The organism is Paraburkholderia caledonica NBRC 102488 (genome assembly GCF_000685095.1).
GTDB classification, from domain to species: domain Bacteria; phylum Pseudomonadota; class Gammaproteobacteria; order Burkholderiales; family Burkholderiaceae; genus Paraburkholderia; species Paraburkholderia caledonica.
The window spans coordinates 285,723-343,393 of record NZ_BAYE01000007.1 but is presented as its reverse complement, the minus strand read 5'-3'; the positions used below and the strand labels follow the sequence as shown (position 1 = coordinate 343,393).

At 59.9% G+C, this 57,671-nt stretch carries 42 protein-coding genes (2 of these 42 cut by a window edge); 16 read left to right on the top strand and 26 right to left on the bottom strand.

Annotated elements, in window-relative coordinates:
* Positions 1-659 carry the 3' portion of an FkbM family methyltransferase gene (locus BCA01S_RS17460; RefSeq protein ID WP_244146007.1) on the top strand. It extends 316 nt beyond the left edge of the window, so 659 of the gene's 975 nt are visible here — the last part of the coding sequence; its start codon lies off the left edge, out of view; its stop codon occupies positions 657-659.
* A 118-nt stretch (positions 660-777) separates the two neighbouring features.
* On the opposite strand, the gene BCA01S_RS17455 is transcribed toward BCA01S_RS17460, so the two are convergent.
* A complete protein-coding gene (locus BCA01S_RS17455; protein WP_244146006.1) occupies positions 778-1,821 on the bottom strand; it encodes a glycosyltransferase in 1,044 nt (347 codons plus the stop codon).
* 928 nt (positions 1,822-2,749) lie between these two features.
* Between BCA01S_RS17455 and BCA01S_RS17445 the strand changes: the two genes are divergently transcribed.
* Positions 2,750-4,309: a hypothetical protein gene (locus tag BCA01S_RS17445; RefSeq protein ID WP_027778001.1), complete on the top strand. Its 1,560-nt coding sequence runs from the start codon at positions 2,750-2,752 to the stop codon at positions 4,307-4,309.
* Positions 4,310-4,492: 183 nt separating this feature from the next.
* Positions 4,493-5,128, top strand: a complete 636-nt coding sequence (locus BCA01S_RS17440; protein WP_027778000.1) for an FMN-binding negative transcriptional regulator — start codon at positions 4,493-4,495, stop codon at positions 5,126-5,128.
* Between the two features lie 508 nt (positions 5,129-5,636).
* On the opposite strand, the gene BCA01S_RS17435 is transcribed toward BCA01S_RS17440, so the two are convergent.
* The 4 genes from BCA01S_RS17435 to BCA01S_RS17420 form a co-directional block, all read right to left on the bottom strand.
* On the bottom strand, positions 5,637-7,544 hold the full coding sequence (locus BCA01S_RS17435) for an RICIN domain-containing protein (protein WP_169740534.1): 1,908 nt from the start codon (positions 7,542-7,544) through the stop codon (positions 5,637-5,639).
* 76 nt (positions 7,545-7,620) lie between these two features.
* The gene (locus BCA01S_RS17430; RefSeq protein WP_042318795.1) at positions 7,621-8,244 is read right to left on the bottom strand and encodes an SCO family protein; all 624 of its coding nucleotides are present in this window, start codon (positions 8,242-8,244) and stop codon (positions 7,621-7,623) included.
* A gap of 367 nt (positions 8,245-8,611) precedes the next feature.
* Complete coding sequence (locus BCA01S_RS17425; protein WP_244146005.1) at positions 8,612-10,414, bottom strand: NosD domain-containing protein; 1,803 nt, start codon at positions 10,412-10,414, stop codon at positions 8,612-8,614.
* Between the two features lie 102 nt (positions 10,415-10,516).
* Positions 10,517-11,446, bottom strand: a complete 930-nt coding sequence (locus tag BCA01S_RS17420) for a polysaccharide deacetylase family protein (RefSeq protein WP_027777996.1) — start codon at positions 11,444-11,446, stop codon at positions 10,517-10,519.
* A gap of 603 nt (positions 11,447-12,049) precedes the next feature.
* Between BCA01S_RS17420 and BCA01S_RS17415 the strand changes: the two genes are divergently transcribed.
* From BCA01S_RS17415 to BCA01S_RS17405, 3 genes are all read left to right on the top strand, one after another.
* Positions 12,050-14,302 carry a polysaccharide biosynthesis tyrosine autokinase gene (locus tag BCA01S_RS17415; RefSeq protein ID WP_027777995.1) on the top strand — a complete coding sequence of 751 codons (2,253 nt, stop codon included), beginning with the start codon at positions 12,050-12,052 and terminating at the stop codon, positions 14,300-14,302.
* Positions 14,303-14,392: 90 nt separating this feature from the next.
* Positions 14,393-15,637: a lipopolysaccharide biosynthesis protein gene (locus BCA01S_RS17410; RefSeq protein WP_027777994.1), complete on the top strand. Its 1,245-nt coding sequence runs from the start codon at positions 14,393-14,395 to the stop codon at positions 15,635-15,637.
* A 10-nt stretch (positions 15,638-15,647) separates the two neighbouring features.
* Positions 15,648-16,802, top strand: a complete 1,155-nt coding sequence (locus tag BCA01S_RS17405; protein WP_255218475.1) for a hypothetical protein — start codon at positions 15,648-15,650, stop codon at positions 16,800-16,802.
* Here the strand turns inward: BCA01S_RS17405 and BCA01S_RS17400 are convergent.
* From BCA01S_RS17400 to BCA01S_RS39080, 5 genes are all read right to left on the bottom strand, one after another.
* Positions 16,796-17,728: a glycosyltransferase gene (locus BCA01S_RS17400; RefSeq protein ID WP_027777992.1), complete on the bottom strand. Its 933-nt coding sequence runs from the start codon at positions 17,726-17,728 to the stop codon at positions 16,796-16,798. The genes BCA01S_RS17405 and BCA01S_RS17400 overlap by 7 nt on opposite strands.
* 74 nt (positions 17,729-17,802) lie before the next feature.
* Positions 17,803-18,744 (bottom strand): glycosyltransferase, encoded by a 942-nt coding sequence (locus BCA01S_RS17395; protein WP_027777991.1) that lies wholly within the window; start codon positions 18,742-18,744, stop codon positions 17,803-17,805.
* Positions 18,745-18,802: 58 nt separating this feature from the next.
* Positions 18,803-19,957 (bottom strand): glycosyltransferase, encoded by a 1,155-nt coding sequence (locus BCA01S_RS34945; RefSeq protein WP_042318792.1) that lies wholly within the window; start codon positions 19,955-19,957, stop codon positions 18,803-18,805.
* A 1,227-nt stretch (positions 19,958-21,184) separates the two neighbouring features.
* Positions 21,185-22,906, bottom strand: a complete 1,722-nt coding sequence (locus BCA01S_RS17380; RefSeq protein WP_174447061.1) for a glycoside hydrolase family protein — start codon at positions 22,904-22,906, stop codon at positions 21,185-21,187.
* A gap of 4 nt (positions 22,907-22,910) precedes the next feature.
* The gene (locus tag BCA01S_RS39080; protein ID WP_244146003.1) at positions 22,911-23,144 is read right to left on the bottom strand and encodes a hypothetical protein; all 234 of its coding nucleotides are present in this window, start codon (positions 23,142-23,144) and stop codon (positions 22,911-22,913) included.
* 1,286 nt (positions 23,145-24,430) lie between these two features.
* Here BCA01S_RS39080 and BCA01S_RS39075 point away from each other — a divergent pair.
* Together BCA01S_RS39075 and BCA01S_RS17370 are read left to right on the top strand one after the other, a co-directional pair.
* Positions 24,431-25,066, top strand: coding sequence for a hypothetical protein (locus BCA01S_RS39075; RefSeq protein ID WP_027777989.1), 636 nt, complete (start codon positions 24,431-24,433; stop codon positions 25,064-25,066).
* 356 nt (positions 25,067-25,422) lie between these two features.
* The gene (locus BCA01S_RS17370; protein ID WP_244146002.1) at positions 25,423-26,226 is read left to right on the top strand and encodes a hypothetical protein; all 804 of its coding nucleotides are present in this window, start codon (positions 25,423-25,425) and stop codon (positions 26,224-26,226) included.
* Positions 26,227-26,245: 19 nt separating this feature from the next.
* Here the strand turns inward: BCA01S_RS17370 and BCA01S_RS17365 are convergent, their stop codons facing one another.
* Both BCA01S_RS17365 and BCA01S_RS17360 read right to left on the bottom strand, forming a co-directional pair.
* On the bottom strand, positions 26,246-27,319 hold the full coding sequence (locus BCA01S_RS17365) for a glycosyltransferase family 4 protein (RefSeq protein ID WP_042318835.1): 1,074 nt from the start codon (positions 27,317-27,319) through the stop codon (positions 26,246-26,248).
* Positions 27,319-28,572, bottom strand: a complete 1,254-nt coding sequence (locus BCA01S_RS17360) for an oligosaccharide flippase family protein (RefSeq protein ID WP_027777986.1) — start codon at positions 28,570-28,572, stop codon at positions 27,319-27,321. Before BCA01S_RS17360 ends, BCA01S_RS17365 begins: the two co-directional genes overlap by 1 nt.
* Before the next feature lie 371 nt (positions 28,573-28,943).
* Between BCA01S_RS17360 and BCA01S_RS17355 the strand changes: the two genes are divergently transcribed.
* The gene (locus BCA01S_RS17355) at positions 28,944-30,146 is read left to right on the top strand and encodes a glycosyltransferase (RefSeq protein WP_027777985.1); all 1,203 of its coding nucleotides are present in this window, start codon (positions 28,944-28,946) and stop codon (positions 30,144-30,146) included.
* A gap of 60 nt (positions 30,147-30,206) precedes the next feature.
* Here the strand turns inward: BCA01S_RS17355 and BCA01S_RS17350 are convergent, their stop codons facing one another.
* On the bottom strand, positions 30,207-31,355 hold the full coding sequence (locus tag BCA01S_RS17350) for an acyltransferase family protein (protein WP_027777984.1): 1,149 nt from the start codon (positions 31,353-31,355) through the stop codon (positions 30,207-30,209).
* Between the two features lie 278 nt (positions 31,356-31,633).
* On the opposite strand from BCA01S_RS17350, the gene BCA01S_RS17345 reads away from it, so the two are divergent.
* Together BCA01S_RS17345 and BCA01S_RS17340 are read left to right on the top strand one after the other, a co-directional pair.
* Positions 31,634-33,076: an O-antigen ligase family protein gene (locus BCA01S_RS17345; protein ID WP_027777983.1), complete on the top strand. Its 1,443-nt coding sequence runs from the start codon at positions 31,634-31,636 to the stop codon at positions 33,074-33,076.
* On the top strand, positions 33,073-34,290 hold the full coding sequence (locus BCA01S_RS17340) for a glycosyltransferase (protein WP_027777982.1): 1,218 nt from the start codon (positions 33,073-33,075) through the stop codon (positions 34,288-34,290). Before BCA01S_RS17345 ends, BCA01S_RS17340 begins: the two co-directional genes overlap by 4 nt.
* A 100-nt stretch (positions 34,291-34,390) precedes the next feature.
* Here BCA01S_RS17340 and BCA01S_RS17335 read toward each other — a convergent pair whose 3' ends face one another.
* Together BCA01S_RS17335 and BCA01S_RS17330 are read right to left on the bottom strand one after the other, a co-directional pair.
* Positions 34,391-36,124 carry an FAD-dependent oxidoreductase gene (locus BCA01S_RS17335; protein ID WP_027777981.1) on the bottom strand — a complete coding sequence of 578 codons (1,734 nt, stop codon included), beginning with the start codon at positions 36,122-36,124 and terminating at the stop codon, positions 34,391-34,393.
* 169 nt (positions 36,125-36,293) lie between these two features.
* Complete coding sequence (locus BCA01S_RS17330) at positions 36,294-36,908, bottom strand: DapH/DapD/GlmU-related protein (protein WP_027777980.1); 615 nt, start codon at positions 36,906-36,908, stop codon at positions 36,294-36,296.
* A gap of 184 nt (positions 36,909-37,092) precedes the next feature.
* On the opposite strand from BCA01S_RS17330, the gene BCA01S_RS17325 reads away from it, so the two are divergent.
* On the top strand, positions 37,093-37,587 hold the full coding sequence (locus tag BCA01S_RS17325; protein ID WP_027777979.1) for a hypothetical protein: 495 nt from the start codon (positions 37,093-37,095) through the stop codon (positions 37,585-37,587).
* Between the two features lie 31 nt (positions 37,588-37,618).
* Here the strand turns inward: BCA01S_RS17325 and BCA01S_RS17320 are convergent, their stop codons facing one another.
* The 9 genes from BCA01S_RS17320 to BCA01S_RS17280 form a co-directional block, all read right to left on the bottom strand.
* Positions 37,619-38,950 (bottom strand): glycosyltransferase WbuB, encoded by a 1,332-nt coding sequence (locus tag BCA01S_RS17320; RefSeq protein ID WP_027777978.1) that lies wholly within the window; start codon positions 38,948-38,950, stop codon positions 37,619-37,621.
* 63 nt (positions 38,951-39,013) lie between these two features.
* Positions 39,014-40,156, bottom strand: coding sequence for a glycosyltransferase family 4 protein (locus tag BCA01S_RS17315; protein ID WP_027777977.1), 1,143 nt, complete (start codon positions 40,154-40,156; stop codon positions 39,014-39,016).
* Between the two features lie 25 nt (positions 40,157-40,181).
* The gene (locus tag BCA01S_RS17310; protein ID WP_027777976.1) at positions 40,182-41,138 is read right to left on the bottom strand and encodes a GDP-L-fucose synthase family protein; all 957 of its coding nucleotides are present in this window, start codon (positions 41,136-41,138) and stop codon (positions 40,182-40,184) included.
* Between the two features lie 5 nt (positions 41,139-41,143).
* Entirely contained in the window at positions 41,144-42,262 is a 1,119-nt protein-coding gene (gene gmd, locus BCA01S_RS17305) for a GDP-mannose 4,6-dehydratase (RefSeq protein WP_027777975.1), read from the bottom strand.
* A 122-nt stretch (positions 42,263-42,384) separates the two neighbouring features.
* Entirely contained in the window at positions 42,385-44,619 is a 2,235-nt protein-coding gene (locus tag BCA01S_RS17300; RefSeq protein WP_027777974.1) for a polysaccharide biosynthesis tyrosine autokinase, read from the bottom strand.
* 49 nt (positions 44,620-44,668) lie between these two features.
* Positions 44,669-45,808, bottom strand: a complete 1,140-nt coding sequence (locus tag BCA01S_RS17295) for a polysaccharide biosynthesis/export family protein (protein ID WP_027777973.1) — start codon at positions 45,806-45,808, stop codon at positions 44,669-44,671.
* A gap of 68 nt (positions 45,809-45,876) precedes the next feature.
* Entirely contained in the window at positions 45,877-47,262 is a 1,386-nt protein-coding gene (locus BCA01S_RS17290) for an undecaprenyl-phosphate glucose phosphotransferase (RefSeq protein WP_027777972.1), read from the bottom strand.
* 52 nt (positions 47,263-47,314) lie between these two features.
* Positions 47,315-48,862 carry a mannose-1-phosphate guanylyltransferase/mannose-6-phosphate isomerase gene (locus BCA01S_RS17285; protein WP_027777971.1) on the bottom strand — a complete coding sequence of 516 codons (1,548 nt, stop codon included), beginning with the start codon at positions 48,860-48,862 and terminating at the stop codon, positions 47,315-47,317.
* Between the two features lie 86 nt (positions 48,863-48,948).
* Positions 48,949-49,932, bottom strand: coding sequence for a helix-turn-helix domain-containing protein (locus tag BCA01S_RS17280; RefSeq protein ID WP_027777970.1), 984 nt, complete (start codon positions 49,930-49,932; stop codon positions 48,949-48,951).
* A gap of 791 nt (positions 49,933-50,723) precedes the next feature.
* Between BCA01S_RS17280 and BCA01S_RS17275 the strand changes: the two genes are divergently transcribed.
* The 4 genes from BCA01S_RS17275 to BCA01S_RS17260 all read left to right on the top strand — a co-directional run bounded on the left by BCA01S_RS17275 (position 50,724) and on the right by BCA01S_RS17260 (position 56,024).
* Entirely contained in the window at positions 50,724-52,712 is a 1,989-nt protein-coding gene (locus BCA01S_RS17275) for a hypothetical protein (RefSeq protein ID WP_027777969.1), read from the top strand.
* 126 nt (positions 52,713-52,838) lie between these two features.
* Complete coding sequence (locus tag BCA01S_RS38545) at positions 52,839-52,988, top strand: hypothetical protein (RefSeq protein ID WP_167455722.1); 150 nt, start codon at positions 52,839-52,841, stop codon at positions 52,986-52,988.
* Positions 52,989-53,052: 64 nt separating this feature from the next.
* Positions 53,053-53,505 (top strand): GDP-mannose mannosyl hydrolase, encoded by a 453-nt coding sequence (locus BCA01S_RS17265; protein WP_027777968.1) that lies wholly within the window; start codon positions 53,053-53,055, stop codon positions 53,503-53,505.
* Positions 53,506-53,627: 122 nt separating this feature from the next.
* Positions 53,628-56,024 carry an RICIN domain-containing protein gene (locus BCA01S_RS17260; RefSeq protein WP_027777967.1) on the top strand — a complete coding sequence of 799 codons (2,397 nt, stop codon included), beginning with the start codon at positions 53,628-53,630 and terminating at the stop codon, positions 56,022-56,024.
* A 46-nt stretch (positions 56,025-56,070) separates the two neighbouring features.
* Here BCA01S_RS17260 and BCA01S_RS17255 read toward each other — a convergent pair whose 3' ends face one another.
* Positions 56,071-57,156, bottom strand: a complete 1,086-nt coding sequence (locus BCA01S_RS17255) for a glycosyltransferase family 4 protein (RefSeq protein WP_027777966.1) — start codon at positions 57,154-57,156, stop codon at positions 56,071-56,073.
* Positions 57,157-57,573: 417 nt separating this feature from the next.
* On the bottom strand, positions 57,574-57,671 hold the final stretch of the coding sequence (locus BCA01S_RS17250; protein WP_027777965.1) for an MFS transporter. 1,384 nt of this gene lie beyond the right edge of the window; the window shows 98 of its 1,482 coding nt (coding positions 1,385-1,482); its start codon lies beyond the right edge, outside the window; the stop codon is at positions 57,574-57,576.

Genomic DNA, 57,671 nt, shown 5'->3' with positions numbered 1-57,671 from the left:
GCGCGAACATCGGGATGACGACCATACCGATTGCGCAGCACAACGAGCGCGTGAAGTGTTATGCGTTCGAACCGGAACCGGTCAACTACCGCAATCTTCTGCGCAACATTGCGGAAAATTGCCCGTCACCCAACATAGAGACTTTCCAACTCGCGTTGCACGAACGCGAGGAAGTACTGCCCTTCGAGATTGCCGACGGCAATCTGGGCGATCACCGCCTCCACATCGAAACCGACCTTCCGGCGAAACAGAACGAGGTGGGTCGCAAGATCATCGAAGTGCGTTGCGCAAGACTGGATGATCTTCCTATTCAGTTGTCAGGCCCTGTCTTTGCGAAAGTCGATACCCAGGGTGCGGAGCCCTATGTGTTTGCTGGCGGCAGCAAGACCCTTGCGAAAGCCGATGCGATCCTCGTGGAATGGTCGCCGTATCATATGGCGCGGTTAGGGGGCGATCCCAACGTCGTCCTCCAGTTTCTTGAGGAGCACTTCACATACGGCAAGGTTGAAGAAACCGACGCAAAGGCGGGAAAGCCAGCCGAGACGGAACCAATGCGAACAATCGCAGCGCGCCTGCGGAGCACAATTACAGAATGGCGCGACGACCCGCTCAATTACGTCGATATCTTTGCGACGAAGACGGCGTCACTCACGCGATAGCAAAGCAGGTTGTCGCACGCAAACCGCTTGGCGGCTGCAGAACCGCAGCGGATAACCGCCGCGACTAACACGGCCTCGGCTAACTAACAGCGTAACAACGCGCTACCGGCTCACAGCGTCACTCAGTTACCGGCTTTTCGACAGCGTTCGCATGTCCCACGACCGACTCGAAAAACTGCGCGTACTGCCGGCAGCAGGCATTCCAGCCGAACTCGTCGACAGCTTTGCGCTTGGCCGCATTGCTGGCAATGGTCCGCCACGACTCATTGACCGACTGCAGAATCGCGGGGAGCTCGCTTACGTCATCGAACAGCATGACGTTCTCGAACCTCCTCGCGGCCCACGCCATGAAAGGTGTCGATCGTGCGATCAGCACCGGCACGAGACCAATGGCTTCAAAGAAGACGCCGCTGACGAGCATGGAGTCGACCGCGTGCGGCAAGATCAACACATCGCTCTGCGCAATGCTTTGCGCGAACTCTGCGTCGGTTAAAAACTTCGAATCGATGCGCACGACTTCTCGCAGCGCTTTCCTGTCGATGATTTCGTTCAGCGTCGCGAGATAAGCTTCGGTACCGTGGCCGGCGACGTGCAGTTTGCAATCGCCCGGCCAGACGTCGAGTACCGCGTCGATCTGCTTATATGGACGAATCACGCCGAGCATCGTATAAAGCGGCGCCGCGCTGCGGGCCTTCGCCGTACCTGGCGGATGGCCGGGAGCGTCCCAATAGAGCGGATGAGGTAAATACTGCGCACTGTAGCGGCCCTGAAAATCCGGCGCGTGCACAACGCGGACATCGGCAAGACGATGTACGAACGCAATGATCCGCATAGACAGGCGCCTGTTGAGGCCGACCGTATCGTGCACTGCCTGGTCATGCACGAAACACACGACCTTGGCTCGCCCGATCAACATCAATAAACAGTAGAACGCCAGTAGCAGGCAGCCGGTCACGCTAAGTTGTGCCGTGCCTTTCTGACGCCTGAACGCCCGGTATTCAAGCCAATGAAATACCAGCATGTTCTCCGGCTTTAGCAGATCGGCGAACCCGCCGCTCAGCAGTCCCCTGATTGACAGCGGCAACACATCGTAGCCGGCGGATCTATATAGATCCTTCTGAATGTCGATGTAGCGGTTTGTAGGATTTCTAAAAGGGCACATTAATACTCGAGGCCGTCTTTTCACTTCGTTTTTTCCAGTCGCGTAACTGGTTTTGTCAATGACCTGCGACATTCGACAATCTCCGGTCAAGCTTCACGCGCGAAAACAACACGCTCAGGCGAATACACGGACATTTACAATGCCCATCATTCAAACGCCTAAACCAGTATTGAGTTAATTAACGCTCCATCTTTAAGTTCAGCTTAGCATGCACCAAATCGTTTTGCGAAGTCGCATCACCTTAGAACGCGCCAATCTGAGGGAGCCCCGCGCGCCAGTGTCCGAAAGTGCTGAACATATGCAACCGTGTCGATTTGCCCGGCGCCGAAGTGGCGGCGGGAAGCTAACCTGATGCGCATGAAAGCGGAAAATATGACCTCCGCCTCGTGGGGTCAAAGCGAAAAAAATGCAGGGCGACCAGTCCCCATACGATAAGGAGAAAGTAAAACTTATTCGGGACAAGCCGCCAAATCGGAAACGATCTTGCTTTCTGGCGGGAATTTGCTATTTCTCGTTTTGTCCGACCACTGTTGCGGGTAAGATCTACCCCGTTCGCAGTAGCAACCCCGCAAATTTTACGCACTGCGGGTTCGCTTCCCGGCAAACGTTTGCACGGACACCGTTCTGATCCGCGGTTCCGGCAAATCGTTCGGTTGACCCCACTGTTGATGAATCCCCGACGCGCGAATCGGCCCGGCCGTTTCGACTGGCTCGTGCGCGTTTCTTTGAACCGCCTCGTTCATTGAAGCGGCGCGTACCGGTTCGGCAGACGCACGGCATAACGCACCAAATAGCACTGAGATTTTATCGACCATCAGTAGTGCGAATAAAAATAAAGATTTTCTGGTTTCAAGATCAGTAATTAACAAAATACAAGAATGAATTTATAAATTTTTTCGGGGTTTTTTTCGATAGCGGATAATTCAAAATGTTGAAAAGACGACAGTTTATTGGCGCACTGACGGCACTGAGCGGAAGCGTTATTTTGAGCGCATGTGGCGGCGGCGCAGAAGAAGGCGGCACAATTACCGCTAATTCTGCGGCGCAAAAGGCGAACGCAACGGCCAAAAGCACGTCGCCGAACGGCGCCGCGATGCCGCCGGCGACATCCCTGATCGACGGCTCGGGCGCCACCTGGACTCTTTCGGGCGGCGTCGCCTATCGCAATGGCGCGAAGGCCGGGAACAACTACAACGTGATTCTCGCGCTGTGCTTCAACGGCAACATTTACGTCGAGAACACCAGCTCACAGTTTTACCAATGGACCGGGTCGACGTGGCAGTCTACGAGTGACCCGCGACAAGGTACGACGTCGCCGGACGGTACGACGATGCCGTCGGCTCCCAACATTGTCGACAAGACCGGCGCCGTGTGGACGCTGACCAACGGTGTTATCTCCCGGAACGGCGCAGTTGTGGGCAACAACTACAACGTGTCGCTGGTGCTCTGGTACGGCGGCAAGATCTATTGCCGCAACACCAGCGGACAGTTCTATGCGAATGCAGAGGTGGCCTCCCAATGGTTGCCATGTAGCGATCCGCGCATTGCCACCGCCGCGACCGCCGGAAGCTTCTTTGGCATCAACGGTCACTTCGACTACCCGTACACGCCGACGCAACTCGTGTCGATCCTGAAGGGCCTGGGCTGCACGAGCTACCGCGTCGGCTGCACAGCAGATCCGAATCAATTGAATGCCGTGGTTAAACTGGCACAGGCGTTCCAGTCGGCCGGTATGACGCTGCTCGTGCTGGTCAACCTGGGTCTTTACGACAGCAACGGCAAACTGCTCGCAGGCGAATCCGCCGCGTATAACGCCACGTATGGACCGGCATTCACGATCGCCAACGCGCTCAAGCCCTACGGCGTGACGTTCTACGAATGCGGTAACGAGTTGACGCGCGACAGGGCGATCATCATCGATTCGACGAACGCAGGAACGAAGGCCCTCGACTTCAACAATGCGAACTGGCCCACCATGCGTGGCGCGATGCGCGGCATGATCGACGGAGTGAAAGCCGCGCAGCCCGGCGCGAAATGCGGTATCAACTTCTGCGTCGCCGACGTCGGTGCCTCGGACGCGCTGTGGGACGGCATGCAACCCGACGGCAGCGGCGGCTATCCGAAGGTGCGCTGGGATATCACGACATGGCACAACTATGAAGTGTACGGCGACATTTTCAACATCGGTACCGATGGCGCTGGTCCGGGCATCAACCTGCCTGCGTACTGCAAGGCCCGGTACGGTGTGCCGTTCTTCATCACTGAGTGGAACACCGGCCCGGAGCAGACGCAAACATATCGAGCGAATTACATTACGTCGCAATTGGGCTCGTTCTATGCGGCACGCAAGACGCACAACATTCAGTCCGTCATGTACTACGTGCTCGATAGCGGCAACAACACGTTCGGCATTATGACAAACGGGACCGCGCTGAATCCGCCGTACGGCGCATTCTCGAACTTTACGTCGGGCCACGCGGATAGCTGATCCGCCTGCCTGCGTCCGATGTAGGAATTGGCCTCCCGCCGCTCTCTGGCGGGAGGCCATTTGTTTTTCACGAGACACCGACACGCGACGCTGCGACTCTGGCCTGAAGAAATCGCCCGAAGCTGGCTCTACAGGCCAAACGAGTTTTGGCGCACACTGCGTACAGAACTCAACGGAGCAGCCATGTACGTACCCGACCATTTCAACGAAGCGCGCAAAGACGTGCTGCATGCGTTGATCGCGCACAATCCCTTCGGCACGCTGATCACTCACGGCACGAGCGGTCTGGACGCGAATCACATTCCGTTCGAACTAGCGCCGGAAGAAGGCGAATTCGGCGTGCTGCACGCGCACGTCGCGCGAAACAATCGGCTGTGGCAGGACGTGACTAACGGCGATGAAGTGCTCGTCATCTTCCATGCGGGCGATGCCTATATTTCGCCGACGTGGTACCCGAGCAAGCAGGAAACGCACAGACAGGTGCCCACGTGGAATTACGTGGTGGTACACGCGCACGGCCGCATCACGATTCGCGACGATGAAAAATACGTGCGAGGCGTCGTGGCGCGCCTGACTCGCACACATGAGGCGGGCCAGCCTCGCCCGTGGAAAATGGGAGACGCGCCGAGCGAATATATCCACACCATGCTCAAAGCGATTGTCGGCCTGGAGATCGAGATCACCCGGCTCGTCGGCAAGAGCAAGCTAAGCCAGAACAAGGACGCACGCGATATTGAGGGCGCAGCCGAAGCGCTGAAGGAAAACGGCAACCATCGTATCGCCGATGCGATGCTCGAGCACGCGCCGCATAAGCAGTAAGCCATGCTCGCCCCGGTGCTCTCTTCGAGCCGACCAGTGGGCGACATGTGCGCTATGCGCTCAGCGCACTACGGGTTAGTGACAAAGCGCCAAAGCGCTGCACACTCGGCACTCGATAGCTCGAAATGAGGCATGGATTTGCGCAAGACCACGCTTGCCGGATCTATGCCGTCCTTGACTGCCCGACAGAACGCAACGGGATCGTACCGACTGGGCGGTCCGCCCCGGCGGCTTCTTGCATCGAGCAAGTAGCCACGAGTAAGGGGCGGCGCAAAGCCGGGCGATGGATCCGTCCGTGTATGGCAATTCACGCATCGCGTGGTCCAGTCCGGCAGCGACTGATTGTCGTCGCGCAGGTGCGCTACTGCCGCACGTTGCCCGGTGAAGATCGCGCAGCCCATATCGCCCGGCGAGCAGCTCAAGTCGGCATGTGCGAAATGCGCATTACTTAGTATAGCCAGGCAGATCGTCAGCCGAATCGCCTGGCGTAAGGTTGTCGACGTAATCATCAGTGCAGGCGCAGCGTGCGTGACACGCTCGGCACGCCGTTGGTGTTCAACGCAAAGAGCATGTAATAGCCAGGCACGACAACGCCGGGATCGGCCGGAATCTTCAGAATGAATTCGCCAGCCGTCCCTACCGTGAAACTCAACGGCACGCGTCGCTGCTCGTTGTTTACAGCATGCGTGTTGGACGACAGACGCATGAGCGCGAACGCCTTGACACCACTGCTCGCTTTCACGGCGATGGAAGTACCGAGCTGTGCATCGGCCGGCACGTTACTGAGGGTCGGCCGTGTCGCTGCCGATCCATCCGCATTGAGTAGATACGGCGGCGTAAGAATTTCAATGTCTGTGTGGTTAGTCGCGCAGCCGCCGCACAGTCCCCCGCCTCCGCTCAGCACGCGGCCATCCGCCAATAGCAGCGCAACGCTGTGATACGTCCGCGGCACGGCTTGCGGCGCGAGCTGCGAAAAGACTTTCGTCGTCGGGTCCCACAACTCCGGAGTGAGCACAGCAGTGTCGTCCGAGAAAGGCTGCGCAAAGGCTTGACCGCCCACCACGACGACCTGCCCGTTCGGCAACACAACGCTGCTGCTGAATGCCCGTGTATAGCTCATCGGAGGCAGCGCGGTGGCGACCGCTGTGCCGGTGCTGATATCGATGAGCGTGGCATTCGAAGTCGCATTCGACTGCTCATAACTTGGCGCACCACCAACAGCGAGAATCTTGCCGATGTCGTACATCACGGCGTTGCCATTCATCGCATCGGTATCGTTCGCGCGCTTGCCGGCATCGGTCACGTTGCCGTTACCGGCCGTGTCGAACCAGTGCATGGCCTGGCTCGGTCCGGCGTGGAACACCCGTCCGTTGGACACCGCGAACAACCACGCGTGATTGTCGGCGCGAAATATGCCTGCTGCGTCCTGGGTCAATATGTAGTCGGCCAGTATCGCGCCATTGATTTGCCAACCCGAACCGGATGTCCATGTTTCGCCGTTTTTGCCACCCTCGCCGCCATTCCATGAACCACCGAGCGTGAACACGCTCCCATTGCTCAACGTAACGGTCCCCTGATAGCCGCGTGGGATCTTCATCAGGTTGCTCGACGACCATTGACCGGTCGAAGGCGTGTAGATGCTCGTCTTCGAGCTGCTCGATCCCCCGTTCACCAGCAGGCGGCCGTCCGGCAGATTCGCGATACCGGGGCAGAACATATCGTGCCCGGTGTTGCTGACCAGCACCTGCTTGTTGGTTCCCGTGGTTGGGTTGAAGACCGCGGTGTAGGTCTTTCCCGGCGTGATTTCACCGGAGGTAAAGTCGAGAAGCATATCCGACGACCACACCAGCACATTGCCGTCGGGAAGATTGGCGGCCGCCGCAGGAACCATCGGCACCCCGACAGGCGCCGACCACTTCGACGGCAATGTCTTCACATTCAGGCCGCTCAACTGCCATGTCTGCAGAGCACTTCCATTGCATACCTGCTGTCGGACTTGCTGCCCCCATCCAGTCAGACTCTGCGCCGCCAGACACATGCCGCTGTGCGCAGCGACAATCGCATAGCCGTTGCCTTGCGGCTTCGCAGTAAATGTCTGGTTCGTCTGGCCGTTGCACGCCCACTGGATGATGGCGGCGCCAGCGTTCAAGCTCTCTCCTGTCACGTCCATGCACAGGCCGCTGTTCTGATTCACGAAGTGGAACTGGGATCCGGTGGCCACCGGTCGCCACTGCTGATTTGCACCGCCCGAGCAGCCCCAGGAAATGACCGAGGCGCCGCCCGTTGTAGATGCGGAGTCAACGTCCGCGCACAGGTTCATACCACTGAGCGTTATCGGACCTACCGTTTGCGCCTCTACGCGCGTCGCAAACGTGGCAAGCGCGAACGCTATAGCGGCGACGAAAAGTGCATTCATGCACCCGCCTGCATAGAGCGAGATGAATCTGACAAACGGAATTGGCGCCATGATCTCTGCTCCAGTTAACGTTGAACTACGCGCGCCCCAATGCGCCCAGCGCATTGCAAATTTCGTCTACACGCGGAAGATCCGCGCTGCGCCAGCGCAACCGCGCGCTTGCATCGAAGCAGTAGATCTGGGTCGCATGATCCGCGATGTTGCCGAGCGGCAAGCGGCTGCCCGCAAGCGCCATCCGCATACCGTCGACGTCTCGCAGTGTCGGAGTCGCAGCAGTCCATGCTGGCCCTGCCTGAAAACGCTTGAGCCACTCATGCAGCGCGGATGGTGAGTCGGAAAGCGGATCGATTCCGATCGAGAGCAATCGAACCGGATAGCGCCCACGAATCTGTGGCAACCGTTGCTGCACCGCGCTGAATAGCGCTCCTTGCAGAGGACATACGGAACTACATCCGGTATAGATGGTTTGAACTGCCGTCACGCCATCTAGCAGCACGCTGTTCAGCGATCGCTCTGTACCGGTCTGATCGACCAGTCGGGTGTCTTCCAGACGAACTGGCGGAGTGACGAGCCCCGACGTTCCATGCTGTGCGTACGACGGCAAAGGCGCTGCCGCGATTGCAAGCATTGCGGCATCACGCAGAAAGACGCGCCGCGACGATCTTTCAACCGACGTGGACTCGCCACGTTCAGCGCGCATGAGAGCTTTCGGATGAAACAAGGCGTCGTCCTCCGCAAAAGCTCACAGAACTGCACACTCGCCTTCGCAAACAGCGTTTGGCGCGGCAGTCAATGAACACGTCGGGTGAGTCGGCGATCGCTACGTTGCGTCGGTTCCGAGGGCGGCGAACCGGTTACGTATTTGGAGGCAGCGATTAACGTCGACGGCATTCGATCGTATGCGAAGACCGCGACTACGGTTTGTTTAGTACCCCACACTTCCCAGTGCTTCGTGACGTGAAACCTGTTTGCGCGTGGTGGTTCGGAACGTGGGACAGTTGAAAGAATCCGGCAATGCGAAGCGTTGTCGCGATCTATATTGATTCGCGTGCCGCGATGTCATTTTCTCAACCCGCACTGACGTTGCTCGCGAGGAGCATGCCGGCACCGCGTGCCTGCGAATAACTGGTGCCACAGCTCATTGCGCTGTTTCCGGTCACCGACATGGCAGTGCAGCCGTTCAGATTCATGCCTGTCTCGCAACGGCGCACGAGATTGGCCGACACAACACCGCCAACGCGATTTGCCGCCGCAATTCCACTTCCCCCAGGCCCGCTGAAACCTTCGACCACATTGCCCACTACAACCGCCCCCGTCGCGCTGGACTCCAGATAGATGCCGTGCTTCGGGCTCTCTTGACCGAGTACGGTATTGCCATTGATTACCGGGTCGGACACGTCCAGACAATGAATTCCGTGAGCGCCCATGTAGCGCAGGTTATTGCTCAGAATCGACGGCGAATCCTGGTAGAGCGCGAGAATGCCAATTGCGCCATCCGCCGCATTACAAAGCACACTGTTATTGGTGACAGCGGTGCCTTGTCCGCGCTCATGCCAGATGAAAGTTAATAGCGGCGAGCCGGCGCGTATCGGGTTGCTCGCAACCAGCGCAGTTCCAGCAACACTCACAACAAACGTTGCTGACGGCACGCCTGGCCCAGTAATGAGTTGTCCGAGTTGAACCGCAGGATTTGCGGATGCAAGCGTCACGCGAGCCGTGCCGTTTGTCGCCGCCCGCTGCTCCACTGACACCGCATTGTCGGTGTCCGAGCCCAGCAAGCAGATTGCGGCTTTCGCATGACCGCGCGTGAGGTCGACTGTGTTGCCCGATATGACGCACTGCACGGCGCCGCCATACACGGCAATGCCAGCGTGAATCGGATCCCATGCGGACCCGGTGCCGTCGGTGGCCGCACGATCGAATATCACCGTGTTACCCGTGACCGAGCACGCCAGCGATCGGACGATAGCTATGCCCCACCACTTCGCGCCCTCGCAGGTGTTGCCCGTGATGGTCGAGTTATTGACATTTTCCGTCACGATGCTGCGCCGGAACGAACCTCGCACGACGTTGCCCACCACAGTGCACATGTTGTCCTGCAGCGGGAAAGAGTCGGCATGGTAGTTCGCCAGCCCTTCCATGTGTATGCCGATGCGGCAGTCCTGACCGGCTCTCGCCGTCACGAGATTACCGGTGATCGTCGCTGCGCAACCCCAGACCGTGATACCGTCACCGCGATCCTCGCCATACGTAGACTTTTGCGTGGGGCCGCCACCAGCGCCGATACAGTCAATAACCCTGTTATTGGCGATGATGAAGTCGTGGTACTCGCCCGTCGACTCAACCTGAATGCCGTTCTGAAAATAGCGAATGGTCGAGCGCGTGACGGAACCAAGACTCGCGCGAAACATAATGCCGACGTTGCGTTCGCCGCTATTCGACTGATGCATGTTCGGGTTCGTCAGATAGACTCCGTCGAACTCACAGCCTTGAGCAGTCACTGTGATTGCCGCTGCATTGGCGACGCCCGCTGTAAATCGCAACTCGCCGCCGCCGACTACACGAATCGTCTTCTCAATCCTGAGCGGCTTCGTCACCTTGAACACGTGCCCGCCAGGGACATTCACGACTGCGGCGCCGCTGCTGAAGGCCGCTTGTATCGCAGCGCTGTGATCGACGGACGGCGTGCCAGATCGTGCGTCGGCGCGTGCTTCGGGCGACATGAAGTCCAGCACGCTTGCTTCGCCATTCGGCCCGCGTGTATTTGTTGCATTCGACGCAGCTGCCGGTTTAGCCGAAAAGTAGCCCGCCACTGCCGCGCCCGCGGTCGTGGTTAGCTTCGTCAGGAAATTGCGCCTCTGTTCGCTCAAAATTTTTCCCGCAGGTTCGAGCACAAATGGTTTGCTGTCGAGAAGCCTCCAGCATCCGCCGCGGTGCGATGGCGACATCACCCGCTGCAAGCTACCGATCAATTACCCGGCATTCGTCTGCGGCTTGCCGATACGAGCGAAGCGAAACGTCCTGACCAATATCGACTTCACCGCGCCCAAAGGTAGCCTTCGCCACGCAAGCGGCACGCCGGTCATTTGCGCGGCAAACCACGGCAATGACGAATCGTCTTCGATATCGAATGCGCTCAGACGAAACGGATCACTTTTTTCATCGTTCCAGCCCACCGCTGTAGTGCGTCCGCTCTTGTATCCGGTCGCCTTGAGCATTGCCACTTCGCGCGAGCCATATCGGCCATAGGGGTATGCGAAGTGTTCACAGGGTGCCCCGGTAAGCTCTTCAACCTCACGCTTCGATTGCGCGAGCTCCTCGATGCACTCCTGATCTTCCAGGCGCGTGAGTGTCGGGTGAAAACGCGTGTGCGATTGAAAATCCACGTACGGCAGCATCGCTTCTATTTGGTCTTCGCTGAGCCCGCTGACCGGAGCTTCGTCGCTGCGCACATTCTGATGAAACCCGTACCGTGCTAACTCCTCGAGCCTTTGCGCATTAGGCAGCTTGATCAGACGCTTGACGCCCGCATGCTGCGCGCTGGGCGTGAGCCACCAGTGAGTGCGCTCATGCGCCACAATGCTGCTGCAAATATAAATGGTAGGACGAACGCCATGCTTGATGAAAATCGGCAACAGCGCAGCGTTTCCAACATGACCATCGTCGAATGTGAGCGCCGCGCGGCGGCGACCTCTTCCAGGCGTGTTCACTTCGGACATCGGAACGAAGTCGCAATACTGCTTCAGATACGCAAGGTGTGAATCAAGCGTGGCTGGATCGGGATCGTGATAGAGAAGCACCGCAACCCGGTCTCGCCATAGCAGAAAGCGTGTGAGCGCTGGTAATCCGCTGAGAAGAATGGCGTGCGTAAAAATCGTGCGCATTAGTCGCTTCGGTTTCATGTCGCCTCTTCAGGTCACGAAATACAGCACGGGTTGAGCGCTTCCTTATACCGTTCCCAATAAGGCCAGAACGTGCGGTTAACCACAAAGACGCTGCTTGCCCTCATTTGGCTCTAACGGTTCCACTTTTCGCGAATACCGTCGCCGACAAAGTGCATATTCAGATCTTGTTCACAGTGGTGCTGCGCCTATGCGGCGCAAATGATCCCGTTCAGGTTGTGCGCTCGCGAACATACGCGTCGAAATTGGCACCGCAGACTTTGGCAGTGCTGACTGGTGCGCATCATGCGCTAGTCCACCTTCACACCGTTCTACACGCGACCCGGTTTTCACTCAGGCACGAACCGCGTCTGACGAGTCGCAGCATTCCGACAATGTATGAGCCTTGTTTGCCGCCTCTTCCATTGAAGCGATGGAAAGACTTTCGTCGGCATATTCAGGGGCTCGAACGACGCTCGCAACTCGGGCGGAAAGTAATGGGCCGCGACGCTTGACGCCGATACGCAGACGAATAGCGTGCGGCAACGTAATTTTGCTGGCATCAGCACCTGCACATCCATGTGTGCGGGTGGTCGGTTAAACCTCTTCGATGATGGGCTCCTTATGAACGAGTTTTCTCCAAAATCGCAGGCTGCCGGCTCCCGCCAGAATGACGTTGATCTGGTCCGTTACCTTGACGTAGTCTTGGCGAACCGGTGGCTCGTTCTGGCAATCGCGAGCATGGTGCTTGCAATGGGCGTGGCCTACAGTCTTCTCGCACCGCCCGTTTACCAGTCCGATATTCTCCTGCAGGTAGAACAGGAGAGTCCTACCAATACCAAGAGCTTGCTTGGCGATGTATCGAGCCTCTTCGACGTCAAAACAGAAACCACCGCTCAGATCGAGGTACTGCGCTCGCGCATGGTGGTAGGGAATGCGGTCGACAATCTCAAACTCTACATAAGCGCCGAGCCGAAGCGCTTTCCACTGATCGGCAATTGGATTGCGCGTTGGAACAAAAGCTTGTCGCAGCCCGGCGTGCTCGGCGCTGGCGGCTATGCGTGGGGCAGCGAATCGATCAACGTAGGGACGTTCGATGTCCCAGAAGATCTCGAAGGCGACGACTTCAAGCTGACCTCGCTCGGCGGAGGTCGCTATGTTGTCGAACAGAAGCAGCTCGACGCGCCGATTTACGGACGTGTAGGCGAGACGATCGTTTCCAACGAAAGCACGGGCAAGATAACGCTGCGCGTGCAGGCACTCAATGCGAATCCCGGCACGGAATTTCTGGTGGTGAGGAACTCGCGACTGAAGACGCTGGAGAACCTGCAAGACAAGCTGTTTATCGTTGAAAAAGGCAAGCAGAGCGGCATTATCGGGGCGTCGCTGACAGGCACCGACCGGCAACTGACCGCGAAGATCCTGAACAACATCGGCGACGAGTACGTCGCGGCAAACATCGCGCGCAAGGCAGCCGAGGCCGAGAAATCGCTCGCGTTTCTCAGCGATTTACTTCCTCAACTAAAAAGCGAACTTGAAGATTCCGAGCGTAGCTACAACGCGCTGCGAATGAAGCGCGGCACATTCGACATCAGCGAGGAAGGCAAGACCTATCTGCGCGAAAGCGTCGAATTACAGGCTAGTGCACTGGCACTGAAGCAGAAACGCTCAGAACTCACCGCACTTTTCACGAGTGAGCACCCGTCGGTTCGTGCCGTCGACCAGCAGCTTGCCGCCTTGAGCGCCAAAGAGGCCGCTGTTTCACAGCGAATGACGTCACTGCCGGAACTGGAACAGGAGTCGTTGCGCCTGATGCGCGATGTGCGCGTCAATAACGATCTCTACGTCGGCATGCTCAACAACATGCAGCAGTTAAAACTCGTGCGGGCAGGCAAAGTCGGCACCGTGCGACTGCTCGACCGCTCGGTCGTTCCGAAGGAGCCTATCAAGCCGAATAAGCCGCTGCTGATCGCAGGTTCCGCAGCACTCGGCCTCGTCTTGGGCATAGTGGTGACCTTCTTGCGCCACATACTGCGAGGCGGTGTGACAAACCCTCAGGACATCGAGCAGGAAACTGGTTTGACTGTCTATGCGACCGTGCCGGTTTCGCGCACACAAGCAGCGCTCGAGCATGAATCGCCAAAACGGAACGAGGGCTTGCTGCTGCTCGCCACACATTCTCCTGGAGATCCATCTGTCGAGAGTCTACGCAGTCTGCGCATCGTGCTGCAGCTTTCAATGCTGGAAGCGGGAAACAATCGCGTGCTGCTCACCGGTCCCAGCGAACAGATCGGCAAATCGTTTCTATCCGCCAATCTGGCAGCCGTGATGACCGGATCCGGCAAGCGGGTGCTGCTGATCGACGCTGACTTGCGCAGGGGCCATCTAAACGAGTATTTCAGCAAGGAATCGCAACCGGGGCTCGCGGACGTTCTGACGCAGAGTGCCACGTTGGACGACGCCCTGCAGCGTAACGTAGCGCCCGGACTCGACTTCCTTCCCAACGGTACTACACCGTCCGACCCCGCGGAGCTTCTGATGGGCGATGCAATGTCCCGTCTCCTGGAGTCGGTAGGCGACAGTTACGACATGGTGTTGATCGATACTCCGCCCGTCCTCGCGGTATCCGATGCCGCCGTATTGGCGCACCGCTGCGGCACTGTGTTCCTCGCAACGCGCTTCGGCACGACGTCGGTCGAAGAAGTACGCGAGTCCGTCAAGCAACTTAGGCATGCGAACGTGGAAGTCAAAGGCGTAATCTTCAACGCCTTCCATCCCGCTGCCTATCGCTACAGCTTGGGTTCGCATGCGGGCCGTAACCGATATCTGTCGTATCAGTACGCGACCGCCTCGGGCGACTCCAAATCCGGCAGTTGACCCCTTGCCTAAGCGCATGCCGCAGAAAGCCTGTGTGGCCGATGCGGCATAACCGGTACGGCTTTGTCAAAACCGAACTCCGAATAGAAGATGATCGTTAATGTAAAGCATTCGGTCGTTAGCATCGCGGGCGTTGTGCTCAGTCAGGCCGCGAACTTCATTGCGGTCATACTGATTGGCAAGTTCTGCGGGCCGAGCGAGCTCGGTTACTTCAGCCAGTTGAATGCGATAGGCCTTTTCGCCGGTTCGGTGCTGGGCTTGCGGCTCGAAGTTGCCTGTATGGCTGCGGATAGGACGCTTGCCGTTCGCGCGCTGGTGAGTTCGAGTTGCGTCGCCATGGCGATCGCACTGCTGCTAGCCGCCGTCGCGGTGGTCAGTGGCGAGCAGAAGTATTTGACCGTAGTGGTGCTGGCGTGCGGTGTATTCCTCCAGCAGGCGCTGTCGTCTGCACTGGCTAGCGAGCGCAAGTACGTGAGCATCGCCGTGCAACGCGCATTTCCGAATGTCGCATTTGCGATGGCGTTCGTTGCGCTGATGATGGTGGCCAGACACCCGTGGAGCGGACCGGACATTTTCGCGGTGTACAGCTTCGTGTTCTTTGTTTCAGCCGTCGTTCCGCTGGCCGGATATCTTTTCGGTTCCCGGTCGATGCTTTCGCCGGAGTGCCTGAAGTTCTCCCGGCTGCAACTCGACTACGCCAAATTCTCACTGCCGACAACGTCGCTCAATTCGGTCGTGATCTATTCAATCGCGATCCTCATGCCACTTGCTTTCGCACCCCACGACGCGGGCGTTTTTGCTCTTGCCTATCGCGTCGGCTATTTCCCTGCGTCTCTCCTGTCACAGAGCCTCGGCGCGGTGTTCCGACGGGATCTCATCGATCTGGTGGAAAGAGGTACGGACGTGCGCGGCGCAAGGAATCCGGCGACATCGTTCTCTCTGGTTCTGATGCCGCTGAGCGTGGTGCTCATTGCAGCGGGCTACCTCGGCCTCGCGCTCATCATCAACTTCAAGATGGGAGACCTCTGGCAGCAGTCGATGCACGTTTACATGCTGTTTTCGCCGTACTTCCTGACGATGGCCGTGTTCGGTTCGCTTGCACAGGTATTCATCGTCTTCAAGCAGCAGAAGTTCGATCTGGTGATTCAACTGATGAGTGCCGTCAGCATATTCATCATTTTCGCCTTCACGAGCGTCTTCAAGCTGGACTTTATGTCGGTGGTGCTGCTTCTCAGCCTATCGGGAACGCTCGTGGCATGCGTCGGCATCTACTATTCGGTGAACGTGGCGAAAGGCGGCATGAGCATCAAGCCGCGGGATTCGGTTGCAATCTAAGGGGGTGAACGTGCGTATTGTCAAAGTACCCGGGCTAATCGGGCGAAGCGCGAGTCCCGGCGTGTCGGCGACAACCTGGCTGCTTCTGCTCGCCCTTCTTTGCTTCGTTTCCATCGCCCATGAAACGGTGCTCCCGGCCAAGTTCCTGCTCGACGAGCAAGTTATCCTCGAACGAATGCTGACGGTTAGTCGCTTCGAAGCCTTTGGCGACTCCTTCGACAACCTTGCATGGACGTTCCGGTCGCTCGGCATTAGCACGCCGGGAATATCGCTGATCGGATTTTTCGCCTCCACAGTCGGCCTCGTGCTCGCGATCTGGCGGTCTGGAGTGGCGTCGCTAACGTACATGGAATTCCTGCTCGCCTGCTTCTGGCTCTTTGCGCAGACAGTCTACATTGGTATGCCTTCGAAGGAGATCGTTATATCGCTAGCGGTTCTCTTCATCCTGCAGTGCAAGGACTCGCGGTTCATCGTTGTCGTATTCACAGCTTGCGTCGCACTCATTGCCATCTTCTTTCGCACCTATTGGGCCATCACGTTAGTGCCGGCGCTGTTGCTGTACTTCGGGCCCGCTGTTCTGCGCAGGCCGCCTTTTCTCGCATTGCTGGCTGTCATTCTGTTCGCATGCGTAGCCGCTAACTTCCGTATGCAGTACGGCGAAACGCTGGACTTTGCACGGCAGATGGTCAACGAGTCGAGAGATCCGAGCGAGGTTGGGTCGCTTATCGTACAGATCATCCCCGGCGGCAATATGGTCTCGGACGTGACTAACGCCATGCTCATTCTGGGCACGTTTCTGCTGCCTTTACCGCTGGTTCTCTCGGGGGTGGCGACACAGACCATCGGCGGAATATGCACGTTCTTTACTCTCGCCTCCATGTTCTCGCGGTATCAGAGAAGAGGTGCAGTCGCAGCGCCAGATCGCTTTGAGAAGCTGTGCTTCTGCTTCATCGTCAGCTTTCTTGCAACTCAGGCGATCTTCGAACCCGACTATGGCTCGTTTCTCCGTCATCTGTCGCCGATCGCGCCGCTCTTAATGTATCTGCTGCTTTCATCGCGATTGGAGCGCAAGCCGGACGCGCCTCATGTCACTACCACCCGCCCCGTCCACTTCCATTTCGGCCAGCCAGAGCGCAGATGGCTCAAGTCCCACGATGGTCAGTGAACGTGGAGCGCGGCGTTCAGGCAGCGGTCGATTCCCGATGACGCGATCACGTTATTCCACCGCAGATGTTCGAGACTGGAAGGGTCGTTCGCTGGCACTGTCTCATCCGACAGTTGACCTATTCCTGCAAAGATGTCGGGCCCCGTGACCTTGCAGAGAATCCCGAATGCGGCCGCTGCAGTGAGGTTTGACGGTGAATCGTTACAAATAATCCGTTTGCCCAACGCAGCGTATTCGAGCAGCTTCGTCGGAGTCTGCACGTTGTAGGGACGCGAGTACGGAATCGTCGATATGGCGTACTCGCAGTTCTTTACTACATCGAGAGCATCCCGTTGCGGCAGTTTTCCAGTGAATATCAGGCCGGGCGCTCCTTGATAAGCGTCGGCAATCTTCTTTTCCACGGCACCGACAAGTACCAGGGTGTCGGAACCGCGCCGCGCAGACGCGAAACCCGCGAGAAACTCATCGACGCCCCTCTCACGGGTGATCTCCCCCATATAGCAAAACGTTCCCGTGGGCAGCGCTCCGTTGCGAGAGCCTTTGCAGGAGAAGATCCAGTCGGGCACACCCATGGGCAACAGAATGGTTTCCACGCTGTCGTCGAAGTCCATCAGCTTCTGCATGGATTCGTTCTGGAAGATTCGGAGATTTGGACGCGGCTGCAGCAACTTCTTCGCCGCGTCTTTCAGTGTGATATAGCTGCCTACCGACAACGAGCGGTAGTCATGAATCACGTAGCGCGAGGGCAGCCTCTTTGGATAGAACCCCATGATGCACCAGAGCACATAGTTGTGCGGGTCCGCAATTTTCCGATAGTCAGCCATCGTGCCTGAGTTGACGAAGTAGCCGTTCTTTTCGAAATACTCCGTGTACGCGGCCACCTCGGGATAGTTCGCCTTGCCCGTATGCAAAATAAACAGTTTCACTTTTTCCTACCTCCGTTGCTCACACTCTGCATCCACGTGGTCGACGAACTCTTTGCTTCCGAAGGCGTTGCGTCCTACTGGCTGAAGTTTATTTTTCCGGAAATGTAGCTATTGATGTTCGATTTCTCGATAACGTTGTCCCACGCGAGCTGCGTGAAATTCGCCCTTTGATTCGGCTTCGCCGTCTCAATGGTGGCGGCGGTCATCCCGGTGAAAATGGAGGAACTGGTGATGATGCTGTTGATGTGCAAATCCTCGCAGCACGCGACGTTCGACGGAGAGTCATTGCACAGAATTTTCTTCCCAAGCGCAGCGTACTCGAGAAGTTTGGTCGGCGTCTGGTAGCAATGCGGACGGTGATATGGGAAGTACGACACCGCGATCGACGACCTCGCGACAAGGCCAAGTGCCTCGCGCTGTGGCAACGCGCCAGCGAAGACCAATCCGCGCCTGCCGGCGTATCGCTCGTAAAGGCGTGGCTCGGGCTTGCCTACAAGCAACAGCGAAGCATCCACCTCGCGGAAGTTCTCGAGAAATGCCTCAATGACGAGATGAAAGCCCCGCTCGAAGCTCATGTCGCCGATATAGCAAAAGTCGGCGATATCCTCGGCATCAGGCGGTTGTTGCGGCACCTCGAAGATCCATTTCGGAACACCCATTGGGAGGATCACCGAGGGCACGTCGTCATTGAACTTCATGATGTTTTGCTGCCGCGTATTCTGGAAGATCCGCAAGTTGGGTCGTGCGTTCAGATAGCGCTTTGCAATGTCTTTCAGGCCAGCCGAGCCGCCCACAGAGAGCGACCTGTAGTCGTGAATGACGAAATCAGACGCCAGTTGCTTCGGATAGAAGCCCATGATCGCCCACACGAGAAAGTCTGCCTTATCCGCAAGCGCTTTGTAGTCGCTCAGTGTGCCGGCGACCACATCGACACCGCGTGCGGCGTAGTAGTCCTGATATGCCACGAGTTCGGGGTAATTAGCCCGGCCGGGATGTAGCAAGAAGATTTTGTACACAGTTGGTCCCCGTAAATCGTTGGTGCGGTCAACTAGTCGTTCAGATCGGACGCCGGAACTACAATGACTTGTCCGGGTTGGGCTGGATATCGCAAGGGACAATTGAATGGGGCTCCAGTACTTCCTTGACGTGTTTCTCTCCGCTGGACTCATAGGTGTTCAGCCATCTGTGAAAGATGATGTCCATCGAGAACTTCGCCACCGCGAGTTCTCGTGCGGCCGCGCCCATCTCTTCCCTCAGTTTCCGATCGCCGCGGAGCTGCTCCAGGTAACCCGGCATCTCCTCATCCGACCCAACGAATCCCGTGACGCCGTGAACAACCACGTCGCGGTTGCCCACCACGTCGGTCACGACCGCGGGAATGCCCGCTACCTGCGCTTCGATCAGCGCTACAGGCATGCCTTCCCAGCGTGACGTCTGCACGTAGATGTCGAGCTCAGACATTAACGAAAGCGCGCGCGAACGCGTTAGCCAGCCGCTGCACGTGAGCGCAGACGCCTGACTCGCATCGGGCAACTCTTCGCTATTGCCCCCGATCCAGACAAATCTGGTGGTCGAGTCGTGCAACGTGTTCGCGAGAGAGATAAAGAGCTCGTGGTGTTTCTGAAACGACGCACGGCCATTCATTCCAACGACGACATTTCCGTCCTCGCGATTTTTGCGCAGCGGGATGCTGCTAATGTCCACGCCGTTCTCTATCAACGTTGCGTCCTTCACTCGGACTTTTTCCTCAATCTCGTGCAACTCTCCGGGCGAGCACGCGACGACAGTCCCCCCCATCATGTCGGCCATGCGCTCGAACATCAGATACGCAAGCTGCTTCGCGCGAGAGACGTCGCGACGTAGAAAAGCAAGGCCGTGCGGCGAGTACAGAACCTTCGCGTTTTGCGTCGCAATTCTGGCGGCCGCACGCCCCAATACGCCAGCCTTCGACGAGTGCAGGTGGATCACTGTCGGGTCGCAGCGCCGCATATGTCTGGCGAGTTCCCACACGCTCGACCAATCTTTGCGGACATGAACATCCCTGCACATGGACACGTGCACGAGGTCGACCTTGGGGTGGAACAGTTCGATGAAGTTCTTCGGAGTTTCCGGCCGTGTCGAATAAAGGACCGTGACATGCGCGCCGATTGCCGCTGCGCGGTTGCAAAGCTCCGTGAGCATCGACAGAACGCCTCCTCCAAATGCCTCGGTAACGTGAACGATTCTCATGGGGCTCCCGCGCCAATTAACGATTTGCCAAGTTATCCACCGTGCTCGCCGCCCAGGTACGTGACAAATTGATCCAATGACCTGGAGCCTGCGTTCGTTTTAAAACGCAAAATGCGAAAATTAATCTGCATAACTTATAATCATGCGAAGCGTCGTGAAATCGCCGATTTCACGACGCCGCGTTTATTTCGTGCCAGCGCCAAACTGCGTTGGAGCCGCAAAACGCGAAGCAAAGCAAAGCAAGGGATTGATACCACTTAACGCGAACACGCAATTCTGACTCGCGAATTAGCGCGAGATTTTCAACTTTTTCGGGTTCGTGCTTGTCGAGCAACAAGCAACCAGGATGGCTTACTGTTATTCCAGGCAGCGTATTGCGCAAAACAGGATGGAGCACAGCGTGAAAGCAGGTTTGCCCAATCTTTCGAGTAGCAAACAGTAGAATGCGGAAACCTTGCGTGACGATAAGAGCCTAAAATGTACCGCTCCGTGCGGAAGGACACATCGCGCGGTAAGTATTGCAGACAACAGTAACAAGTACCGTCAAATAATATTATTACCTTAGGGCAACGTTTCGTTTTATGCTTGGTCCGCGCCTCGCTGAGGACAACACGGTGCCATGGCAAAAGGGCGCGCGTTCGCCATGACGCCGAGGCCGTTGGATTGCTCTAGACAACGGCAGGCCACGGCTAGGATGGCAACGTATGCTTGAAGGACGGGCATACGACGGTAGCCGCATTAAATGGTTTGCTCATCTCAGCGTTAGGAGGCGACTTTCTTATAACAAGGCGCCGCAACCAGGCCGGAAGGTTCTACGCGAAGATGACGCGTTGACGGCCTCCTTGCCATTTTTCTCGAGTTCGCTTGGCTTTTTCTCTGTGGAGTACGGCATTGACGACGATTCCGATGACCCTGAAGATCAAGCGCGCGTTCTCCGTCGTACGGGTGCTATGCATCTTTCTTGCACTCAGCGTGTCCATGCAAGCGCTCCAGACAATAGAGCGTTTCGCCGGCCGGCGAAGAGCGCGCCGACACAACAAATAGGCTCAGCATCGGCCACCCACGCTGGAGCCCATGCGCTTGTCGGCCCAACGTCGGTAGAAACGGAAGTGCGCTACGTTCAGTACTTTTCGCAGATCGCTGTGATCCCCACCAAATTCAGATCGACGCGCCACCATGATCAATGGCGCGCGTCGAAATTAACTCAGTGCATTTATCAAGGCGCGATTACTGGCCGGTATAACCGAGTGGAACCGTTGAATTGTTTTTCGCCACCGTCGCGTTATTCGACACGATGTACTGCGGCATTTCAGTAAGCGTCAACGTCACAGCGCCGTTGCTATAAGGAAGTGTGCTGACATTGCCGTACCCATCGATCTTCGTCACATTGCCCGACGTGCCCGCATTGTCGACCTGCAACGTGTAACTGCTCGAGTAGGTCTGGCTATACACGCCGTTGCTTGTCGGCCATTGCGCGTTGCTATGCGCCCATGCGGCCGTCACCACTTTGCCGTTGCCGAGTTGCTGGAACGCATACACAAATGCGCCCGACGGAGTGCCCTTTACGCGACCGAGCGTATTAGTGCCATCGAGTACGCGGGTCATCGTGGCGAATGCCATTGCCTCCGGTTTTGGCGACAGGTTGGTCGCGCCAAATGCACCCTGCGCGTTGTTCAGATCGAAGAACGAGCCGTAGCCCACTTCGCCCGGATAGTCGGGGCCGTAGAAAAGTGTGGTGACCTGGGCGCCGCCGCCGAGCACGATGATGTGTGCGCGCACGCCGACTGCCGCGTGAGCGAACAACTGGTTCTGCGACGGCACCGTCGGACCATAACTGAGGCCCGGATCGTAGCTGGTACCCGCTTCGGTGAAGAAGAGCTTCATGTTCGGCTTGCCCGCCTGCATCACCGAACGCAATTGCGTCATCTGGTTGTCGAGCGCGTTCGCCTGGTTCGCCGGATCCGGGTCGGAGTCCTGCAATTCCGGCGGATGTGCCGGATAAGTACCAGCATTCCAGTAACCGTGCGTCGACACGGCGTCGATGTAATTCCACAGACCCAGCGCGCCGAACTTCTTCAGATAGCCGGTCGTGCAGGTGTCGCAATTCGCAGCGAATGGATTGCCCGTGCCCATCACGATCGCGTTCGGATCTGTCGAGTGGATGCCTTCGTATGCCGCCTTATACATGGCGACGAAATTCGCGTCGCTGTCTGCCCAGCCGAGGCTCGGTTCCCACGTTACCTGATAATAGTTCTTCTGCTGGTTCGGATAGTTCGCGGCGCGAATTGCGTTCGTATCCGTGCCGACTCTTGCCATGAAGTTCTGGAATTCCGGCATGTTGGACGGCGCGTAATAGCTGTCGTTGAACTGCCCCGTCTTCGAGTCCCACGCAGGCAGACCGTCCAGACGCACAATCCGCATCTGATCGGGATTAGCCTTATAGAACGGATCCAGGTCGTTCGCGCTCGGCGTGTAGGTATTTGGACCATTGGGTTCCATCGCCGACACCTGGCGATCGTCGATCGTCCATGAGATACCGAGCGCGTGCAGTGCCGCGATATTGCCGTTGAAGCCCTGCATACCGAAGCGGTGCTGATCCTGATGCGCATAGGCGACGGTCCCGATCGCGGAACTCAGATCGGGCAGAACACCGAACGTTGCGATGCCCACCGGTCGCGTCCCGCTTCTGGGCAGTGTGCCGCCGCCGGAGCGCAACGTAGCAGTCAGTGCGCCGTAGCCGGCCCACGTCGACTTGCATGACAGCGTGTTGGTCTGCACGCCCGAACTCACGGCGAAACTGCCCTGCGTCTTGATTGCGCCATTCGAGTCCGCCACTGACCAGACGACGGTGTCGGCGTTCGGTGCATTCGTCGTAATGGCGATCTTGAACGTGGCGTTGTTCGGAAACACGCGCAGACCGTCGGTGGTCGGCGTGTCGGCGCTGATCACGCCGTTAGCAGTTCCGCCCGCCGTTTGCGTCGGGTTGCCGCATGAGATGGCGGCGCTCGTAGTCGCCGCTGCGGACGAAGACGGCGTAGGGCTTGGTGTCGGTGTCGGTGTCGGTGTCGGTGTCGGTGTCGGTGTCGGTGTCGGTGTCGGTGTCGGCGCGGGAGTGGGCGTTGGTGCAGGTGCAGGTGCAGGTGCAGGTGCAGGTGACGGCGTCGCTGCCGCCGCTCTCATCCAGCACGCCTTGTTGTATCCGAACGCGGGATCGACCTGCGAAACGGAGCCGACATAACACCCGACGCCGTTACTGAACGTACGGGGACTCGTCAACATTGTCGACGGTGCATCGGGCGGGACCGCGCCGAACACCACCGAAGCCGTGCCGAGAAACGAGCACTTGCCGTTCTCTTGCGCGCACAGCTTGAATTGCTGACCCGCAACCGTAATCGTACTTGCCTGCGCTTGCGCGCTTTGAGCACCCAGGGATGTCAGCGCCGTCGCCGCCGCGATTCCTACCAACCTCGAATATCTAACCATTGTCCCTGTCTTTGTGAAGAGAAGTTATCCCCGAAAAAGTAAGCAGGATCGGCAGGGCCGTCACGCCTTTGTCTTATTGGATGTGAGAGAAAAGCTGTGCCCCGGACGCAATGTGGTCCGTCTTGCAGCATCAAACGCGGGACGATCGAAGGCCGGCGCAGCTGTGCCTGTGCGCGCGGTGCGAAACAAATCACGGCTGTGCGAACGCCGCCTCTCCTAATACTCAATCGATTAGGATAGCTAAGCTAGTACTTCAGCCAGATGGCTTTTCATCAACGATCAATCTGTTCGTTGGTGCAACGCCCGCTACATGAATCACAGACTGGCCCGCAGAAACGAAGCAGGCGACAACGCCTCGCGAAATCTGCGCCATTAGCGCGGTCCTGCGACAAATGCTCGGCGCAACGGGCCAATAAGGAAATCTTACTCAGAACCAATGCCTGATGTGAACGCTGCGGCATTAGTTACTGGGCGTCTCGGCGGAAGAATTATAAACGTTTCAAAACTGCAACCAAGGGGGCGCAACTTAATAAGCAGCAATTGAAACCGTACTCCGTCATGAGGAGCCAGTGCATTCCCCGATCGGCTCCGCTACGAAAAGCTTGCCTCCGCATTGCGTAGAAAACGTAAAAGCTCTATTCGTCGGCGGATAAGCCGATTGACGTGGCCTGTAGAATTATCTGATCGCCATTTTCGGCTGCATCGCCAGAAGGAACTTAGCAAATTTCGAAGAATGCGTGACACTGGTACGCGTATTGCGTAGTGTTTAACCCAAGCTAAAAATCATTGCCGACTGTCCTGATTCGACTGCACCATGGCGTTTTAGCGCGTTACGCAACGCACTGACGTTGCGCACCAGAGTGGTACGCTGAAGAAAGCAGCCTTCGCGGGCAGTGAGCCGCCGCATTGCGGCGACATTCGAGCGACTAGAACGCACCGCGAAGCGCAATTGCCGGCTAACGGCTCAACATCGCTGCGGGAGCCACTGCGATGGGATACAAAACCTATACCCTGATGACCTTACTGGCGGTTAGTAACGCAGCCCAAGCGTGGCAGCCGCTCATCTACCCCGTTCAAAGTCAAAGCGCGTATCAGCGCAGCGTCGACAGTGCGCTCTGCTACGCGTCTGCGAATAAGGAAACCAAAGTCAACACCGTGCGCGAGGCGCAAATTCCGCCGCCAAAGCCAGCGGCAACCAAGACGTCTTCTACTGGCGCACCATCGCGCCCGCCGCTACCTCCAAGCACGTTCTCAGCCGCGCCTGCTGGTCCCGCGCTGCCTGACGGCACGGCGCCGGCCGCGCCCAACGCGGCTTCGGCGCCGCAACCCGGTGTCGGGACAGCCAGCAATGGCGCGTCGGCGGCCCGTGCGACACCCGCCAGTGGAGTCCCAGCGGCATCCAAAACCGCGGATGCGGGGCACGCCGCATCTGCCGCATTGCCGCCTTCCGCGGCAATCGGGGACAAGCCCGCTTCTGAGCCAGCGACCACAGCAAGCGATGCGGGCGCGTCGCAACCGGGCACTGCCGCACTGCCGCCACTACCGGCGCCCGAGCCGCCCATGACGCGCTACTGGGCTGCCTACGGCGCATGCATGCAGGCACGAGGCTATGTCGTTGCGCAGTGAGCCTTCGCCGCATGCATGCTTGCGGCATCCACTACGCCGGCTACGGGGAGCGCGTCGCACGCCGCCGGCAACATCGCGAATATAACGACATGAATAGAGATCAGAATCATTATTCGGAATGCGAACAATGTGGCGCACCACTCGTGAGCCGCGCCATTCCCTGCCCCTCATGTCATGCGCGCAGCGTTCCTGCGTACGCCGCGATGGTGCCGACGCTGACCGTGCGACTCACCGACGCGCGGCCGCCGAAAGCGCGGCGCCTACCGACGCGAAGAGTCTGGAGCCCGACACGTGCGCTCGCCAATCCATATGCTGTGCTGGAAGATGCAGCCATCGTCCGGAGCACCTATCAACGGATGCGCGAACCGCTCGCTCTGGCCGCCTCAGCTCTGATCGTAGCCTCGGCGGTCTACGTCGGCTTCATACACAGCCAGGACAGCGATGCAGACGGCGACCCCATAACTGTGTCGGGTGCGATCAGCAGACCGAAGAGCGCGCCGCCGGTTCTGGCGGAGCAGCGTCCTGAGACTGCTGCTCCTGCGCGCTCGACAGCGGTCACCGCCGCTCCTCGCTTCGACACGGCGCCCGCCAGGTTGCCAGCGGCATCGACCGCAGAGTCAGCCGCTTTATCGTCGTTGTCCGCGCGCCGCACTGCGCCGGCCGCTTCGACTGCCGGGGCCAGGTCCGCTGCGCCGGCCGCCGCAGCTATCACCATTGCATCCGCGCAAGCAAAGCGCAGTCCGGATGCCGCACCGCCGCTCACCCCAGAAGAAAAAGCGCGTGCCGACCTGGCGCGGCACCTGCGTGCCGCGCGTGCAAGCCTTCAGGGCAATAATTTATCTGCAACGAAGGCGCGCGTCGCCGCGGCGATCGCGGTGCAACCTCAAAGCCGTGACGCGCAGAACCTGCGCGCGGCCGTCAACACACGCGAACAACAGCGCGACGCATTGTTGAGTCTTGCCCGAGGCTGCGGCCACATTGGCCGGTGGGATTGCGTGTCGCTCAATGCAGGCAGCGCACTCGGTATCGATTCGAGCAGCAAGGAAGCGCGGCATCTGATGACACTTGCGGCACAGGAGTCGGCACTAGAAAGTGCGCGGACGATTGAGCCGACAACCGAAACTGCGCCCGATACACGCGAAATCAACCTGCATCATTAAAGCGCGCCCAGCTCGACGTTTAACGCGCCGACACTGCCGGGCACACTTGTCGCGCGATCGCGCGATATCGCTCGGCCGTGTCTCTAAGCGTGAGCCCGGCAAGCGATCTTTGCACGCGCTTCTCGCTCAACGCCTTTACGATGGCGTCGGCGTAACCGCTCACGTTGTCGGTATCGACCAATTGCACGCCGGGGAACCCATTGGCGAATGCGAACGCCGCTATCCTGCTCGCGACGATCGGCACGCCCGAGGCCAATGCCTCCAGAAACGCCACGCTGTGCCCTTCCGAACGCGAAGGCATGACGAAAACGCTCGACTCGGAGAGCACGGTCGCCACATCGCTGCGCGGCCCGGCGACCACGACACGCTCCGCGACGCCCAGCTCCGTTGCGAGCGCAACGACCGCGCGCTGATAGTCGGGGTCCTCGACTACGCCGTACAGCACGAGCCGTGCGTCGGCGACCTGCTTGAGCACTTCCCCGAAAGCGCGCACCGTGAGCAGTTGATTTTTCACAGACGCGTATCGGCCGATCTGAACGATCTGCGGAACACTTGCGGCTCGCTGCGCACCGTCGGTAAATGCAAAGCGGGCAAGATCGACGCCGTTCGGCACCACCGTCATCGACGGATGCACGCCGATTGCCTCTACGTAGTCCGTGACGCCTTGCTGCGATACGCCGATCACGACGCTCGCGCGCCCCGACAGAAGATGTTCGATGCGCCGGAACAGCGGGCGCTCGAAATCGTTGGTCGCGGAATGCATTACGTAGACCACAGGCACGCCCAACGGCAACGCACGCGCGTAGAACGACGGGATCGTGGCATGCGCGAAGATCACATCTGGGCGGAACCGCCGCACCGCGACGAACAGGTTCCACAACTTGCGCGCCGCGTGGTGTCGTTTTTGCGGAAACCAGCACTGCACGCCGTGCGCCTGTAACTCGCTCGCCAGCGAAGTGAAGTCTTCATGCGCAGGCAGGAGCGACCCCACGCATACCGCCATGCCCCCGGCGCACTGATCGAGCGCGAGGTCTTTCGCGAGCACTTCCGCGCCCGACAAACGCGGCGCCAGTACGAGATGGAAGACGCGCATCATGCAGTCCTTGCTCTCAAGGTTCTATAAAGCATCCACGCCGCGGCGCAGCCGAGGCCCAATGTCATCGACCATGCGATACCTGTCACGCCCCACCAGCGAACCGCGAGCGGCGCGCTCATCAGCAGCACCACTACCTGAATCGCCGATGCATGCACAGTCGCTTTTGCATCGCCGATTGCCCGCAAATACGAAACGAGCACCGCGATCAAAGCGCCTACCGCCATGTTGATGACAAGTATCCTGAAGAGCGGCACCGCGGGCAGCCAGGCCGCGCCGAGAATCAGCGAGAACATTGGCTCCGCGATCAGCCGCAGCACCTCGACAAACGCGGCGAGCCCGATTGCGGCCGCGAGCAGATAGACCCTGATGAGGCGCGACGCCGCCTTAGGATCGCGGCGATGATGCGCGGCAAAAGTCGGAAACAGGTATTGCGACATCGCGATCGCCGCATCGGCCAGCAGCATCTGCGCGAGACGCGACGACATCTGATAACCGCCGAGTTGCGCGGGTCCGAGCAGCTTGCCGACCACCACCTTGTCGAACTGGTTGAGCAGCAGGTTGATCACGCTGCTCGCCCAGATCCATCGACTGAAGCCGACATACTGGCCAATGCCCGACCACACCGGGCGCACCGGCGGCCTGGGTGTCATGGTGGCCCACGTCAGCACGCTTTTGAGCGATTCGCCGGCGACGAGGCCGATCAGTACCGAAGCCGCGCCCGCGCCGAGATAAGCGAGCGCAAGGCCGACCGAGCAGTCGACAAACGCCGCGGCCACCTCAACGCCCGCGATATGCTGAAAGCGCCGCTCGCGCTGGACCACGTAGTACGTCGGCGACGCGAGCCCGCGCAACAGCGGCAGCAACGCGGCAAGCTGGATCAGCACGAGCGATCCATCGAGATGAAACTGACTGCTCAGCAACGGCGCGAGCGCCACCAGCAACAGCGAAATCAATAAGCCACGCGCCGTGAGCGTGGTCCAGACCGCGCCGAGCTGCGAGCGCGTCGGTGCGTGCTCGCCTTGAATCACTGCCTGCGCGAGCCCCGTGTCGGACAGCGCCTCGGCAATCGCGACCGCGAGCAAAGCCACGCTCACACTGCCGATCGCCGCCGGCCCGAGCATCCGGCCGATCGCAAGAAATTTGATGGCCACCAGTCCACGCACCGCGAACTGTTGCAATAACACCCATGTCGCCGCGCTCGCGCCGAAACTGCTGGCTATCGAGAGCGCGGGAAGCCTGATCGCCCGCAAGCTGGTTCTCCGTCGAATTGCAGCGCTTTGCAGCGGTTTGATCAGCGTGTCGTGACTCGCTGTGAACGCCGCGGCGCCTGATTGGAATTAGGTCCCGCCAGCAAGCTGGCGACGGTTCATGCATCACCGTAAGCAGGACCATACCGCGAGACATTCGCCGTCAACCGCCATCAACCAGGCCGCTTCGGCCCAAGCCTTTGTGTGGTAGTACGTTTACCCACACAACGCGAGAGATAGGCGTTTTTCATGCTGTGGCGAGTGCTACCGTTATTCATCTGACGCCACGGCAGAGCCCGCGGCTCGGGCCATTTCCGCTCGCTGCGGAGAACCCGATGACGCAATTCGTCATCCCATGCACGCCTATTTCAACTATGCCTACCGACGTGATCGAACCTGACTTTGTCCTGATCGTGGAGCCCAATCTCACCGGCCACCGCTGGCGGTATGCCGAGTGGACGATGCAAGCCTGCGCAGAGGCCGGCTATCCGTGCATTCTGGTCACTGAATGCGCCAACGAAGATCACCGGCTCGCAAGACAGATCACTGCAGCCAACCGCCCCGATCAGCAAATCGCTTTTGTCGATCCGGAAGAGAGCCGCACTCACCGTTTGCGCGAGCGCAATCAGTACTGGCGCTTTCACAACTATTTCCAGCGTGCATATCGCATTCGCAGCCGCACACAGTCGATCCGGCTGGTGGTCGTGCCCTATGCCGATTATTTCTTCAATGGATTGCCGTTTCTCGGCTCGCCGTTCGGCAAGACGCCGTGGGTCGGCATTACGATGCGCTCGACGTTTCATCATCACAAGGTCGGCATTAAGGCGCCCGATCGTCCGCTCGTCAACACCATCAAGGCACAGTTGTTCAAACGCGCGGTTCGCACGCCGGGACTGCGCACGTTGCTGAGCATCGATCCCACTTTGCCGGAATGGGCGGCACTCAATGCATCGAAAGACAGTGCAAAGGTCGCGTACGTAGCCGACCCCTTCCCGGACGAACGCGCGGAAGACCCCGCACTCGCGCGCGAGCGGCTCGGGCTCGACCCCGCGCAACGCTACCTGCTCGTCTATGGTGCGATTACCGAGCGCAAAGGCATCTACGAACTCGTTCATGCGATGACGCGTCTCGAAAGCGCCCCCACGTTGATCGTTGCAGGCGAGCAGGATCCAAGTACGCGGCACTTCATGCGCAATCACGTTCGCAGTCTCACGCCGGCGCCGCTCGTGCTGGATTCGTTCATCTCCAACGACATGGAGCGCGATCTGTTTTCCGCGTGCGACGCGGTATGGCTCGGCTACAAAGGCCACTACGGCATGAGCGGTGTGCTCGTGCAGGCTTACCGCTTCGGCAAGCCGGTAATCGCAACAGAAGACGGGCTGATTGGCTGGTTCAGCAGGCGTTGCGAGCTGGGACCGATACTGAGCGACCTGAGCTCTGCGTCGATCGGCAAGGCCATTGCCGAAACAATGACTTCGTGGCCGCACGAACATGCAACGGCATCGTCGCGCGACAATCTACTGTCGCGGCACACGCTCGGCGAATTCAAGCAAACCTTGCTGCAACAGATGGCGTGATTCAACCACCGTACGCATGATGTGCGCCGGCGGTCACGCCAGCGCACATCATGCGTTTACTCACGACAACTGCCCGCTGGCCACAGGCACTTCCTCGCGCACCGAGCTGCTGCGCTTTTCCGGAAACAACGCGTTGCGCATTAGCAGGAACGGATATTCGATTGCGCGCGTAGTCACATAACCGATCACGATTGCAATGACGAACTGCGCCATGAGCGCAACGATCCAGATGACGCCAGGTGCGAGGCCAAGTGCGGTGGCCTTGCGTATCACCATGTCGCCGGGAGCGAGAGCGAGCGAGTGCCACAAGTAGATTCCGTACGAATACAGACCCACCCAGGCGACGCCGCGATAAATCCATGTCGTGCGCAGCGACCCCGAGTACTCCAGCACCAGCACGATCAGCGCGGCAAAGCCAAGTGCCTGGATCGTGTATCCAATGCTTTCGTCGAGTGCGATGTTGCTCGTCGCCAACACGAGCCATGCACATAGCAGCGCGACGCTCCCGATCAGCAGCCACTTGCGCTTCGCGATCTGGTGATAGATGCCCGGCTTCATCCAGTAGATCGCGGACAGGATCACACCAATCAGCAAACTGTCGATGCGGTACTGGGTATAAGCAAACGCGCCTTGCAGATCGCCGCCCGCCACCGCAAAGCAACGCGCTGTGAGCGTTACCGCACAGATCGCCGAAAGTACGCCGATAATCGTCCATGCACCGAGTCGCAAGCGCGAGAAAAGTAAAAGCAGCGCCGGCAGAACGAGATAAAAATGTTCTTCGACCGCGAGACTCCAAGTCTGCGTGATCGAAGTACCGAGGTAATTCTGCAAATGCGTCATGTTCTGGAAAAGAAATGTATTCCACGGATGCCGGCCGGCCAGCACATGGAAAACAATCAGAACGTAATACGCGGGCCAGATACGGAACATCCGCCGCACGATGAAACGGCGCGCGTCGACGTGACCTGTCTCAGCGTATTGCCGAAGCAGCAGGCCGCCGACGAGAAAGCCGCTCAATGTGAAGAAGAGATTGACGCCCTCTCGTCCAAAGTTCTTGAGTGGATACTCGATAATCTGAAGGAGTACATTGTCGGTATGAACAGCGTGAAAGTGAAAGCCCATCACCGCAATGATTGCGATGCCGCGAACGAAGTCCAGTTCGATCGCACGTCCGGCTTTCGCGGGTCCCGTCCCGCCAAATAGCTTCATTTTGTTTTCCCCTTTCCGTTTTTTCGGTCGCATCCCCCGTCTTTGCATCTTCGGTGCCGGCAGGTACATGCGACCGCCAAGATCAAGGCATTCACCGACAATAAAGGAGAGCTTGCGTGCGTCTTGCAGGCATAGCCCTTTCCACTGTCGCCAGAATCCAGGCAGGCGGAGACGAACAGCAATTTGCGATATCCGCAAGCACAAAGTTGCGCTCACAATGACCCGACGCGAGACCGTCCGCTTAGACGACGGCAAACGGCGACGGGGAGGAAAGAAGAATGCGCCATCAGTATGCAGCACCTTGGATATGGATTTTTCTATTACCGCTTGCGCTGGACTACAAGGCCACCAACGCGACCACGGGCCATTTCGCCCAATTCATATTCGTCGCTCCAGCAGTGGCAGCGGGGCTCGCCCTCCTGCTCATCGCACCGCGCTTTCAAGAGCGCTCCCGGCTTCGCACGATCGTCACCACGAGCCTGCTGTTGTGCGTATTCGGTAGTGTCGTTGCGCAACTCATCCAGGATAACGACGGCGGCAACTATCTACGCGTGCTGCTGCCGTTCATGCTTTTCCTGCTCGGCTATCTCGTCGCGTGCAGACCGTGGAGCGAGCAAAGAATCGCGCAGTTTGAAAAAGCGCTCTTCGCGGCGAACGTAGTCAGTCTCGTGTTCACCTTCGTCTATGGTCTCGCGACGAGCGGCGGCCTGGACGATGCGCGCTTTCGCATCATCTCCGTGACTTTGCTCGGACTGCAAGGCGTGCTGCTTCACGAATTCGTAGTCGCCAAGCGCTATTCGCCGTTCACGATCGCCGTGTTTGCCGGCACCGTGATTGTCGAACTGCTAAGCGTGACTCGCAGCCTCCTGGTCGGTACGGTGCTTCTGTTCGTGATCGCAATGGCACTTAGCGCGCCGTCGATGCGGCAGATCTGGCGTGCCGTCGCTCGCGGGCTCATGGTTGTCGTGGTATTGGCGGGCGTGGCGGGTATCGCGGTACTGGCGGTTCCCAATGTCGCGGAGCACTGGACGCAGCGCATTTTCGTGGCGGAAGCAACCATCTCCGGCAAGGATCCGACCACCATCACGCGTCTGGCAGAAATGCGTGACCAATATGACCAGGTCACCGCCTCTCCGGAAACGCTGCTGTTCGGTGCGGGCTACGGGCACTACTACCGTTATTCACCGGATTATCTGCCGGACCTTGCAGGGCAGTTCAGCAAGCAGGATTTCTACGCGATCAACGAATGGGCTGCGGGCCACAACTTCTGGGTCTATCAGCTGTTCGCGGGCGGGGTCGTGTTCGGTATCGCGATGCCTCTAGCCACACTCGGCGCGCTCGCGCTCTGTTTCTTCGCCTATCGCTACTGGCGCTCGGTAGCGCCCGATGCGCCCATGCTGCCGATACTTGGCCGCGCGATCATGCTGTTCGCCGCGTTGCCGGCCACCTCTATCGGCGGCAATCCGCTTGGGCCTCGCTTTTCGGGGCTCGTATTCGGCATTGGACTCGGTTTGATGATTGCCACTTACACGCGTTTGCAGCGCGCGCTGCCCGCACGCGCGAACCGCATGAGCGCCGCGCGCCGCATGCGGGCCGCCGCCTCGCCTGACCTGCCGCGCAGCATGCAGCCAGGCATGGGCCGCACGGATGTCGCTAGTACGCTGGGCATGTCGCAGACGGCACGGCTGCCGGGTTCCAACCGACCGGACATCGCGCGATGAAAATCCTACACGTGCTTGCAAGCGTCGATCCACGCGCCGGCGGTCCGGTTGAAGGCGTTCGCCGTAGCGGCGTGGCTATGCAGGATGCGGGGCATGAAGTCGAAGTTGCCACCTGCGACGCCCCTGACGATCCATACCTCGCGGCTTTTCCGTTCCCGGTTCATGCGTTCGGTCCCACGACCAACCGCTACAGCTATAGCGCCTATCTCGCGCCGTGGCTCGCGAGTCATGCGAAGCGCTTCGACGCCGTCGTCGTGCACGGCCTGTGGCAATACCATGGCTTTGCGACATGGAAAGCGCTGCACGACAGCGGCGTGCCGTACTACGTGTACACGCACGGCATGCTGGACCCGTGGTTCAAAGAGGCGTATCCGCTCAAGCATCTAAAGAAGTGGCTCTACTGGCCGTGGGCTGAGTACCGTGTGCTGCGCGACGCGCGCGCTGTGATCTTCACCACCGAAGAAGAGCGCACCAGGGCACGCCAATCGTTCTGGCTCTACCGCGCTCGCGAGCGCATCGTGCCGTTTGGAACAACGGTACCTAAGGTCGACGCAGCGTCAGTGCGCGAAGCGTTTTTGCAGGCAGTACCCAGCGCACGCGGCAAACGCGTCGTGCTGTTTCTCGGCAGAGTGCACGCGAAAAAAGGCTGTGACCTTCTGATCGACGCATTCGCGCGCGTGGCCAAACGCGACCAGGCGCTGCATCTCGTGATCGCCGGCCCGGATGAAACCGGCTGGGCCGCGAGTCTGCGCGCTCAGGCGCAGGCTGCCGGGATCGCACATCGCATGAGCTTGCCCGGCATGCTGCAGGGCGACTTGAAGTGGGGAGCCTTTCACGCAAGCGACGTATTCGCGCTGCCGTCGCATCAGGAGAATTTCGGCGTCGCGGTGGCCGAGGCACTCGGCTGCGGCCTGCCCGCGTTGATCTCCGATAAGGTCAACGTGTGGCGCGAAATCGAAGAAGACGGCGCGGGGCTGATCGGACCCGACACCGTCGAGGGCACCGAAAGAAGCCTCGTTCGCTGGCTGGAACTCGACGATGCTGCTCGTGAAGCGATGCGTGTGCAAGCCGCGCGCACATTCAACGCCCGCTTCAGGATCGAAACCATGGTGAGCGCGTTGACCACCTTGCTTGAAACGAGAGGCGGTCACCACGACGAAGCAGAGAAGACCACGCTCCCCACTTTTCGCAAAGCCACTCAACAGGCTCGCTGACATTCCATAGAAAAGGCGGCGCTTATATAAGCGCCGCCTTTTTTTGTTCCAGGCGACGCCGCGTTCACCGCGCCGTCGCCTCTTTCATTGCACTGCCGGTTCACTGCTCCTTCATCAACGGCGTCAACGTCGAGGCCGCGATCGGCAGCGTCTCTACCGGCGACTGCGCCGGCGTAACACCGCTATTCGCCGCTTCCGCGCGCGTATTGCCGACGATGTTCGGAACGTCGAGCTGCCGAGCCAGGTGGCCGGCGAGCCGCAACGACAATGCGGCGATCGTAATGGTCGGGAAGTTCGCGCCGACAGTCGGGAACACCGAACTGCCGCCAATGTAAAGATTGCTGATTCCGTGTACCTTGCAATCGCGATCGACCACGCCCTCGCGCGGTGAATCATGCATGCGCGTCGTGCCCATGTGATGCCACGTCCCTTCCAGTTTTTGCGGCCAGGCCCTGCCTTCGAGCGGCGCATCGAGTTGGACTTCGGCGACGCGTGCGAGCCGCAGCTCCTTCGCTAGCGCGTCGAACGTCTTGTCGAAGGTGCGCTTCACCTGGTCGCCGAGGCGCCAGTCGACCTTCACGCGCGGCATGCCGAACTGATCGCGCTTATCGGCGCACAGTGTGACGCGGCTATCCGGATCGGGTACTGCCTCGACGATTGCCTGCAGTGTGACGTCGGTGATCAGCGCGGGCCACTGTAACAGCCGCGTCAAGCCATATCCCACCGTATGCAGAGGGTGCGCCGCCATCGTCGCAATGTCCGCCTTCAGGCTGCGCCCCGGCTGGTCCTTGTGCATCAGCGCTTCCTTGCAGCGGATCAGCGCCTCGGAGCCCGCGCTGCCTTCGCCGTACCACCGCGAATAAAGCCACACGCGAGAATTGAGCAGTTTTTCGCGCTCCATCATCTCCGGTTTCGGCGCGAACTGAGACGAGATCTTCGTACCATGCGCCGAGACTGCCGGGTTCTGGTAGTGGTACTTGATGTCATACAGCTTGTTGCGCGCAACGCCCGGCAGGAAACGCACTTTCCCCGACATCATGCGCGGGTGATCCATGAAGTAGCGTCCCACCAGATCGTTCGCGTTGCCGAGTCCCGCCGCCTGCACATTGTTCGAAGCAAGCAGCAGGCGCGCGTTCTCGATTCCGCCCGTGGCGAGCACGAAGATGCGCGCCTTCACAGACATTCTGCGGCCGCTGAGCGTGCCGACCTGCACTCGGGTAATCGTCGTGCCTTGCGCATCCGCGTCGATATTCAGGACGTTCGCGTACAGAAACACGCGCACGCGCGTAGAGCGCGACAGTTCCTCGCGATACACCTTGCCAAAGCGCACTGGGGGGCTGAACTGGGCGACGGTGTCGCGCATATCGCCGGTACCTAGCGGGATGCGGCGCACGTCCGAGCGGCCGATCTCGCGCTCCCAGTAGGCGGGATCGAAGGTTTGGGGGCCGAGCTTCAGCAGATCGTGCGTGCGCGCATAGTATGGCGCGAGCTCGTCCAGACCGAACGGCCAGCCGCTATGCGGAATCCAGTCGCGCTTCTCGAAGTCCCACGGATCGAGCGGGCGGCACCAGCCGCCCCAGCAGTTGCTGCTGCCGCCAAGATAGCGGCTGCGCGAGCCGTCCGCGAACCGGTACGGCAGCCCGGCATTCTCGCCGCGATAGAGGTCGCGTGTCGCCTCGTCGGGAACGAGGCCGCCACTTTCAAGCATGCAGGTATCCACGCCGATCCGCGACATTTCGCGTGCGAGCGTGATGCCCGCGACCCCTCCCCCGATGATGCAAACCGTCGTTTCTATGACCGTGTTTTGCTCGACATTGCGAGTATCGATGAACATCCGCAGCTCCCGTATTCTTCATAATGTTTGTGGGGCGTCGCTGGCTCGCAAGCGAGCGGCTTCGCGAGCAACGCGCCCATATGTCGTGACCGGATGTGCCTTTTTCCGGTTGCCACCACGTCGGTCTCCTCAGCGTATAAACGCTGCGGCTTTACTTCTGTGCTTCAGGTCACGAAAGAAACCGCTTCCGTAAAAAGCGGCATGGATTTCCGCCATACACGCCCTCGGCTTCAAGCGAACGATGTACGACAGACAGCGGCGTGACGACTGCCGAGCGGCCGATCGTCACGCCCATTTGCACGACGCATTTCGACGTGATCCACACGCCGTCCTCGATCACAATAGGTGCCACACGCAGGTCCATCGTGGTGCTCATGTCATGCGAGCCGGCCGTGAGGAACGTGCCTTGAGAGATGCACACATTCGAGCCGATGTGAATCGGCGCCTGGTTGTAGATCCACACGTCGACGCCGAACCAGCACTTGTCGCCGACCTCGAGATGCCATGGCGCCTTCACGCGCAATGGATGCACGAAACGGCACCCCGTACCGATCTTCGCGCCGAAGAGGCGCAGCAAAGCGACTCGCACGAATGAAAACGGCAGCAGCTTGTTGTTGATTACGCAGGCTTCCACGAAGAACCAGATGAGCTCTACGAGCGCACTGCGCCCCGCGCGGTAATTCCCCTTGCCGGCGAGACTCAGGTCGATGACGCGGCGCACGGCGGCGTCGCTTTCTGCTTGCGGCGCACATGCGAGCCGCGGGTCGTCAGCAATGTTGCCCATCATGTTCCTCCATACCTTGCTTTCCTGCTGATATACACAGGCATACTGATTATTTTTCTGCGAGTGGCATTGACCGCCATATGTGCGTTCAAACGTGTCGGTCCAGGCAAGCGTTTTGGCGGCTACGTGCATGGATTCTGGCGCACGATATCTTCACCACGACTGTATTAACCCGGGGATCACAATGACCACTTCTCTTCAACGCACTGCCACCTGCATGCTCGTCCTTGCCGCCGCGTGCGCAGGACCGGCGCTCGCCCAGAACGCCGCGCCCGCGCGAGCACCGGCAATGACCGCCACCGCGCCGACCGGCTATGGCGCGCCCCAGCAAGCTCCCATCGATCGCCGCGCCGTGCAGCGCAAGCGGGAGCAGAAGCTGCTCGGCGCGCCCGATGGATACGGCGCTGCCGATGCGCAAGGCGGCAACATCGACGACGCACGCCGCGCGGCGTTGATGGACGAGCAACGCATGACTGTTATCGGAGGCGAACAAGTCGCCCAGCAGGGCGCTGCGGGTAAGCGCAAGGCGCCTGCCGCAGCCAACGGCCAGTTGCGCGTGGCCGACGCGGCCCCCGGCCAACGCGCGGCAGACAAGCTGCTGCCCGAAGGCGCGGCCAAGGCCGCCTACACCGACCCGTACGCAACGGGTAAGCGCTCCGTCTACAGGTCGCCGTGGTAATGGCGCATTCATGAGAAGGCCGCGTGCCGGTTCAGTCCGGCGCGGCATCCTCCGTAGTAGCCGGCTTTGCATGCGGCACCGCCACCGCTGAAGGCCTTGCGTCGAAATACGTCTTGCTCGCTTTCGCCCGCCTTCTTCCTGCCGCGCGGCACAGCATTCCAACGCGTTCTTCAAACGTACTGATCGTCGAATCCGGCGACAGCGTGCTCTCCGCATAGTCACGCCCGGCGCGGCCGAGCGCAGCTCGCCGCTGCGAGTCGTTTGCGAGTGCAGTGATAGCGCCGACCAGCGCCTTCACGTTATCCGGCGGCACGACTACGCCACGCGAATGCACCGCCTCGTGAAGCGCCGTACCGCGCCGTGCCATCGCAATCGTCGCGCGACCGCTCGCGAGCATGCCGGTCAGCTTCGACGGCATCACCAGATCGGCCGCATCGGCGCGTTGCGGCAGCACGTGAATGTCCGCTAGATTAAGCAGTTCGTTCAGGCGCTCCACCGGCTGCAGCGGAAGAAAGATGCAGTTCGGCAACGCGGCGCAGCGCTTGACGAGGTTCTCTCTCGCCGCGCCACTACCGCAGAAAACGAACGTGACGTCGGGGCGAAACGCGAGCGAGGCCGCCGCTTCCGCAAGCGTCTCGATACCCTGCTTCGCGCCCATGTTGCCCGAGTACAGAACGACCTTCTGCTCGTCGGATATGTTGAGCAGGCTACGATACTCGCTCGGCCGCGACAGCGGAAACACCGCTGAAACATCGACCCAGTTGGGCAGGCACACCACCTTCGAAGGCTCGACACCCTTTGTCGACGCACGCGCGCTCATTTGCCGCGTGATGGACGACACTGCATCGAAGCGGCGCAATAACTGGCTTTCGATCCAGCGCGCGATTCGCGCGGCACGCGAACCTTTGAGGAGACCGAGTTCGAAAGCGGCGTCGACCTCATAGTCCTGAATGTGCAGCCATGCGCTCGCGCGGGCGACCCGGGCGAGCGCGATCGTCGCGGGCGCGCACATCAAGGTCGGTGCGATCAACAGTACTGCATCGGGGCGCCAGAAGGCCTGCAACGCGAGCAACGGCAAAGAGGTTGCCGCGAAGCTGGCCAGATGAATCATCCGCTTTACGCCGCTGGGGCGTGAAGGCACCCATAGCGGCGCGCGCCATACCGTGACACCGTCGCGCTCTTCCCGACGATAGCGCCACGATGTGTACCCCGAGGAAACCCGCCAATCCGGGTAGTAAGGCGGAGCGCATACCACGCGGACGTCGTGCCCCCGGCTCGCAAGCAGCGCGGCCATTTCTGCCGTGTACTTGCCAGTCCCCGTGAGTTCGGGCGCGTAATTTAGGCCGTAGATCAGGATCTTCATTGTGCGTGTCTGAACGTGTTTAAGGCTGCTATGCCCGACCTCGCGGCGGCGCCGCGACGCCCGTCAATCGCTCAGCATCAGCGCACAGCCCCGGGCAATATTGGCGGCTGCAGAAGGCGGATCGAAACGACGAATGACATCCATGCACCGGTGAGCGGTGCCGCTCGCATCGGCGAAAGCCTCCATCGCCTTCAGGAGCGTGCGCTGCAATCCGGCAACGTCGCCGGCGGTAAACGAATAGCCGCTCACTCCGTCGACAACGAGTTCCGGCACGCAGCCGCAGCTTTCGCTGACCACTGCCGGACAACCGTGCGCGAGCGCCTCGTTCACCACGAGGCCCCACGGCTCGCTATAGCTCGGCAACACCATGCACGTCGCGCCGTAGTACTCCCGCGTGAGCGGCTCGTCCTGCAAACTGCCGGCGAAAGTCACCGCGCCGGTCAGTTGCAGTTCCGCGACCTTCGCATGCAATGCGTCGGCCATCGGCCCCGTGCCCACTATGCGCAACTGTGATGCAGGAACACGCTTGCGCAGGCCGGCGAACGCTTCAATCAACGTGCCGATGCCCTTCTCTTCCGACAGACGTCCCACGTATAGAAACACCGGGGGATTTCCGGCGCGCGCGGCGACGCGCTCCACTAACGCGCGTTCCGGGGAAAACGAACCCGGCAACGCGGCCGCCTGGCACGGCACGAAGATCTTTTCCCGCTTCGCGCCGAGCGACAGCAGATATTCGCGGCTGCGCTCCCCAAACCCGAAATAGCCGTCGCACAGCGCAAAGAACACTCGCTTTGGAATCGACGTAATGAGCTTCTTAGGCCGATCCCGTGCAGTCGAATCGCAAAACACCGCTCGCCGCTTGCCCGTCACGATGCACGCCGCAAGCATCGCCCAATATTCCGGACGGTGATAGCCGGGAAGCACAATCAAATCGGACTTGGCCTTCAGCACCTCCCATGTGAGCCGGGCGATCATCTTGATTGTCGGCACGTCTTCGTAGCAGCCGTCGAACAGTTTCTGCATCGGATACCGATGGTACGAATAATCGACGTCGGAGAAGCCGATGCGGTCGTGCTCGGTATCGGCGATCTGGACCATCGAATAACGAATTGCTCCGGATGCCGAAATATTATGCAGCGCAGAAAAGACGACACCTTTGTGACGCGACCATACGACGTTGTGGAAGATGGTGACTGATGCAGACATTTTTATGCAGCTCCTCGACAAGGCGTCATTGCATGGCAGCCGTGGTCGCCGACCCGGTATACGATTCGACGAAATCCCGGTACGTCGACGCGATTCCCTGCTCGAGTCCGACCGTCGAGCGCCAGCCCATCTTCGCAAGACGCGAGACGTCGAGCAGTTTGCGCGGCGTGCCATCCGGCTTCGACGCATCGAACACCAGTTCGCCTTCGAAACCCACCACCTTGCAAATGCACTCCGCCAGTTCGCGAATCGACAGATCTTCGCCGACACCCACGTTGAAAAGACCTTCGGTCACGTTGTTTTCGAGCACGAACAACGTCGCGGCTGCCAGGTCGTCAACATGCAAGAACTCGCGCCGCGGAGTGCCCGAGCCCCACACCGTCAACGTGTCCGCGCCGTTCAGCTTCGCTTCATGCGCCTTGCGCAAAAGCGCCGGCAACACGTGGCTGCTGTTCAAGTCGTAGTTGTCGTTCGGGCCATACAGATTGGTCGGCATCAACGACACGTATTGCGTGTTGTATTCGCAGTTGTACGCCTCGCACAACTTCACGCCCGCGATCTTCGCAATCGCGTAGGCGTCGTTGGTCGGCTCGAGCGACGAGGTCAACAGATATTCCTCGCGGATCGGCTGCGGACACTGCTTCGGGTAAATGCACGACGATCCGAAGAAGACGAGCCGCTCGACCTGTGCGCGATACGCCGCGTGAATCACGTTGGTTTCGATCACCAGATTTTCATAGATGAACTCGCCCGGCCGCGACGCGTTGGCAAGAATACCGCCCACGCGCGCCGCGGCCAGCAGCACGACATCGATCTTTTCCGCCTGGAAGAAGCGGTTCACGGCTGCCTGATCCGTGAGATCGAGTTCGACGCGCGACCGGGTAATCACGTTGGTATAGCCCGCGGCAGCGAGCCGTCTGACCAGCGCAGAGCCGACCATGCCGCGGTGCCCCGCGACGAAAATGCGTGAATGTTTGTCCATCGCAGTCACTCGTGATGTTCGAGCGCCGTGAAACCGGCGAGCGTGACGAGCGCGTCACGACGTGCAATCTGGAAGTCGGAGCGAACCATCTCCTTGACGAGCGAAGCGAACGGCGTGGTCGGCTGCCATCCGAGCTGCGCATGCGCCTTGGACGGATCGCCGAGCAGCGTCTCCACTTCCGCTGGACGGAAGTAGCGCGGATCGACACGCACAATTACATCGCCCGGCGACATTCTGGTTTCGCGCCCTTCCACCTTCTCGACAATGCCGATTTCGTCGACACCGCTGCCTTCGAAACGCACCGTAACGCCCAGTTCGGCAGCCGCGTGCTGAACGAACTGACGCACGCTGTACTGCACACCGGTGGCGATGACGTAATCCTCCGGCTGCTCCTGTTGGAGCATGCGCCATTGCATCTCGACGTAGTCGCGCGCATGACCCCAGTCGCGCAACGCGGAAAGATTGCCGAGGTACAGCGTTTTCTGCATGCCGACCGCGATACGTGCAATGGCACGCGTGATCTTGCGCGTCACGAAGGTCTCGCCGCGTACGGGCGATTCGTGATTGAACAGGATCCCGTTGCATGCATAAAGGCCGTAGGCTTCGCGATAGTTGACGGTCGTCCAGTACGCGAACATCTTCGCCACTGCATAAGGGCTGCGCGGATAGAACGGCGTGGTCTCCGATTGCGGCACCTGTTGCACGAGGCCATACAGTTCCGAAGTCGACGCCTGATAAAAGCGCGTCTTGTTCTGAAGGCCCAGGATACGGATAGCCTCGAGGATGCGCAACGCGCCGAGACCGTCCGCGTTAGCCGTGTATTCCGGCTCTTCAAACGATACTGCAACGTGGCTTTGCGCCGCCAGGTTGTAAATCTCGTCCGGCTCCACGCGTTGAATCACGCGCAGAATACTGGTGGAATCCGTTAAATCCGCATGATGCAGAAAGAGCCGCTGTTCCGGATCGTGTGGATCGCGATACAGGTGATCGATTCGATCTGTGTTGAATAGCGACGAGCGGCGTTTGATGCCGTGAACTTCGTAGTCCTTAGCGAGCAACAGCTCGGCAAGATACGACCCGTCCTGCCCCGTGATCCCCGTGATCAGCGCGACCTTGCGTTTCATGAAGCTTCCCCTTTTGAACTTTTTAGTACTTGTGGCGAGAAAACTCAGCCCCGATTTTCAACCTGCGATACTTTCTTTCAACCCGCGATACCGTCTTTTAACCCGCGATACTGTCTTTTCTTTCAACCCGCGATACTGTCGTACCCGTAATAGCCGCCCTGATAACCCGAACCGAGGAATGCTCCTTCCTGCGGCACATCAGTGAGCAATACGCCTCTGAGTCCGACGCCTCCATTACGAAGACGCTTGGCGGTCTCCGCAATTTCATTCACCGGATGACGGCCATGGCGCACCACCAGCAGTGTCGTACCCGCATGCTTGCCGATCAGTGTCGAATCGGTCACCGCGAGAACCGGCGGCGTATCGATGATCACGAGGTCGTAGCGCGCCTTCAGTTCTTCGAGCATCGACTCGAAGCGCGAACTCATCAGCAGTTCGGAAGGATGCGACGGCAGCGTGCCCTTCGCCAGCACGTCCAGACCCGGCAGCACGTCGCGCTGGATCATCGACGCCAGATCGCCGCCGCTCAGCACATCCGACAAACCGGGCTGATGCGCGATGCCGAAATGCGAGTGCACGTCACCGCGCCGCATGTCGCCGTCGATAACCAGCACGCGTTTATTTGCCGACGCCACCAGTGCCGCCAGATTCACCGACAGGAACGACTTGCCCGCGTCGGGCCGCGAACCCGTGATCATCACCACGTTATTCGGAGCGTGGTCGAGTGAAAGCTGCAGCGAGGTGCGCAGATTCCGCACGCCTTCGACAGCGATATCTTCCGGTGCCTGCTGGGCGAGAACATGCAATCCGCGACGGCGCAACATGACATTTTCCTGCAACCGCAACTGCGTCTGGCTGCGCGGCACCACGGCGAACACCGGGACGCCCAGCACCGCTTCGAGCTCGTCAGGACGCTCCACGCCGCCGTACATCGCGCGCTTGAAGAAGGTCAGCATGATGCCGAGTACGAGGCCGCCGCCGAGCGCGATCAGGATTGCGATCACGCGCTTCGGACGCACCGGCTCATCCGGCGCCTCGGCGAAATCGACCACCCGCACGTTGCCGACCTGACCTGCCTTCGCCACGCGCAGTTGTTGCGCGCTATTCAGCAGATTCGTGTAAAGCTCGGTATCGACATGCACATCGCGCAACAGACGCAACGCGGTCTGCTCCGTGTCCGGCATCACCGACACGCTGCGGTTCATATTGGTCTGCGCGCCCTGCAGTGCTGCGATTTGCGCATCCAGCGAGGCGACCGCCGGGTGATTCGCGGTGAAGCGTTGCGACATCTCCGCACGTTGCGTTTGCAGGTCCAGCAGCTTGGTCTTGTTGTCGACGATCTGCTGAAGCAGCAAGCGGCTCTCTTCGCCAAGATCCACCGTACCGTGCGTGTTGCGGAACTTGTTGTAGCGCTGTTCGGCGTCGTCCAGTTCCTTGCGCAAGCCCGGCAATTGCTGATCGAGGAATGCGAGCATGTGCTCGGCTTCCGTCGAACGGCTCGCAACGTCCTGGCGCACGAATTCACGCGCCATGCTGTTGACGATCGCCGCGGTCAACGCGCTGTCGCCGCCTTCGAGACTCGCGCGGATCACGCCGGACTGCAGCGTGGTTTCCTGCACGACGAGCGCTTTCTGCAAACGATCGACCGTGCTCAACGTCGATGCACGCGACAACTCGAACTGCGAGCCCGGCGCGCCGGTCAGCGAATCGACACGCAGGGCGATCGGACCGTCCGCCGTGTCGGTTTCAACCGTTTCGCCGACGTGACCCGACAGAATCGCAATGCCGTTTTTGTCGCGCAGCACGTACGAACGATCGTTGCCGGCGATCAGCGTGAACGTCGTGTCGTACATCTCTTTCGACGTGTCGAAACGCGACACCGAGATGCTTTCATTGCCCCACGCGTAGCCGGACAGATTGATGAACTGCGGTAGTTTGAAGCCCCACTGCCCGTTCACGAGCCCGGCAATCAGGCTGCCGATAACCGGCATATAGCGCGGCGTAGCGGTGATGTCGAGATGCAGTTTCTTGACGGTCTCCTCCGTCACGAGACGCGATTTGAGCAGCTCGATCTCGGCCGCGGTCGACGGCTTCGTATCGAACATCCCGGTGAGCGGCGGCAACGAGTCCTTGCCGTTCGCGTTGGCATTCGCCGTCTTGTCCTCGACGTGAAACAACACATCCGCTCGATACGTTGGCGGGGCCAGGAAAGCGTACGCGCACCCCAGCGCGAGCGCTATCAGCGTCACCATGGCGATGGTGCGCCAGCCCCGCACGATAGTGCGGAGATAGTCCGACAGATGAAGCTCGTCCGGTCCGGACACGTCGGTGTAGCGGTTTTCGAAATTGATTGCCATTTTGGTCACCCAGCGGAACCCGGCGGTTCTGATTTACGTTATAGGGTCGTTATTTCGCGAGCACGGCACCAGTCACAGCCGCATTGATTGCCGGCAGCAGCAGGTTCAACACACGGTTAAAGCGAACCAGTCCGCCCTGACCGACATACACCACGTCCTTCGGTTGCAGCTCGAACTGGTTGGCGAGAATCATCGAAACCGGCGAGGTTGCGTCGAGGTGATAGACCTGCGGCGAATCGCTCGTCGAGTTGCGGATCACGAACAGTTGCCGCGTGGCGGCTGTGTTCGAATCGAAGCTGCCGCTATCCGAAATGGCTTGCGAAAGCGTCAGCGAACCGTTGCGCATCGGCGTGATCGTCGCAGGCTTGTTCACTTCGCCCATCACATAGACACCGCTGTCTTCGCGCGAGGCCACGCGTATCGCGTCGCCCGGTTGCAGGTAGATGTTCGACGGGTTGTGTCCGCGCTTGAGCAGGTCATCCATGTTCAGCTGATACGTGACGCCATTGCGAATCAGCTCGACACGGCTGCGATCGGCATTCGGGCTGAAGCCGCCGCCCTGGTTGATCGCGCTCGTGAGCGACATCGAAATGTCGTTGATCGACTGCGTGCCAGGCGTGCGGACTTCGCCGTCTACATAGATCTGCGCAGCGCGGAAAGACGCTACACGCACGGTCACTTCCGGCTTCTGATAGACCTTGCTCAGGCGGCTATACAGTTCCTTCTGGATCGTGCCGACGTCTTTGCCGGCCACGTGCACCGTGCCCGCGTACGGGAACTGCACATCGCCCTTTTCGTCGATGAGAAAGCCCGATGCCGCGTCGGTCGTCTTGCCGTTCTGCGCCGGCTGGCCTAAAGCTGCCGCGAGTTCCGGGTGATCCCACACGACGATTTGCAGCACGTCGCCGGGACCCACGCGATAGGGAGTCGGCTTGCCGAAAAGCGCCAGTGTTTCCGACGGCAATGCGGCAGTGGTTTGCTCGGTGCGCATCTTGCGCACCAGCGACAGATTGATATCGGTAATCGGTATCGTCTGTTGCTGCGCGGGTTCGGTGCTGAAATCGCCACCTGTTTCCTGAAGCATGGCCGGTGTGTCCATCCGCTGACCAGGCGCGGCGGCGCAGCCCGCGAGCAATGCAGCGATGGCGAAAACCGTAAGACTTCCCGTGCGTGTACCAAGCGAGCTCATAACATTTCCTCCTTGCGCGGGAGCGGCGTTCCCCAGATAAGGCGACGCCCCGCGTGTTTTGTTAACAACTAGTAAGCGTTTCGATGCACCAGTCCGGCAACAATCGTCGCGCCGATGATCCGCATGTCGAGTGCGAACGACCAATGCCCCAGGTAGTAGAGGTCATGTTCGACGCGACGTTCCATTTTTTCTATGCGGTCGGTCTCGCCACGAAAGCCGTTGATTTGCGCCCAACCTGTAATGCCCGGCTTGATCCGATAGCGATTGATGTAGCCCGCGACCACTTTTTGATAGAGGTCGTCGTGCTCGAGCGCATGAGGACGCGGTCCCACGACCGACATGTCGCCACGCAATACGTTAAAAAACTGCGGCAGCTCATCGAGGCTCGTGCGGCGCAAAAACGCACCTACCTTCGTCACGCGCGGATCGTCGCGCGTAGCCTGTTTGACGGTGCCTTTTTCCTCGGTGTGCAGGCGCATCGAACGGAACTTGTAGATGGTAAATACACGTCCGTCCGCACCCTTGCGCTTCTGCCTGAAAAACACCGGCCCACGCGAAGAGAGCTTCACCGCAATGGCGATAGCAAGCAGAACCGGACCGAGACAAAGGAGCGCAGCGGCCGCGAACAGACGGTCGAAGATCTCCTTCTTCAGCATTGAGTTCGCCGACAACGGCGACGCAACCAGATTGATCGCCGGCACGCCGAGAACGTCGATCACGCCGCTGCCTTCGAAGAGCGCCAGGCTGCGCACGTCGGGCATGAAACGGATGTTCACCAGATCGTCGCGGAACTCGCTGACGAGCGAACAGATCAACGGCTCTTCGGAGAGCGACAACATCAGCCACAACTCGTGAACGTCGTTCGTGCGGATGTATTCAGCGAGCGCATCCACACGGTCGAACACCGGCACCCGCGTACTCGTGACCGGCGACTTCTCCGGGCTCGTGTTGTAGACCGCCGTCGCGCGAAATCCCGTGGTGGGTGCGGATTCGATACGGCGGATGATCGCGTCGCATTGCGAGCCGCTCCCTACTATCGCCACCTGATGCAGATTCATGCCCGCACTGCGTGCTCGCGCAAGCACCGCATGCGTGATGAGCCGGTACGAGATCAGCAAGCCACCCGTGATGGCAGTCCAGTACGAGAACCACAGGCGCGACACGAAGTCGATCCGATGCAACGAATACATGAGCACGAGCGCGCTGCCCTGCACGATCAGCCATGCAAGCGACACCTGACCCGCGAGCATCAACTTCGAGCGGCCGCGCCACGATTCATACACGCCGAACGCGGGAAAGATCGCCAGCGCGAAGGCAGCGGCAAACATCACCAGCGCCCAATAGAAACCAGATTGAGCGAGGTAATCGAAGCGGATCTGCGACGCTACCGCCGCACCCGCCAGCACCAACGCGACATCGAACATTCGCGCGAGTAAATCCTGAAACTTGCGCATTTTGCTTACCTCGTACTGGCCGTTCCTGTTCGCAACCCGTCCGGCACGCTGCCTATGAGCAACGGCCGTAGTTGTCGTTGAATCGCACGATGTCGTCTTCGCCCAGATAAGTACCCGACTGGATTTCGATAATTTCGAGCGGCACCTTGCCCGGGTTTTCAAGCCGGTGGCGCGTGCCGAGCGGGATGTAAGTCGACTCGTTCTCGCTCAGCAGGAATTGCTCTTCGCCTCGCGTGACGAGCGCCGTGCCGCGCACCACGACCCAATGTTCTGCGCGGTGATGATGCAACTGGAGCGAAAGCTGTGCGCCGGGCGTCACGACGATGCGCTTCACCTGAAAGCGCTCGCCGTGGTCGATCGAATCGTAGAAACCCCACGGGCGGTGCACCTTGCGGTGCGCATCGGCTTCGGGAGCGTGCTGCGCCTTGATGCGCGATACGAGACCCTTGACGTCCTGCACATGCGAGCGGTCCACCACAAGCACCGCGTCGGCGGTTTCGACGACCACCACATTCGTCGTGCCGACGCACGCAACAAGGCGTCCTTCGGAGTGCGCGTAGCTCGACACCGCTCCTTCGAACGTCACGCGGCCACGCCCTGCGTTGCCGTTGGCGTCTTTCTCCATCGCGGCCCACACCGCGTCCCACGAACCCAGATCGGACCAGCCGGCCTCCAGCCTGACGACTACGCCCGCGTGCGATGCGCCACCTGCCTGAGCCGGCTCGGCCGCATTCGCGTCCGGTGCGTCGGTCAGGCGCTCCATTACGGCGTAGTCGATCGAATTGGCAGGCGCGCTGAGGAACGCGTCCACAAGCGGTCGGAAGTACGCGCCTTCGCTGCGTCCGCCACTGAACGCGCGCTCGCACGCAGCATGCATCTCGGGCTGTAGGCGCGCGAGGGTAGCAAGCCACACGCTCGCACGCACGATGAAGATGCCGCTATTCCACCAATACGTTCCCGCGGCAACGTACTTCGCAGCGAGTTCCTCCGCTGGCTTCTCCACGAAGCCGTCGATCGCATGCCCACCGTCGGGCAGCGCGGCACCGATACGGATATAGCCGAAGCCAGTATCCGGCCGCGTGGGCGGCACGCCCAGCGTCGCAATCGCGCCTCGTTCCGCGTAAAGCGCTGCGCGTTCCAGCGCGGCCTGCAATGCACCGAGATCAGCGATCGAATGATCGGCCGGCATCACGACGAGAATGCCGTCCCTACCGTCTGCGCACGCAAGCGATGCCGCGAGCGTGAGCGCGGGCGCCGTATCGCGACGAGCGGGCTCGACGATCAGGCGAGCCTCGACGCCGTTCTCATGCAACTGCTCGGCAATCACGAAGCGGTGCTCTTCTCCGCATACGATGATGGGCGAAGCGTCGACCTGCCAGTTTGATGGAAAACCGTTCATGCGCCGCGCGGTGGCTTGCAGCAGAGAATCCGAACCCACCACGTCGATAAGCTGCTTCGGATAGTTCTCGCGCGACACCGGCCACAGCCGCGTGCCCGATCCGCCCGCAAGGATGACGGGGACGATGCGTGTGCAACGCACGCCGGTTGCCTCGCCACCCACATTGGAAGACGCGCCGTTTTCGGTTCCCTGAGTCAACATATTCGTGATCCTTATGATTCTTCAATAACGCCAGAGCAGACGTGGCGACTGCGTGTATCAGGCAGGCCCGGCTCGCGCCGCCGAGGCTATTGGCCCACCATGCGGCGGCTTTGAATCCTGAACTCCGTAGGCGAAATTCTCATTCGCTTGCGAAATACCTTCGCGAGCCTGTCACCGTTGCCCATGCCGGTGCGTCGCGCGATTTTGTCGACCGGCAGTTCGGACTCCGTCAGCAGACTGCACGTCACCGCGAGACGCTCGTGCAGCAGAAAACTAGAAGGCGTAATGCCCATTTCCATCTTGAAGCGACGCAGAAAGTTGCGCTCGCTCATCGCCGCGAACTGCGCAGCGTCGGCAATCGAAATCGACTGCTGACAGTTTTCCTGCAGCCAGCGCGCCGCCGCGCGAACCTTGTCACCCGGCGTGAGCGCGCCGTCTTCGCTCAGCAGCGGACCGAGGTTCGAGCACGAATCGGCCAGCAAACGCTCCGCAACGGTGCGCGCGGTCGCGGCGCCCAGATCGCGCTTGATCATTGCGAGCGCACTGCGCATGGACTCGAGACGATCGCCTGCGTCGGCGGTCTGCTCGGTCTGGCGCGGCAGTACCGACGGCTCGCGCAACTCGTTGCCGCCCATTGCGTCCGGCACGTATGCCGCGTCGAGCAGTGCGCGCCCTTCCGCGATCGGCCGGATCATTCCTGTGTTGTGACGCACGCGGCGCAACCAGGCAATCAGGCGTTCGTCCTTCGCAGCGGCCAGGGCACCCTTGCCGCCGGCCACGTACAACGCGTCGAAGCCGCTGTAATGTCTCGCGTCGAGTCCATCCGTCCACACTCGCAGAGCCGACGATGAGGTCACCATGCCGCCGTCTGCCGACAGGAAACACACGTCATAAGAGCAGCCGCCGGAGCCCGTGGACGCGAGATCGTTCGCCGCCTGAAACACTTCGGCTACGACGCCGGCGCCTTGCAGCGAGCAGTCGTTGAACATCAATATCGCGATGCGACGCATCCCCTTGTTCGGTGCGTGCACCCAGCGCAGCATTGCTGACTCGAGACTCGCGCAGGTCATAGCTATCCTCACCAGAAAACGGCTTCCTTCACCGTCAACGGCCACGGCGGGCCGACTCCGAGCAGTGCATCATAGCCACCCTAAATCAAGTATTTAGCCGCCATGACCGATAGTGTTGACATGTTGGCGCATTGACAGGGGTGGTTCGCCGGTGATTTTTCGGCAATATTCTGCCGTCACCGAATTGCACCGAATTAATTGCCGATTCCGCATATCATTGAATTGGCGTTGTGCGAATGTTAGTGCAAACCAGGAGCGCATTTCGTTCGGCACCGCACACTGGATCACGACTCAAAAAAGGGCGGTTACAATCCAATCCGCCCGTCCCGGTCGCTGTTATAAAGCTGTTTTTGCCGCCTTGTGCGGGCCGCGCAGATGATTTCTCCTCCACGCGTAGGCTCGCCGCCGAACTTGCTGCGCACCTTTGCGCGTTCGATGGACACCACGCACTTCAATAGCGCAAAGAAGTGTCTAATATAGGCGCGTTACTGCTCACTTAAATTATTTAATTTGTTCTTATTGGCCGTCTTGAATATAAAGATGCCGATTAATGTTTCAGACCTGAAACATGGAAATAACACCGGATAACGCGGCAGCGCAAATGACGGACCAGAAGCGTAAGGCGCGAGACCGGAAACCGGCGGAAACCGCCACGGAATTGCGGAATTGCACTATGCATTTTCCGCAATGCGCACAAACGGACACTACACCGAGGCGGCTCTGACCTGGTGAATTAGCAGTTTGACGACGTTCGCGCGTCCACATACGCCGCGAACCGCACGGGGGAATCTATGTCGAATCGAAGCAAACACGGCGCAGCGCGAAGCGTGAGCGATCCATCCGCAGCGCGCGCTCCAATGCGGCCCGCCGCCCTCTTTTTCGCCGTCGTCACCCTACTGTGGTGCGTCCCGGCTCAATGCAATGCAGCCGCTGTGGCCGCGGCTCCCGTCGACGTCAAAACGCCGTCAGGTCAAGGTCTGCGCTGCTCGGCACCGTCATCGCAGACGCGCGCGGCATCCAACGGCGATCTCATCGAAGCCGACACGCCCAGCGACGGCACACGCCTCTTCGCCGCGTCGAAACCGTTCACGCTCGTCATCACCACGCGCGCACCGCAAAACGACACGCTCAACTGGCAGATACGCGACACGTGGAACCTTGTGCGTGCAAGTGGGAGCTTTGGCGTCGCGGCGGGCACGACGTCGGCGACGCTAAGTTGCTCATCTACAGCGGCGGGCTACTTTGCAGTGTCGGCCTCGCTCGAACGTGCGCGAGGACAGCTCGAATCGCGCGGCACGCGTGCCGCAGGTATCGCGACCTTCGGCGTACTGCCCGATACCGCGCCGGCCTTGCCCCCCGTGCAGTTTCCCTACGCGGACCTGCACCGCTTTGGCGGCCAGGGCACCGCCTATCTCGCGCCCGGCCAGCATTGCTGCGACGGTGACGGCTACCGTCCGGTCTATACCGCACTCGGCCTGACGTGGGCCAACGACAATCGCAACTGGTACATGGAGGAGCCCGATAAGCCGGCCACCTTCAATCCCGCGACGAAGCAGCTCACGCCGTACTTCCAGCGCGGCGACATCATGCGTCTGATCCAGCTCGACGGCATCCCCAAGTGGGCAAGCCCCACGGGCAAGGAGACTCATAGCTACGCACCTACTTCACTCCCGCAGATGAAGGACTACATGGCAAAGGTCGGCTCGGAATCGAACCGCGTCCGCACGACGTATTTTCCGAAGCAGCGTGACAATTACTATCAGGTGACGTGGGAGCCGGACGCGGATGGCGGATTGCCCTGGCGCGATAGCGACGCCAATTTCGTCACGATGTACAAGGCAGTGTGGGAAGGCATCCACCAGACAGACCCGCATGCCGTGGTCATGGGGCTCACGTATTCATCGGTGCAGGGCAACGTGACGTGGATGCGCCGTCTGGGTCCGCTAGGCATCGGCCGCTATATGGACGGCATGACCGTTCACGGCTATTACGACATCGGCACCACGCCATCGCATCCGCCGGAGCGTGTCGCCGACACGCGCAATGAAGGCACCGTGTCCGGAGCGCTGGCTGCTTCGATGCGTGCGTTGCGCCACGAAATGCGTCAATACCTGAAGCCAGGCGCGCCGCTCTTCGTTACCGAAACGGGCATCAGTTACGACATCGGCGAATCGTACGGCAAGAACTATCCAAGCGCGGACGTGCTGTACGCACAGGCCGCGGTTGTCGCCCGCACGCATTTGATCCTGCTCGGCGAGGGCGCCGACATGACCTACGTGTTCTATCTCGCGGACATGCCGGATGCCGCGCCGGGCTATGGCATCTTCTTCGAACTCGAACACGCGAAAGGCGCGTATGGTCCTTCCCGGATCAGCCCAAAACCCGCGGCGCTCGCGGTTGCGGCAATGACACGCATCATCGACGGAACCAATACGCTTGGGCCTCTGAAGGGCCTGCCAGCAGGCGTTCATGCATATGCGTTCAGAAGGCTTGGCGGCGGCAAGATCGTGACTGCGCTGTGGACTCACGACAACAACCGATGGAGCGCGAAAACCGGCTTCAACGCGGGACAAGGCGTCGACTACCGCTTGCGGGTCGACGCACCGGGCACGAGCGGCGAGGTCATTGCGCTCGACATGATGGGCAACGCAACGGCCGTACCGTATCGCGACGGCGTGGCGAACCTGAAACTGTCGCCCGCGCCTCTCTATGTGCTGTCCAGGAACGCCGACGTGTTCAAGGACGCGGTGACTGCGCCGGAAGGATACGTTGCCCGATAGAAATTCGTATGGATGGCGCGATCGGTACGCGACATCGCGCCGCGAAACCGACGCGATAGCTAGGTAGCGCACAAAAAATCCGCGCCGGTAAAGCTAGCATTCTTATCGACGCGCTGGAGCCGCCCAATGAACGGCGTTGCATGGATGATGCTGGTACTCGCGGCGGTAGCCAGCGCGTTTGTGTTTGCGGCGGCGGGCACACTCGTGCTTCTGTTGCTGTTCGCCTATGTAGCAGAGAAGCTGACCCGCGACGATGACAACCGCGGCGACTACTAGCGACTACTAGCGCTTGCAATAGAAAAGTCGCGCCAGACATAGCAACCTCGCTTAAGGAACTGAAATGCTCACGGAGATCGACTTTCTCGACGTTGTTCGTCTAACGCCACTCGTCGCGATCGATCTGATCGTGAGGGACGCAGACGGACGAATCCTGATCGGCCATCGCCGGAACCGGCCCGCACGCGGCACGTGGTTTGTGCCCGGCGGCCGCATTCTGAAAGATGAAACGCTCGACGCCGCGTTCGCGCGCATTGCGGATGCCGAACTGGGTATCGCGAAGCTCGCGCGTTCGTCCGCGCGCTTCGAAGGCGTATTCGAACATCACTACAGCGACAATTTCGCGGCAGAGCCCGGCGTTTCGACTCACTACATCGTGCTCGCATATGCGCTGTCGCCCGGCAACACGCAGCAGATCGGGCGGCCCGATCAGCACAGCGACTATCTGTGGCTCACGCCGGCCGAGCTGCTCGCTCACCCGGACGTCCACGAAAACACCAAGGCGTACTTCCGCTAATCGCGCCGATATTGCTGACCGGCGAAGCGCGGGCGTCATGTCGCGCGCAGTGTTATCCCGGCAACGTGGAACGTCAGACCATTGCAGTATGATCGAGCCCACTTTTAACGGCTCGAATCGACATGCGATCAGCAGTAGCCAGTTCTGTTCGGGGGTCGTGCATTGCACTCGTCGCGGTGCTCGCAGTGCTCGTGTTCGCCATCTTTCCAGCGACAGCGCGCGCGGCCGCCTGCAAGGCGGGCACACTCGTCACGGTCGTCGCGCATCTCGACGACGATCTGCTGTTTGTCGATCCCGCGATCAGCGAACGTCTGGACGCAGGATGGTGCATCACTACGGTGCATCTGATCGGCGGCGCAAACGGTGCGAACTTTTCCTATGTGCTCACGCGCGAACGGGCCTCGCGGCTCGCGTATTCGCGCATGGCGGGGGTGCCTGACGCGTGGAGCGAATCGAACATCGAGATTGCCGGCAAGCTCGTGCATCAAATGGTGCTGAAAGCAAAGCCCCAGGTTCGGCTACTCGAATTGCGACTGCCGGGCGGAGGCGTGCGTGGCGGACGCCAGCCGCTCGGCTTGCTGTGGGAGCAGCGCGCAACGCTTTTCTCGTATCCGATGAGCACGGACGGCTCGGGGCGCATGAAATACGACCGCGACACGCTGTCGGCCACATTGAAGGCAATTCTCGCTGAGGCTACGCTGATCTACACGCTTAATCCGGACACCGTACCATTTGTCGAACATCCGGATCACATCCTTGCCGCACGCATTGCGCGTCATGTTGCCCAGACTCTCGCGAGGAGCGTGCCGATCGTCTATCACGTGACGTACCCGACGGGCGGCTGGCCGGCCAATGTTCCCGCGGCCGAAGTGCAGCGCAAGCGCGACATTGTCGCGAGCTACTTTTCGATCGACGGAAGCGAGTCGTCGCATGTATTCGGCGAGTTCCAGTGGGACGGCAACTGGATCGCGCGGCGTTATGCATTCGCGGATCGCAGCGATCGTCGCGTGCCGGACTTCCAGGCGCGTCCAATACAGCTATTCAATGTCGCGACGAATCGCTGCGTAACGGCAAGCGGGCCCGGCCGTGCACCCACGCTCGCCGCATGCAATGGATCCGCCGCGCAGCAATGGCGATGGGAGCCGGTACCGGTCTATCCCGGCAACGCGCGCAATGCGGCGCTTGTCAGCGTGGCGACGTCGCAATGCATCGCCGAGCGCGACGGTTATCTGCGCTCGGAAAGCTGCGATCAGTGGGACCTTGCGCAACGCTGGACGCCATGGGACTTCGGCCTTGTCTACACGCCTATGCGTCATTGCCTCGGAGAAAACGACGGCAAGCTGACAATGCGCGGGTGCACCGCGCTCACCACGCGTTACCGTTGGGCGACGACGCAACGCATCCAGGCAAACGATCCCCGGCTTGCCACCGCAATGTACGCAGACGTGACGGGCACGGGAGCACAATCCGCAATCTATGTGCAGCGGCAGCACGATGGTCCGGGCTTCAACGTCTACGCAGCGTCGCTCGAAAAAGCCGCGCCCCCGGCGCTCTGGTATGCAGCCGCTGTGCCGTTCGACCCAGACGCCACCGCGCCGAGCTGCGCGGGCGACAAACTGTGCTTCGACAGCGCGCGTTTCCTGCTCGGCGACTTCGACGGCGATGGCAAGGCTGACCTGATGGTTGTTACTGCGCGAGAGAACGGTACCGCCTTCTGGCTACTGCGCAGTTTGGGCGATCGTTTTGATGCGCCCCGCCTCTGGTTGCAAACGGACGCGGCATTCAAACCCGAACTGGCTCAGCAATACGTGGCTGCGGATTTCACCGGCACGCGCAGAGCCAGTGTGCTCATTGCGCAAAAGCGCGCAGATAGCGGTCTCGACTTGTGGATCGCGTCATCTGCCGGCGCTGCAGATCGTGGCACCGCCCCTGTGCTCGTCGCGCAAGCTCAAGGCCTCGCACAGAACGCTGCGTTGCTGCCGTTCGGCAACGCGGGCTCGCGCTCGTCGCTCGTCGCCATGGAGACGGCGCAAGGGCGCGTGTCGCTCACGGTCATCTCGAACGACGGGGCGCGCATGAGCATCGGCGAACGCAGAATGTTGCCGGCTAACTTCGTGCCTGGCTTCGTGAAGACGACGGTCGCATCGTCGCGCGGCGACGATCGCGACACGCTAATGCTGGTCACGCCGCGTGTAAATGGCACCGACGCCGACATGCTGATCGACATCGCCACGCTCGACCTCGCCGGATCCGCAGCGACGCCGGTCCACGTGGCTTCGTTGCGCGGCATGTCGTGGTCAGATGTATTCCCTGGCTATGTGCGCGACACGCATGGCGCTGCGCTCGTGCTTTATCGCAGAACCGACGCGACGCTCGGCGACTTTTACTTTACTGGCGGCGCACCGGCTCTGTCGCGCTATCCGCTGGAAAACGGCTTTACCCTGGGCGCGCCGCACGATCTCGGCGAGCTACCAGGGCTGTTTTCGGAGACGGTGAGAATAGACCGGCTCGCGCAATAACGCGTGGCGCGCCGGTCCATAAGCTCAGAATGAGCTCAAGGTCAATTCAGGCCGATATCTGCATCGGCTGAGCGAACTTGCGCACAATCGACATGTAGCGGTCCGCAGTGTCGTGCAGCGTATAGCCCGCGAGTTGCCGGTGCGCGCGCGGCGTTTCCAATGCCTTGACGAGCGCGTGAGCATAGGCGTCGACGTCCGTCGTATCGACGAGATTCACGCCAGCCAGATTGCTCGCGAAACCGAATGAAGGAATGCGGTTTGCCACGACCGGAATTCCCGATGCGAGCGCCTCCAGAAATCCTATGCTCTGGGCTTCGAAGCGCGATGGCATCGCGAACACGCGCGAGGAGCGCAGCACCGCGGCAACGTCCGAACGCGGTCCGCATACGCTGACCTTGCTCTCCAGACCAAGTTGCCTCACGAGCGACACCACCGCGCGGTGATAATCGAGTTCCTCGACCACGCCGCACAGCAGCAAACGCGCTTCGGGTTCGACCTGAAGTACACGCTCGAATGCGCGAACCGTGTCCGTTTGACTCTTTCCTTCTATGTATCGGCCGAGCTGAACGATCTGCTTCGAAGGCACCGCACTGTCGTGTGCGGGCGAACTGTCGTGTCCAGCGAATAGCGACGCGTCGACGCCATTGGGAATGACCACCATCGAAGGATGCCGGCCGATCTCGCGCATATAGTCGTCGATATTCTGCTGCGAGACGCCGATGATGGCCCTCGCCCGGCGCGATAGCAGGCGTTCGGCGCGCTTGAGCGCACCGTTCTCGAAGTCGTTGACGCCCGAGTGCATCACCCATGCGATAGGTGTGTGCACCGGCAACAGACGCACGTACAGCGCAGCAAGCGTCGCATGCGCAATGATGAAATCCGGGCGAAACTCGCGCACCACGCGATACAGGTGCAGCAGTTTGCCGATCCTGCCATGCCGCACATCGGGAAAGCGGCACATGACACCCGCTGCCTCGAGCTCGGCTCGAATAGCGACGAAGTCGTCTTGCTGCGGCAGCAGCGAAGTCATGCAAACTTCGTGTCCGGCACGCTGATGGTGAATCGCAAGACCTTTTACGAGTACTTCTGCCCCGGACAATCGTGGTGCGTGAACCAGTTGAAGAATCCTCACGATTAATCTCTCTGATGACCGCCCATTTTGCAGCGGATAGATGAGTCGGCCCAGTGAACAACGGCACACTGGGCGCTCTCATCCGATAGTTTGTATGTGGCGCACGCCTTTGCAACGCGCGCCCTTTCCGAAACACGCGACCGGCCAATGCACCGGTTCTCGTCGCGAGAAAACGTTACACCCAAGATCCAGCAAGTTTGCGCCAAGTCCAAGACTTCTTCGGCTTCGAAATGAGCGGTATCGCCCACTTAGGAGGTGAATTTCTTCTGGAGACCGAATAGGTCGGCCGATCCATTACACCATTTCGCCAAATGTCTGACGAGCGTTAATGAGCGCTACCGCACATTGGCGAGACGTGCGATGAAAGCAGCGACATCTGGTCGTTGATGCGCGACGCAGATTCCGCAAACAACGACCCTACTTCGAGATGTCCTCCAACGCGACATCGCGTGTCTTCGGGCCGAGCGTGCCGATAGCGAGCATCACAATTGCCATCGCACCGGAAATGAACACGA

What these genes read in the sequence shown, in the direction of transcription:
- BCA01S_RS17455 (WP_244146006.1), bottom strand. Translation starts at nt 1,821, where the DNA reads ATGTGCCCTTTTAGAAATCCTACAAACCGCTACATCGACATTCAGAAG.
- BCA01S_RS17445 (WP_027778001.1), top strand. Translation starts at nt 2,750, where the DNA reads ATGTTGAAAAGACGACAGTTTATTGGCGCACTGACGGCACTGAGCGGA.
- BCA01S_RS17440 (WP_027778000.1), top strand. Translation starts at nt 4,493, where the DNA reads ATGTACGTACCCGACCATTTCAACGAAGCGCGCAAAGACGTGCTGCAT.
- BCA01S_RS17435 (WP_169740534.1), bottom strand. Translation starts at nt 7,544, where the DNA reads ATGAATGCACTTTTCGTCGCCGCTATAGCGTTCGCGCTTGCCACGTTT.
- BCA01S_RS17430 (WP_042318795.1), bottom strand. Translation starts at nt 8,244, where the DNA reads ATGCGCGCTGAACGTGGCGAGTCCACGTCGGTTGAAAGATCGTCGCGG.
- BCA01S_RS17420 (WP_027777996.1), bottom strand. Translation starts at nt 11,446, where the DNA reads ATGAAACCGAAGCGACTAATGCGCACGATTTTTACGCACGCCATTCTT.
- BCA01S_RS17415 (WP_027777995.1), top strand. Translation starts at nt 12,050, where the DNA reads ATGAACGAGTTTTCTCCAAAATCGCAGGCTGCCGGCTCCCGCCAGAAT.
- BCA01S_RS17410 (WP_027777994.1), top strand. Translation starts at nt 14,393, where the DNA reads ATGATCGTTAATGTAAAGCATTCGGTCGTTAGCATCGCGGGCGTTGTG.
- BCA01S_RS34945 (WP_042318792.1), bottom strand. Translation starts at nt 19,957, where the DNA reads ATGAGAATCGTTCACGTTACCGAGGCATTTGGAGGAGGCGTTCTGTCG.
- BCA01S_RS39075 (WP_027777989.1), top strand. Translation starts at nt 24,431, where the DNA reads ATGGGATACAAAACCTATACCCTGATGACCTTACTGGCGGTTAGTAAC.
- BCA01S_RS17370 (WP_244146002.1), top strand. Translation starts at nt 25,423, where the DNA reads ATGCGCGAACCGCTCGCTCTGGCCGCCTCAGCTCTGATCGTAGCCTCG.
- BCA01S_RS17365 (WP_042318835.1), bottom strand. Translation starts at nt 27,319, where the DNA reads ATGCGCGTCTTCCATCTCGTACTGGCGCCGCGTTTGTCGGGCGCGGAA.
- BCA01S_RS17355 (WP_027777985.1), top strand. Translation starts at nt 28,944, where the DNA reads ATGCCTACCGACGTGATCGAACCTGACTTTGTCCTGATCGTGGAGCCC.
- BCA01S_RS17350 (WP_027777984.1), bottom strand. Translation starts at nt 31,355, where the DNA reads ATGAAGCTATTTGGCGGGACGGGACCCGCGAAAGCCGGACGTGCGATC.
- BCA01S_RS17345 (WP_027777983.1), top strand. Translation starts at nt 31,634, where the DNA reads ATGCGCCATCAGTATGCAGCACCTTGGATATGGATTTTTCTATTACCG.
- BCA01S_RS17340 (WP_027777982.1), top strand. Translation starts at nt 33,073, where the DNA reads ATGAAAATCCTACACGTGCTTGCAAGCGTCGATCCACGCGCCGGCGGT.
- BCA01S_RS17335 (WP_027777981.1), bottom strand. Translation starts at nt 36,124, where the DNA reads ATGTTCATCGATACTCGCAATGTCGAGCAAAACACGGTCATAGAAACG.
- BCA01S_RS17330 (WP_027777980.1), bottom strand. Translation starts at nt 36,908, where the DNA reads ATGGGCAACATTGCTGACGACCCGCGGCTCGCATGTGCGCCGCAAGCA.
- BCA01S_RS17325 (WP_027777979.1), top strand. Translation starts at nt 37,093, where the DNA reads ATGACCACTTCTCTTCAACGCACTGCCACCTGCATGCTCGTCCTTGCC.
- BCA01S_RS17320 (WP_027777978.1), bottom strand. Translation starts at nt 38,950, where the DNA reads ATGAAGATCCTGATCTACGGCCTAAATTACGCGCCCGAACTCACGGGG.
- BCA01S_RS17315 (WP_027777977.1), bottom strand. Translation starts at nt 40,156, where the DNA reads ATGTCTGCATCAGTCACCATCTTCCACAACGTCGTATGGTCGCGTCAC.
- BCA01S_RS17310 (WP_027777976.1), bottom strand. Translation starts at nt 41,138, where the DNA reads ATGGACAAACATTCACGCATTTTCGTCGCGGGGCACCGCGGCATGGTC.
- gmd (WP_027777975.1), bottom strand. Translation starts at nt 42,262, where the DNA reads ATGAAACGCAAGGTCGCGCTGATCACGGGGATCACGGGGCAGGACGGG.
- BCA01S_RS17300 (WP_027777974.1), bottom strand. Translation starts at nt 44,619, where the DNA reads ATGGCAATCAATTTCGAAAACCGCTACACCGACGTGTCCGGACCGGAC.
- BCA01S_RS17295 (WP_027777973.1), bottom strand. Translation starts at nt 45,808, where the DNA reads ATGAGCTCGCTTGGTACACGCACGGGAAGTCTTACGGTTTTCGCCATC.
- BCA01S_RS17290 (WP_027777972.1), bottom strand. Translation starts at nt 47,262, where the DNA reads ATGCGCAAGTTTCAGGATTTACTCGCGCGAATGTTCGATGTCGCGTTG.
- BCA01S_RS17285 (WP_027777971.1), bottom strand. Translation starts at nt 48,862, where the DNA reads ATGTTGACTCAGGGAACCGAAAACGGCGCGTCTTCCAATGTGGGTGGC.
- BCA01S_RS17280 (WP_027777970.1), bottom strand. Translation starts at nt 49,932, where the DNA reads ATGACCTGCGCGAGTCTCGAGTCAGCAATGCTGCGCTGGGTGCACGCA.
- BCA01S_RS17275 (WP_027777969.1), top strand. Translation starts at nt 50,724, where the DNA reads ATGTCGAATCGAAGCAAACACGGCGCAGCGCGAAGCGTGAGCGATCCA.
- BCA01S_RS38545 (WP_167455722.1), top strand. Translation starts at nt 52,839, where the DNA reads ATGAACGGCGTTGCATGGATGATGCTGGTACTCGCGGCGGTAGCCAGC.
- BCA01S_RS17265 (WP_027777968.1), top strand. Translation starts at nt 53,053, where the DNA reads ATGCTCACGGAGATCGACTTTCTCGACGTTGTTCGTCTAACGCCACTC.
- BCA01S_RS17260 (WP_027777967.1), top strand. Translation starts at nt 53,628, where the DNA reads ATGCGATCAGCAGTAGCCAGTTCTGTTCGGGGGTCGTGCATTGCACTC.